This is a genomic window from Micromonospora sp. NPDC004551, from assembly GCF_040609975.1.
In the GTDB taxonomy this organism is placed as follows: domain Bacteria; phylum Actinomycetota; class Actinomycetes; order Mycobacteriales; family Micromonosporaceae; genus Micromonospora.
The window spans coordinates 1-56,722 of the sequence record NZ_JBEXLM010000038.1; the positions used below are offsets into that span (position 1 = coordinate 1).

48 protein-coding genes and 1 pseudogene (1 of these 49 cut by a window edge) are annotated in these 56,722 nt (G+C 72.0%); 14 read left to right on the forward strand and 35 right to left on the reverse strand.

Features of this window, described 5'->3' with window-relative positions; all coding sequences use genetic code 11:
- Window positions 1-276 precede the first annotated feature (276 nt).
- Entirely contained in the window at window positions 277-1,026 is a 750-nt protein-coding gene (locus ABZW14_RS30215) for an AraC family transcriptional regulator (protein WP_355353194.1), read from the reverse strand.
- Between the two features lie 439 nt (window positions 1,027-1,465).
- Between ABZW14_RS30215 and ABZW14_RS30220 the strand changes: the two genes are divergently transcribed.
- The 3 genes from ABZW14_RS30220 to ABZW14_RS30230 all read left to right on the forward strand — a co-directional run bounded on the left by ABZW14_RS30220 (window position 1,466) and on the right by ABZW14_RS30230 (window position 5,448).
- Complete coding sequence (locus ABZW14_RS30220) at window positions 1,466-2,101, forward strand: MerR family transcriptional regulator (protein ID WP_355353197.1); 636 nt, start codon at window positions 1,466-1,468, stop codon at window positions 2,099-2,101.
- Between the two features lie 375 nt (window positions 2,102-2,476).
- Entirely contained in the window at window positions 2,477-4,396 is a 1,920-nt protein-coding gene (locus ABZW14_RS30225; RefSeq protein ID WP_355353200.1) for a CRTAC1 family protein, read from the forward strand.
- 2 nt (window positions 4,397-4,398) lie between these two features.
- Window positions 4,399-5,448 carry an enediyne biosynthesis protein gene (locus ABZW14_RS30230; protein WP_355353203.1) on the forward strand — a complete coding sequence of 350 codons (1,050 nt, stop codon included), beginning with the start codon at window positions 4,399-4,401 and terminating at the stop codon, window positions 5,446-5,448.
- 73 nt (window positions 5,449-5,521) lie between these two features.
- Here the strand turns inward: ABZW14_RS30230 and ABZW14_RS30235 are convergent, their stop codons facing one another.
- The 15 genes from ABZW14_RS30235 to ABZW14_RS30305 all read right to left on the reverse strand — a co-directional run bounded on the left by ABZW14_RS30235 (window position 5,522) and on the right by ABZW14_RS30305 (window position 21,764).
- Window positions 5,522-6,574, reverse strand: coding sequence for a ketoacyl-ACP synthase III family protein (locus ABZW14_RS30235; protein WP_355353206.1), 1,053 nt, complete (start codon window positions 6,572-6,574; stop codon window positions 5,522-5,524).
- A complete protein-coding gene (locus ABZW14_RS30240) occupies window positions 6,574-7,242 on the reverse strand; it encodes a hypothetical protein (protein ID WP_355353209.1) in 669 nt (222 codons plus the stop codon). Before ABZW14_RS30240 ends, ABZW14_RS30235 begins: the two co-directional genes overlap by 1 nt.
- Window positions 7,239-8,390 (reverse strand): nucleotidyltransferase domain-containing protein, encoded by a 1,152-nt coding sequence (locus tag ABZW14_RS30245; RefSeq protein ID WP_355353212.1) that lies wholly within the window; start codon window positions 8,388-8,390, stop codon window positions 7,239-7,241. Before ABZW14_RS30245 ends, ABZW14_RS30240 begins: the two co-directional genes overlap by 4 nt.
- Window positions 8,387-9,628 (reverse strand): cytochrome P450, encoded by a 1,242-nt coding sequence (locus ABZW14_RS30250; RefSeq protein WP_355353215.1) that lies wholly within the window; start codon window positions 9,626-9,628, stop codon window positions 8,387-8,389. The genes ABZW14_RS30245 and ABZW14_RS30250 overlap by 4 nt, the downstream gene beginning before the upstream one ends.
- Window positions 9,622-12,321, reverse strand: coding sequence for a PEP/pyruvate-binding domain-containing protein (locus tag ABZW14_RS30255; protein ID WP_355353342.1), 2,700 nt, complete (start codon window positions 12,319-12,321; stop codon window positions 9,622-9,624). Before ABZW14_RS30255 ends, ABZW14_RS30250 begins: the two co-directional genes overlap by 7 nt.
- A 5-nt stretch (window positions 12,322-12,326) precedes the next feature.
- Window positions 12,327-12,971 carry an isoprenylcysteine carboxylmethyltransferase family protein gene (locus ABZW14_RS30260; RefSeq protein ID WP_355353218.1) on the reverse strand — a complete coding sequence of 215 codons (645 nt, stop codon included), beginning with the start codon at window positions 12,969-12,971 and terminating at the stop codon, window positions 12,327-12,329.
- Complete coding sequence (locus tag ABZW14_RS30265) at window positions 12,968-13,858, reverse strand: AfsA-related hotdog domain-containing protein (protein WP_355353221.1); 891 nt, start codon at window positions 13,856-13,858, stop codon at window positions 12,968-12,970. Before ABZW14_RS30265 ends, ABZW14_RS30260 begins: the two co-directional genes overlap by 4 nt.
- Window positions 13,855-14,508: a nitroreductase family protein gene (locus ABZW14_RS30270; RefSeq protein ID WP_355353224.1), complete on the reverse strand. Its 654-nt coding sequence runs from the start codon at window positions 14,506-14,508 to the stop codon at window positions 13,855-13,857. Before ABZW14_RS30270 ends, ABZW14_RS30265 begins: the two co-directional genes overlap by 4 nt.
- Window positions 14,509-14,761: 253 nt before the next feature.
- Window positions 14,762-15,856 carry a glycerate kinase gene (locus ABZW14_RS30275; RefSeq protein ID WP_355353227.1) on the reverse strand — a complete coding sequence of 365 codons (1,095 nt, stop codon included), beginning with the start codon at window positions 15,854-15,856 and terminating at the stop codon, window positions 14,762-14,764.
- Complete coding sequence (locus ABZW14_RS30280; RefSeq protein WP_355353230.1) at window positions 15,856-16,695, reverse strand: sugar phosphate isomerase/epimerase family protein; 840 nt, start codon at window positions 16,693-16,695, stop codon at window positions 15,856-15,858. The genes ABZW14_RS30275 and ABZW14_RS30280 overlap by 1 nt, the downstream gene beginning before the upstream one ends.
- Window positions 16,692-17,855 (reverse strand): dihydrodipicolinate synthase family protein, encoded by a 1,164-nt coding sequence (locus ABZW14_RS30285; protein WP_355353233.1) that lies wholly within the window; start codon window positions 17,853-17,855, stop codon window positions 16,692-16,694. The genes ABZW14_RS30280 and ABZW14_RS30285 overlap by 4 nt, the downstream gene beginning before the upstream one ends.
- Complete coding sequence (locus ABZW14_RS30290) at window positions 17,852-19,003, reverse strand: Gfo/Idh/MocA family oxidoreductase (RefSeq protein WP_355353236.1); 1,152 nt, start codon at window positions 19,001-19,003, stop codon at window positions 17,852-17,854. The genes ABZW14_RS30285 and ABZW14_RS30290 overlap by 4 nt, the downstream gene beginning before the upstream one ends.
- Before the next feature lie 19 nt (window positions 19,004-19,022).
- Window positions 19,023-19,844, reverse strand: coding sequence for an ABC transporter ATP-binding protein (locus tag ABZW14_RS30295; protein WP_355353239.1), 822 nt, complete (start codon window positions 19,842-19,844; stop codon window positions 19,023-19,025).
- A 5-nt stretch (window positions 19,845-19,849) separates the two neighbouring features.
- Window positions 19,850-20,866, reverse strand: coding sequence for an ABC transporter substrate-binding protein (locus ABZW14_RS30300; protein ID WP_355353242.1), 1,017 nt, complete (start codon window positions 20,864-20,866; stop codon window positions 19,850-19,852).
- A 16-nt stretch (window positions 20,867-20,882) separates the two neighbouring features.
- Complete coding sequence (locus ABZW14_RS30305; RefSeq protein WP_355353245.1) at window positions 20,883-21,764, reverse strand: ABC transporter permease; 882 nt, start codon at window positions 21,762-21,764, stop codon at window positions 20,883-20,885.
- A gap of 230 nt (window positions 21,765-21,994) precedes the next feature.
- Here ABZW14_RS30305 and ABZW14_RS30310 point away from each other — a divergent pair, with 230 nt between their 5' ends.
- The 3 genes from ABZW14_RS30310 to ABZW14_RS30320 all read left to right on the forward strand — a co-directional run bounded on the left by ABZW14_RS30310 (window position 21,995) and on the right by ABZW14_RS30320 (window position 25,047).
- Window positions 21,995-22,990, forward strand: a complete 996-nt coding sequence (locus ABZW14_RS30310; RefSeq protein WP_355353248.1) for a LacI family DNA-binding transcriptional regulator — start codon at window positions 21,995-21,997, stop codon at window positions 22,988-22,990.
- 13 nt (window positions 22,991-23,003) lie between these two features.
- Window positions 23,004-24,167, forward strand: coding sequence for an enolase C-terminal domain-like protein (locus ABZW14_RS30315; protein WP_355353251.1), 1,164 nt, complete (start codon window positions 23,004-23,006; stop codon window positions 24,165-24,167).
- A 64-nt stretch (window positions 24,168-24,231) separates the two neighbouring features.
- Window positions 24,232-25,047 carry an SDR family oxidoreductase gene (locus tag ABZW14_RS30320; RefSeq protein WP_355353254.1) on the forward strand — a complete coding sequence of 272 codons (816 nt, stop codon included), beginning with the start codon at window positions 24,232-24,234 and terminating at the stop codon, window positions 25,045-25,047.
- Between the two features lie 137 nt (window positions 25,048-25,184).
- On the opposite strand, the gene ABZW14_RS30325 is transcribed toward ABZW14_RS30320, so the two are convergent.
- The 3 genes from ABZW14_RS30325 to ABZW14_RS30335 are packed head-to-tail and all read right to left on the reverse strand — an operon-like array spanning window position 25,185 to window position 26,554.
- Complete coding sequence (locus tag ABZW14_RS30325) at window positions 25,185-25,757, reverse strand: TIGR03086 family metal-binding protein (RefSeq protein ID WP_355353257.1); 573 nt, start codon at window positions 25,755-25,757, stop codon at window positions 25,185-25,187.
- Entirely contained in the window at window positions 25,744-26,226 is a 483-nt protein-coding gene (locus tag ABZW14_RS30330) for an SRPBCC domain-containing protein (protein WP_355353260.1), read from the reverse strand. Before ABZW14_RS30330 ends, ABZW14_RS30325 begins: the two co-directional genes overlap by 14 nt.
- Window positions 26,159-26,554, reverse strand: a complete 396-nt coding sequence (locus tag ABZW14_RS30335; RefSeq protein ID WP_355353263.1) for a metalloregulator ArsR/SmtB family transcription factor — start codon at window positions 26,552-26,554, stop codon at window positions 26,159-26,161. The genes ABZW14_RS30330 and ABZW14_RS30335 overlap by 68 nt, the downstream gene beginning before the upstream one ends.
- Window positions 26,555-26,685: 131 nt before the next feature.
- On the opposite strand from ABZW14_RS30335, the gene ggt reads away from it, so the two are divergent.
- On the forward strand, window positions 26,686-28,488 hold the full coding sequence (ggt, locus tag ABZW14_RS30340; protein ID WP_355353266.1) for a gamma-glutamyltransferase: 1,803 nt from the start codon (window positions 26,686-26,688) through the stop codon (window positions 28,486-28,488).
- Between the two features lie 164 nt (window positions 28,489-28,652).
- Complete coding sequence (locus tag ABZW14_RS30345) at window positions 28,653-29,231, forward strand: dihydrofolate reductase family protein (protein ID WP_355353269.1); 579 nt, start codon at window positions 28,653-28,655, stop codon at window positions 29,229-29,231.
- 25 nt (window positions 29,232-29,256) lie between these two features.
- On the opposite strand, the gene ABZW14_RS30350 is transcribed toward ABZW14_RS30345, so the two are convergent.
- The 7 genes from ABZW14_RS30350 to ABZW14_RS30380 form a co-directional block, all read right to left on the reverse strand.
- The gene (locus ABZW14_RS30350) at window positions 29,257-30,129 is read right to left on the reverse strand and encodes an LLM class F420-dependent oxidoreductase (RefSeq protein WP_355353272.1); all 873 of its coding nucleotides are present in this window, start codon (window positions 30,127-30,129) and stop codon (window positions 29,257-29,259) included.
- A gap of 56 nt (window positions 30,130-30,185) precedes the next feature.
- Window positions 30,186-31,673, reverse strand: a complete 1,488-nt coding sequence (locus ABZW14_RS30355) for a cytosine permease (protein ID WP_355353275.1) — start codon at window positions 31,671-31,673, stop codon at window positions 30,186-30,188.
- Window positions 31,674-31,846: 173 nt separating this feature from the next.
- Window positions 31,847-33,031, reverse strand: coding sequence for a sugar phosphate isomerase/epimerase (locus tag ABZW14_RS30360; RefSeq protein ID WP_355353278.1), 1,185 nt, complete (start codon window positions 33,029-33,031; stop codon window positions 31,847-31,849).
- 140 nt (window positions 33,032-33,171) lie between these two features.
- Entirely contained in the window at window positions 33,172-36,624 is a 3,453-nt protein-coding gene (locus ABZW14_RS30365) for a ThuA domain-containing protein (protein WP_355353281.1), read from the reverse strand.
- A gap of 259 nt (window positions 36,625-36,883) precedes the next feature.
- On the reverse strand, window positions 36,884-37,828 hold the full coding sequence (locus tag ABZW14_RS30370; protein ID WP_355353284.1) for a sugar phosphate isomerase/epimerase: 945 nt from the start codon (window positions 37,826-37,828) through the stop codon (window positions 36,884-36,886).
- 18 nt (window positions 37,829-37,846) lie between these two features.
- On the reverse strand, window positions 37,847-39,958 hold the full coding sequence (locus ABZW14_RS30375; RefSeq protein ID WP_355353287.1) for a PQQ-dependent sugar dehydrogenase: 2,112 nt from the start codon (window positions 39,956-39,958) through the stop codon (window positions 37,847-37,849).
- 345 nt (window positions 39,959-40,303) lie between these two features.
- Complete coding sequence (locus ABZW14_RS30380) at window positions 40,304-40,699, reverse strand: hypothetical protein (protein WP_355353290.1); 396 nt, start codon at window positions 40,697-40,699, stop codon at window positions 40,304-40,306.
- A gap of 396 nt (window positions 40,700-41,095) precedes the next feature.
- On the opposite strand from ABZW14_RS30380, the gene ABZW14_RS30385 reads away from it, so the two are divergent.
- Window positions 41,096-42,277, forward strand: coding sequence for a Cmx/CmrA family chloramphenicol efflux MFS transporter (locus tag ABZW14_RS30385; protein WP_355353293.1), 1,182 nt, complete (start codon window positions 41,096-41,098; stop codon window positions 42,275-42,277).
- Window positions 42,274-42,527, forward strand: a pseudogene (locus tag ABZW14_RS30390) (leucine zipper domain-containing protein); the annotation flags it as partial. The gene ABZW14_RS30385 and the pseudogene ABZW14_RS30390, both read left to right, overlap by 4 nt.
- 91 nt (window positions 42,528-42,618) lie before the next feature.
- Here ABZW14_RS30390 and ABZW14_RS30395 read toward each other — a convergent pair.
- Window positions 42,619-43,266 carry a class I SAM-dependent methyltransferase gene (locus ABZW14_RS30395; protein ID WP_355353300.1) on the reverse strand — a complete coding sequence of 216 codons (648 nt, stop codon included), beginning with the start codon at window positions 43,264-43,266 and terminating at the stop codon, window positions 42,619-42,621.
- Between the two features lie 130 nt (window positions 43,267-43,396).
- Window positions 43,397-45,232, reverse strand: coding sequence for an AMP-dependent synthetase/ligase (locus tag ABZW14_RS30400; RefSeq protein ID WP_355353303.1), 1,836 nt, complete (start codon window positions 45,230-45,232; stop codon window positions 43,397-43,399).
- Window positions 45,233-45,476: 244 nt separating this feature from the next.
- Here ABZW14_RS30400 and ABZW14_RS30405 point away from each other — a divergent pair, with 244 nt between their 5' ends.
- Entirely contained in the window at window positions 45,477-46,010 is a 534-nt protein-coding gene (locus ABZW14_RS30405) for a GNAT family N-acetyltransferase (RefSeq protein WP_355353306.1), read from the forward strand.
- Here the strand turns inward: ABZW14_RS30405 and ABZW14_RS30410 are convergent.
- Window positions 45,971-46,699 carry a TioE family transcriptional regulator gene (locus ABZW14_RS30410; RefSeq protein WP_355353309.1) on the reverse strand — a complete coding sequence of 243 codons (729 nt, stop codon included), beginning with the start codon at window positions 46,697-46,699 and terminating at the stop codon, window positions 45,971-45,973. The two genes, ABZW14_RS30405 and ABZW14_RS30410, sit on opposite strands and share 40 nt — an antisense overlap.
- A gap of 59 nt (window positions 46,700-46,758) precedes the next feature.
- Between ABZW14_RS30410 and ABZW14_RS30415 the strand changes: the two genes are divergently transcribed.
- Together ABZW14_RS30415 and ABZW14_RS30420 are read left to right on the forward strand one after the other, a co-directional pair.
- The gene (locus ABZW14_RS30415; RefSeq protein WP_355353312.1) at window positions 46,759-47,193 is read left to right on the forward strand and encodes a hypothetical protein; all 435 of its coding nucleotides are present in this window, start codon (window positions 46,759-46,761) and stop codon (window positions 47,191-47,193) included.
- Window positions 47,194-47,328: 135 nt separating this feature from the next.
- Complete coding sequence (locus ABZW14_RS30420; RefSeq protein WP_355353315.1) at window positions 47,329-47,616, forward strand: DUF2277 domain-containing protein; 288 nt, start codon at window positions 47,329-47,331, stop codon at window positions 47,614-47,616.
- 152 nt (window positions 47,617-47,768) lie between these two features.
- Here ABZW14_RS30420 and ABZW14_RS30425 read toward each other — a convergent pair whose 3' ends face one another.
- A complete protein-coding gene (locus tag ABZW14_RS30425; RefSeq protein ID WP_355353318.1) occupies window positions 47,769-49,748 on the reverse strand; it encodes an acyl-CoA dehydrogenase in 1,980 nt (659 codons plus the stop codon).
- 333 nt (window positions 49,749-50,081) lie between these two features.
- On the opposite strand from ABZW14_RS30425, the gene ABZW14_RS30430 reads away from it, so the two are divergent.
- A complete protein-coding gene (locus tag ABZW14_RS30430; protein WP_355353321.1) occupies window positions 50,082-52,127 on the forward strand; it encodes a hypothetical protein in 2,046 nt (681 codons plus the stop codon).
- Between the two features lie 651 nt (window positions 52,128-52,778).
- Here the strand turns inward: ABZW14_RS30430 and ABZW14_RS30435 are convergent.
- From ABZW14_RS30435 to ABZW14_RS30455, 5 genes are all read right to left on the reverse strand, one after another.
- Window positions 52,779-54,209, reverse strand: coding sequence for a hypothetical protein (locus tag ABZW14_RS30435; RefSeq protein WP_355353324.1), 1,431 nt, complete (start codon window positions 54,207-54,209; stop codon window positions 52,779-52,781).
- Window positions 54,210-54,397: 188 nt separating this feature from the next.
- Entirely contained in the window at window positions 54,398-55,060 is a 663-nt protein-coding gene (locus ABZW14_RS30440; RefSeq protein WP_355353327.1) for a Type 1 glutamine amidotransferase-like domain-containing protein, read from the reverse strand.
- A gap of 144 nt (window positions 55,061-55,204) precedes the next feature.
- Complete coding sequence (locus tag ABZW14_RS30445; protein WP_355353330.1) at window positions 55,205-55,624, reverse strand: PPOX class F420-dependent oxidoreductase; 420 nt, start codon at window positions 55,622-55,624, stop codon at window positions 55,205-55,207.
- A gap of 102 nt (window positions 55,625-55,726) precedes the next feature.
- Window positions 55,727-55,867: a hypothetical protein gene (locus tag ABZW14_RS30450; protein ID WP_355353333.1), complete on the reverse strand. Its 141-nt coding sequence runs from the start codon at window positions 55,865-55,867 to the stop codon at window positions 55,727-55,729.
- Window positions 55,868-55,950: 83 nt separating this feature from the next.
- A protein-coding gene (locus tag ABZW14_RS30455; protein ID WP_355353336.1) for a LysR family transcriptional regulator crosses the window boundary here: on the reverse strand, window positions 55,951-56,722 show its 3' portion. Its footprint extends 134 nt past the window's final position; the window shows 772 of its 906 coding nt (coding positions 135-906); its start codon lies beyond the right edge, outside the window; its stop codon occupies window positions 55,951-55,953.

Below are 56,722 nucleotides of genomic sequence, written 5' to 3' on the forward strand. Positions count from 1 at the left end.
CCCGGTTTTTGTTTCGGTGCTGTGTCCGTTCTCTTCCGGTGGGGGGGGGGGGGGCGCGGCCCGGGCGGGGGCCGGGGCGCCACCCCCCGGCCGGTGTGGTGCGGGGTCCAGGGCAGCGGGGCGGTCCCGGGGGCCGGTCTGGCGTGGATCCGGGGGCAGCGGGGCGGTCCCGGCGAGCGGTGTGGCGCGGGGGCGCCAGGGGGAGTGGCGGGTGTGGCGGCACCTGGCCCGGCCGGGCGTCGGCCCGCCGGGTGGTGCCGCCCGCCACCGGGCCGGTCAGGACTGGCTGACCAGCCGCTCCAGCGCCGCCTTTCGGCTGTCCAGTAGTGCGAGCAGGACCGGGGGGTCCAGCTTGCAGGCGGCCTTCAGGTGGACGTGCGCGGAGACGCTGCTGCGGCCGCGTACGGTGATCGGGCCGACCGTGGCCACGGTGACGTTCTCCTGCTGCAGGCCGAGCGGCTCGCCGCCCACCGAGTGGCACAGCACGTACCACGTTCCGTCGGGCACGGAGTCGAAGACGTACTCGCCGGGCTCCCGCAGGATCGTGCAGCGCAGCGGGGCCCCTTCCGGGATGCGGTGCGGGAACAGGCCCATGAAGATCAGGCCGTCGGGGCCGCCCTCGGGTGGTCCGTACACGGTGCCGCCGATCCGGTTCTGGGAGGCGCCGCGGTTCTGGGTAGGGATCCGCGGGGCGTAGCCGCCCATCCGGCGGTAGTTCGTGGGGGAGAGCCCGACGCTGCGGGTGAACCGGGTGCTGAAGGTGCCGACGCTGTTGTAGCCGACCCGGAGGCTGATGTCCGCGACGTTGAGCCGGGTGGTGATCAGCAGGCGCTTGGCCTCCTGGAGTCGGATCGCCGAGAGGAATCGTCCGGGCGAGATGCCGGTGACGCGCTGAAAGACCCTGGTGAAGTGGAATTTACTGAACATGGCGGCCCTTGCCATGTCATCCACCGTTAATTGCTCGGAAAGGTTTTCGAACATCGTGTCAATTACTCGCTCCACTGCTCTCTCGGTGCTGCTGTGCATTTGCGCGCTCCCCGCATGAGATGCCTGCGTGAGTTGCGATGGCCAGCTTTTGAGGCCACCGGTGGGGATTGACCGGAGGGATCACCCCGCTACGGCGATCGATGCTAGCCAATGAAGAAAAGGCTCGCAACACGTGCCGCAATCGGAGCTTAGCGCCGCGTGACGGGGGCTCGCTTATCGAGCCTTGCGGAGTAGTGGAAAGTGCTGCTGTCTATATTTATCGGATGTGGGGGTGCGCCGGGCGCGCACGAATGTCGGTGTGGCCTCCCCGTTTGCCGGTGAGTGACCGCCGTCACTTTGATGATCACAGAGTAGCGCTGCGACCGCAGAATGTGACAGAGGTCACATCCCCGGGCCGCACGGGTGAGGGGCCGTCATACTTTCGATTGCTGGTTGATCTACGAGCGGTAGACCGAACCGCCAGCGCCCTGGGGGGGCCGTGCGTATCTCCGAGCTCAGTCGGCGCACTGGAGTGTCGATTCCCACCATCAAGTTCTACCTGCGGGAGGAGCTGCTGCCGCCCGGGTCTCCCAAGGCCCGCAACCAGGCCGAGTACGGCGAACGGCATCTCCGGCGCATCTGGCTGATCCGGACCTTCACCACGGTCGGCGGCCTCGACCTGTCGTCCGTGCGCAAGCTCATCCAGGTCATCGAGGACGAGAGCCTGCCCCTGGCGGCCCTCTATCGGATACTCGACCGCACCATGGCCCGGCCACCGCTCGAACCGCCCTGCCCGGACAGTGTGACGCAGGCGCAGGACCAGGTCGGCCGCCTCATGGAGCAGCTGGGTTGGCGCCCCCTCGACGACTCTGGCGGTGCCACCACCCTGGTGCAGGTCCTCGCGGCGTTGCGCACCCTGGGCTGCGAGTCCGACCTGGCCTTCCTGCTGCCGTACGCGCAGGCCGCCGAGGCGCTGGCCCAGGCCGAGCTCGACCTGCTGGCCGGCGACGACGGGGAGCCGGACCGCGGTGCGGCGGTCGTGCGGGGCGTGCTGCTCGACGTCGCCTCGGCGGCGCTGCGCCGGATGGCCCACGAGCAGCAGGTGCTGGTGCGGCTGCCCGACGCCGCCGGCTGAGCGGCGGCGCCCCGGGCGCGGTCGACCCTCATTTAGCAAGTTCCAAGAAGACTTCCCCGGGCCAGCTGCAGCAGGATGTGGATAACCGGCAAATAGTGCTGCGGCAGAGTATTGGCGTCGGCTGCGGCGACTGGAAAGAGCGGGCGTCGACGGTAATTGCCGACCGAGTCAAGCTCTGGACGTCAACTGCTCAACGCAGCTTCGTTTCCCGGTCGGACGACGGCACGTCTACCAATTGACGGTGAACAATATCCGTCCACAATGGTGGGCGTTTGCCGGGCGGCCGGGAGGCGGACGCGGGCGACACCACGTCTGGGAGGAAAATTGACACCGAAACGATCGGGCGCAATCCGTCGTGCGCTCCCCGCAATCTTCGTGCTCGCCCTGGTGGCCGGGCTGTTCGTCGTCGCACGGCTGCCCGCCGCATCGGCCCAGGAACGCTCGTCGCTTGCCGGCAGGTTCCGGTTCACCGAGCTGCCCATCGCCCTGCCGCCCGGCCTGCCCCAGCGCACCGTCCGGCAGGTGAACCCGGCCTACCAGCACATCCGGGCCTGGATCTCCTCGGTCGGCGCGGCCATCGCCGTCAACGACATCGACGGCGACCGGGCCCCCAACGACCTGTGCCTCGTCGACACCCGCAGCGACAGCACGGTAGTGACGCCCGCCCCGGTGCCGAACCAGCCGCCCCGGTACGCGCCGTTCGTCCTCGACCCCGCCCCGCTGCCCACCCACGCCGCGATGGCCCCGATGGGCTGCGCGCCGGGTGACTTCAACGGTGACGGGCTCACCGACCTGCTGGTCTACTACTGGGGACGGACGCCGGTGGTCTTCCTCCACCGGCCGGGTACCGCGGCCACCCTGTCCGCGCAGGCCTTCCAGCCGACCGAGCTGGTGCCCACCACACCCGGCCCGAACGGCGCCTACCAGGGCAAGTTCTGGAATACCAACGCGGTGTCCATCGCCGACTTCGACGGTGACGGCCACCCGGACATCGGGGTGTTCAACTACTTCCCGGACAGCCAGGTGCTCGACCCCGCCGGTCAGCCCAACGTCACCATGAACCACTCGCTGTCTCGCGCGACCAACGGTGGCGGGGCGCACCTGCTGCGCTGGACCGCCGCGACCAGCGGTGCCCGGCCCTCGGTCAGCTACGTCGAGCAGGACGCCGCCGTGCCCCCGGCCGCGGCGACCGGGTGGACGCTTGGTGCGGGCTCGGCCGACCTCGATGGCGACCTGCTCCCCGAGCTGTACGTCGCCAACGACTTCGGCCACGACCACCTGTTCCGCAACGACTCCACCCCGGGCCGGATCCGGTTCAGCCTGACCGAGGGGCGGCGGGGCGCGTTCACCCCGAAGTCCATGGTGGTCGGTCGTGACTCCTTCAAGGGCATGTCCATCGACTTCGCCGACCTGGAGGGCAAGGGCCGGTTCGACATGTTCGTCAGCAACATCACCACCTCCTGGGGCCTGGAGGAGAGCAACTTCGTCTGGCGCAACAACGCCACCAGCACCGAGGACGCCCGGCGCCGGCTCGAGCGGGGCGAGGCGATCTTCGACAACAAGGCGGCCGACCTCAACATGGCCTGGGTCGGCTGGGGCTGGGACAGCAAGATGGCGGACTTCGACAACAGCGGCCGGCTGTCGGTGGTGCAGACCGCCGGCTTCGTCAAGGGCAAGATCAACCGGTGGTCCTGGCTCCAGGAACTGGCCATGAGCAACGACCTCATGCTCGCCGAGCCGCACATGTGGCCGAAGGCCGAGCCCGGTGACGACATCGCCGGCTCCCAGCCGTTCGCCTTCTGGGTCCGCGAGGACAACGGGCGCTACGCCAACATCAGCGCCGAACTCGGCATGACCGACGGCACGCCCAGCCGCGGCGTCGCCGTGGCCGACACCGACGGCAACGGCGCGCAGGACTTCGCCGTGGCCCGCCAGTGGGGCGCTCCCGTCTTCTACCGCAACGAGAACGCCGGCCAGGGCAACTACCTCGGGCTCCGGCTGCACCGCCCCGCCGACGGCGGCGGCGACGGTCCCGGCACCCCCGCGTACGGCGCGCAGGTCCGCATCCGCACCGCGGACGGTCGTACCCAGCTCGCCCAGCTCGACGGTGGCTCGGGGCACTCCGGCAAGCGGAGCTTCGACGTGTTCTTCGGTCTCGGCGCCGCCGGCGACCGGCCCGTCGAGGCCGAGATCAGCTGGCGCGCTGTCGACGGCACCGTGCACCACCAGACCACGCAGCTGACCGCCGGTTGGCACGACGTCGTGCTCACGGATGTCGCTCAGGAGGTGAGGTAGGCATGACCGACGTACGTAACGCACCGTCCACCAGGGACGATGCCAGCAGCACCGCACCGGTCAGTCCGGCGCCGGTCACCGGCCCGACCACCGGCGGGAAGGTCACCGGAATGGGCGCCCCGCCCGAGGGCGTACCCCCGCGCATCGACCGCCGCGACCCCCGCTACCTGGCGCTGCGCAACTTCGCGCTCTCCATGAGCGTCTTCAACATCTTCGGCTACACGGTGCTCGGCTTCGAGCAGCCCTGGACCTGGCCGCTGTTCGCGCTGGCGATCGGCTACACCGCCGAGATCGTCATCGAGCAGGTCACCGCCTGGGCGCAGCGGCGCCGTCCGGCGTACCGCGGCAACGGGGTGTGGGGCATCTACACCTTCCTGCTGCCCACCCACATCACCGCGCTGGCCGCGAACATGCTCCTCTACGCCAACGACCGGTTCTGGCCGATCGCCTTCGCCGTGGTCGTCGCGATCGGGCAGAAGACGGTCCTCCGCGCCCCGATCAAGGGCCGGATGCGTCACTTCATGAACCCGTCGAACTTCGGCATCACCATCACGCTGCTCACGTTCTCGTGGGTGAACATCGCCCCGCCCTACCAGTTCACCGAGAATGTGCCGGACTCGATCCGGATGATGGTGCCGCTGATCATCATCACCGCCGGCACGGTGCTCAACGCCATGCTGACCCGCAAGGTCCCGCTGATCGTCGGCTGGCTCGGCGGCTTCGTGATCCAGGCGCTGGTACGGCACTTCATCTGGGACGTGGCGCTGTGGGGCGCGCTGGTGCCGATGACCGGCGTGGCGTTCGTCCTGTTCACCAACTACATGATCACCGACCCGGGCACGACGCCGGCGAAGGGCCGCGACCAGTTCATGTTCGGTGCGGGCGTCGCCACGGTGTACGGCATCCTCCTGGCGTTCAACGTGGTCTACACCCTGTTCTTCGCCGTGACGATCGTCTGCCTGCTCCGCGGCCTGTACTGGTGGGGCCGGCACCTGCGCGGGCGGCGGGCGGAGTCCTCGCCCGCGACCGCTGCGCAGCCGGCGCCGGCCTGACACGGCGGCGCGCAGACGCGACAGCAGGGCGGCGGTCCCGGATCGGGGACCGCCGCCCTCGTCGTCGCCAGGCTCAGCCGTGCGGCCGGTCCGGCAGGTGGCGCAGGCGCAGCACGACGCACGTCGCCGCGAACGCGCCGCCGTTGTTGACCAGCAGGACGTGGTCGCCGGGCGCGAGGGCCCGCGTCTCGATCAGGTGCGTCAGCGCGGCGACGTGGTCGTTGACCCCGAGGTGGCCGACCCGCCGGCCGTAATCGAGCACGCCGCGGGCCGGGTCGACGCCGATGGGTTCGAGCACGCTGCGCACGTACGGCTCGCCGCCGGAGAAGAGGTGGACGGCCCGGGTGATCTGCTCCGGCAGCACGCCGGCCTCGGCCAGGGTGCGCCGGGCCAGGGCGGTCCGTTCCTCCTGCAGTGTGCGCTTGACCCGCGCGAAGGCGTCCGGGTCCGCCGCGGCGAACCGGGCGAAGCGTGCCCCCAGCGCCATCGTGCGGCCCACCGTGCAGGCGGGCGGGAACAGCGGGTGCTCGTCGCGGTAGAGCTGTTCCCCGTCCGGCATCGACACCGAGCCGACGGCCAGCACCTCGGCGAAGCCGTCCCGTCGGGACAGCACGAGTGCCGTGCCGGCGTCGCCGAGCACCGAGCCGCGGTTGGTGCCCGCTCCGGCGCTGTAGCGCCAGCGGTCCACCAGGGGTGTGCCGAAGTTGTCGGCGCCGGTCACCAGGGCCGCCCCGGCCGACCCGGCGAGGTACGTGGCGGCCAGTTCCACGGCGGCCAGCAGGCCGTTGCAGGCCTGCCGGACCTCCATGGCCAGGGCGGAGCCGCCGACGGTGTGCCGCTGCACGTAATGCGCCGCCGGCCACCCGTCGGGGCCCTGGTGCACCGTGCCGGCGTGCAGCACCAGCCGGAACTCCTCCGGCAGCACGCCCGCGCCTTCCAGGGCCTGCCGGGCCGCTCGGACGGCCAGGTCCGGCGCTGCGACGTCCCCGGCCACGGCCGCGCCGAGCCAGCCGTCGGCCGCCCAGCTCTCCCGGTCGTACAGGCCCTGTTCCACCGCCTCGCGGGTGGAGACGGTCGGCGGCACGCACGCCCCGATCCCGGCCAGAAACAGTCCGTCGGTGCGCACTATGCCTCCATCGTGGCGCGTCGGTCGGCGAGGGCGGCGGCGACCCGGTCGGCCAGCACGGGCGTCGGCGCGGTGGCGTCGAGGACGAGCCAGCCGTGCCGCTCCGCCCACCGGTCCAGCACCGTCAGCAGGGCCCCCTGGTGGGCCAGGAAGCTCGACCGCGAACAGCTCAGGTCCATCCCGCACTCGAAGGGCAGCGGCCGGCCGTCCTTGCGCGCCCAGGTCAGCTCCGGCTCCAACCGCAGGTGGACGACGAGGTCGACCGGCGGCAGCCCGGCGGCGACCGCCTCCACCCAGGCCGGGTCGGCGCCGTAGGCGATCTCGGCGGCGGCGTGCTTCATCCAGTAGCCGTCGAGCAGCACGACCTCGCCGGGCATTCCGCCGGCCCGGTCGGTGAGCGCCAGGGCGCTGGCCCAGAGCAGGAACAGCAGGCGCGGCCCGGTGGACATCCGGGCCGCGCACGAGCGGGCCTGGCGTTCGTCGGGCCGCAGGCAGGCCGCGGTCGGATAGTCGGCGGTGGCCAGCACGTCCCAGCGGTCCACGCGGCGTGCCGGGGTGCCGGCGGCGGTCAGCCGCCGGTGCAGCAGCCCGGTCAGTGTCGACTTGCCCGCGCCGTCGCCGCCGACGACGGCGACCAGGGCGGCGGCGTCACCGGGCCGCCCGTTCACCGGCCCGCCTTGGGGCCGGCCGGCACGGGGTCGGGTAGCCGGTCGGTGCGGGGCTGCCAGGCGAAGCTCGGCTCCGGGCGTGCCCCTGGCGGTGGCGTGGTGCCCGGCGGGGCCGGTTCCGGTGCGCCGTCGCCGAGCAGCCCGAGCGCGGCCAGCGCGCGCAGGTCGTCGCCGGCGTCGCCGGGCCGGGCGTCCCGCCACCGGCGCAGCACCGCGTCGTCCACCCGGTAGCTCTCGCCCGGCCCGATCAGGGCCAGGCCGTCGCGGAACCGCAGCGGCGTCGCGTAGGGGCTGCGCCAGGCCGGCGCGGCGGCCGGCGGCGCGGGGAGCGCGGTCAGCGGCGCGGGGAGCGCGGTCAGCGGAGCCGACCAGCCCTCCAGCGCGCACCAGGCGAGCAGCAGGTTGCCGGCCCGCAACCGCCGGTCGGTGAGGCCGCGCAGCCGGGGGAGGGGGTCCCCGGCGGCGACCGGCTCGTGCAGCAGCGCCCAGAGCGGGCCGGCCCAGGGCGCGGTCACCGGGGTGCGGGTCAGCCGGCGGAACAGGAACTTGTCCCCGAGGTAGATGTCGTCGGACGCGGCCAGCGCCGCCTCGGCCGCCGCCGTCAGGGCCAGCGACGAGGAGGCCAGGGCGGTGTACGGATCGCGGGCGTCGAGCGCGCCGAGGACGTCCTCGGCGTAGCCGGCGAACTGCGCCGCGTGGTGCGCCATGAAGATCTGCCGGACCACGTCCCGGCGCAGCCGGCCGAGCTCCCGCTCCCATCCGTCGGTGCAGCGCAGCCGCCACCCGGTCAGCACCCGGACCAGGCCGTGCCGGGTGCGCGGGTCCAGGTTGAGCTGGCCGCGGTCGGCTCCGGTCACGGCGTACGCCGAGCCGACGTCGATCAGCCGCGTCACCATCGCGGCGTCCAGCGTGAGCACGTGGACCTCCACGCCGTCGCGGGTCAGCACGGCGCTGCTGCCGGGCGGCCGGTCGGCGACCACGTAGAGGTCGACGTCGGAGGTGGCGTGGCCGAGACCCACCGCGAGGCTGCCACCGAGGAACGCCAGGTGGACCTGTTCGGGGCCGCCCAGGTCCTCGACGACGGCCCGCGCGGCGGCGCACTGCCGGTCGGAGAAGACGGCGTCGGGCACTGGCCGCAGCCCGCTCACCGGGCCGCTCCGTCCCAGGTCACGGGCAGCCGCCACGGCCCTCGGATGAACATGTCGGTCCGCCATTCCAGCTCGTCGGGCGGCACGGCCAGCCGGAGCCCGGGCAGCTGCGTGAGCAGGCTGGTCACGCCGACCTGCAGTTCCACCCGGGCCAGCGGCGCGCCGAGGCAGTGGTGGCGGCCGTGGCCGTAGCCGAGGTGCGGGTTCGGGCTGCGGGTCAGGTCGAGGTCGTCCGGGTCGGCGAAGACGTCCGGGTCGCGGCCGGCGGCGTCCACGAGCGGCACCACCACCTGGCCGGCGCGGACCAGCCCCGCGGACAGCGGCACGTCGTCGAGGGCCACGTGTGGCGCCCCGCCGGTGGCGTTCAGCGGCGTCAGCCGGACCATCTCCTCGATCGCGGCGTCGACCAGGCCGGGGTCGGCGCGCAGCCGTTCCCACCGGCTGCGGTCGGCGAGCAGCAGCCAGACGCAGCTGGCGAGTTGGTTGGCGGTGGTTTCGTAGCCGGCCATCAGTAGGCCGGCGCCCATGGCCACCGCCTCGTCGCGGCTCAGCGTGGCGTCGTCCGGCCCGGGCCGGGCCAGCTCGGCGAGCAGCCCGTCGGCGGGCGCGCCGGCGCGTACGGCCGCCCACCGCTGGTCGACCAGGTCGGCCAGGTGCCCGGCCATCCGCCGGTGCGCCTGCGCGACCTCCTCGGGCGGGTACCGGTGGGTGGACATCATCGCCGACATCCAGGGCCGGCAGCGGGCGCCGTCCTCGGCGGACACCCCGAGCAGCTCGCAGATGACGGTGAGCGGGAGCGGGACGGCGTACGCCTCGACCAGGTCGACCGGCTCGCCGGCGGCCCGCATGTCGGCGATCAGCTCCGCCGCGACCGCGCGGATGCGCGGCACGCTGTCCCGGGCCCGCCGGGCGGTGAAGGCGGCAGCGACGGCGCGCCGGCGGCGGGTGTGGTCGGGCGGGTCGCTGAGCGCCAGCGCCAGCGAGTCGCGCTCGCGGGCGAACATCGGCTTCGCGGTGTACGCGGCCCGGCTGAACCGGGGGTCCCCGAGCACGGTGCGCACGTCGGCGTGCCGGGTGACGAGCAGGGCGGCACTGCCGCTGGGCAGGGTCACCGGCGTGAGCCCGTCCCCGCCGACGAGGTCGGTGTACTCCGCCGGCGGCGCGATGGCGGGCCCCGGCGCGAAGGGGAAGCGGGCGGGGCAACCTGCCGCGGGCGGCGGACCGGAGGGGGTCAGCATGCGGGAGCCTCCTCCGCCTCGGCGAGCAGCCGGACCGTGCCGGCCACGCCGTCCACCTCGATCCAGCTGCCGTCGGTGATGACGCGGGTGGCGTCGGGGACGGCGACCACCGAGGGGATGCCGAGCAGCCGGCCGGTGATCGCGGTGTGCGACATGAGACTGCCCCGTTCCACCACCATGCCCTTCGCCGCGACCATCAGGTAGAGCCAGCCCGGGTCGGTCTCCCGCGCCACCAGGATGTGGTCGCCGGTCCGGTCGAACGCCGCCGTCGGGTCCAGCACGACCCGCGCGCGGGCGCGCGCCCGGCCGGCGCTGGAGGCCAGCCCGTGCAGGACCCGGCCGTCGCCGCCCGGCCCGGCCGGCTCGGTGGCGCCCGTGGCGGGAAGCACGCCGGCGGCGAGGTCGGCCGGGGAGAGCCGTAGGAACGCCGGCGGTGTGGGGCGGCCGGCCGAGTCGGCGAGGGCGGCCCGCCGGCGGGCCACCAGGCCGCGCAGGTCGGGCTCGTGCAGCGTGCCGGTGACGGCGCCGACCACCTCCTCGGTGCTCAGGTGCACCACGTCACCGGCGTCGTCGAGGCGCCCGGCCGCGGCGAGCGCGGCGCCGAGGCGCCACATGACGTCGCGGGTCACGCCGTAGAGCTGGCTGCGGCAGTACCGGGTGTCCTCGCGTACCCGGACCCCCCACCGGGCGGCGCCGACCACCCGCCGCAGCACCGCCCGGCGCAGCGGCCCGGGGCAGACCCGGCGTAGCACCTCGTCGGCGTCACCGGCAGCCGGGGCGGCCGCGGCGCGGTCCTGCTCGACCAGCGCGGCCAGCGTCGGCAGCAGCCGCCACGGGTCCTGCCGCGGCGAGCGTTCCTCCAGTTTCAGGTCGTGTACCGCGCGGTCGCCGTAGCGGTACAGGTGCCGCCGCATCGCCTCGGCGAGGTCGGCGCCGAAGCGGCCCTCGGCGATCTGCCGCCAGGTCTCCCGGTCGTCGCCGGCGCGCAGCAGCTCGGGCAGCCCGGGTGTGTCGCGCATCCGGTCGGCCAGGTCGACCGCCGAGCGGACCCCGGCCAGCGATCGGTTCTCCGGTCCGCCTGCGAGCAGCCCGGCGAGCACCGCGCGGTCGTGGTCCGGCGCCCACCGGCGCAGCAGCCACTCCACCGTGCCGACGCTGGCCAGCAGGAGGTAGCTGCCGACGAGGGTGACGCCCCACCGTTCGCCGAACTCCGCCCACAGCGCGCGATAGCGGGCGACCAGCTCGTCGGGATCGAGGCCGTCCAGGTCCGCGTTCTGCGCGTACCGCTCGTCCCACCAGCGCAGGAAGCGCCGCACCTGCCCCGGCAGCGGCAGGAACGCCCGCGCCAGCGCGGGGGCGGTGCGCAGCAGCAGCCGGCCGGGGTGCGCCGGCGGCGGGGGGTCGGGCAGCTCCGCGGTGGACAGTCCGAGCCCGCGCTGCCAGGCGGCCCCCAGCAGGGCGAAACCGGGCAGCATCCCGTGCAGGGCCAGCCAGGAGTCGAGCCGGTAGTAGACCCGGCCGTCCAGGGTGCCGATCATGCTGGCCAGCTCGGCCGTGCGCCGCCGGCGCTTCTCGGCCGGCACGCCCATTCGTCGGTAGAAGTCGCCGAACGCCAGGCGGTAGAACTCGCGCGCCTGGGCGAACGTCAGCGCGCAGGTCACGCCCGGGAAGCTCTCGGTGAGGTTGTGGTTGGTCCAGGTGACGGTCCGCGCCGGGGCCGGGTCGTGCGAGTTTCCGCCGGCCGCCGCGGCGAGCACGACCGGGCGGGCCTGCACGAGGTGGATCTCCCCGTCCTCGGTCAGCGTCCCCTCGATGTCCTGTGGCGCGCCGAACACCCGCTCGACCCGCTCGGCCAGCCGGCACACCCGGCGGACCTCGTCGTCGTCGAGGACCGGCCGCCCGGCCCACTGCGCGGGCACCGGCACGTCCCGGACCGCGCCGGCCCGCTCCGGGTCCCGGACCGTCATGCGGCGCTTGACGACCACCGCCGCCCGCACCGAGTCGGTCGCCGGGTCGCGGAAGAAGTGGTCGATGTCCGCCCGTTCCTGTACCACTCCCTCGCCGGTGCCGTGGGCGGCGGCGACCAGCTGCCGGTCGCCGCCGTCGCGGGGGTCGCGGGTGAACACCACGAACGACCGCCGCCCGTCCACCATCCGCTGCACGCCGACAGCGATCCGGGCCCCGTCCACGGCCAGGCCGCGGTGGGCCCGGTAGCGCACCGCCCGGTCGGTGCAGGCGGACGCCCAGCACTCGGCCACCCGGCCCAGCACCTGGTCGCGCGGCACGTACAGGTAGCTGTCGGTCATCCCGGCGGCCGGGTCGACGGCGCTGTCCTCGCCGGGCTCCGCGCCCAAGCCGCCGGCCACCGCGCAGGACCGGACCGCCACCAGGCCGTCCGGGCCGACCAGCCGGTCGAACTCCGCCAGCACGGCCCGGCCCAGCTCGTCGGGCACGCCGTGCTCCCGCACGGCCGCGCGCCGCCGGGCCGCCCACCCGTCGAGTTCCGCGGGCCACCGGTCGGCCGGCGGCACGGGCTCCGCGAGCACCGAGGACACCCGGTCGAACTCCTCGGCGGGCACGCAGAAGAACGGGGGTACGGGGAAGCCCGCCTCGCGCAGCACCTGCTGACGGGCGAACTTGTGGCCCACCACGGTCGGGTCGGCGAGCGCGGGTCCGGAGCGGACGAGCGGCATCGTGCTCACCACACCTTCGGGACGAGTCGGGCGGTGTGCAGGGCGTAGCTCGGGTAGCCGGGAAGGCCGGTCAGCATCCGCTCCTCCCGGCTGATGCGCCACACGATCGCGGCGACGAGCAGGGCGTACGCCGCCAGGCTCCACGGGTTGAGGAAGTACGCCACGAACCCCGCGTGGGCGGCGAGCATGCCGGTGTAGGCGGGGTGCCGCACGAGCCGGTAGGGGCCGTCGGTGACGACGTGCTGTCCCTCGTGCGCCAGCACGCGGTGGCTGTAGAAGCGCCCCAGCGACCGGATGGCCCACAGCCGGAACGCGACGCCGCCGGCGAACAGCAGCACCGGCAGCGCCAGCCACCAGCTCCAGGTCGTCCACGGGGTGCCGATCAGCACCCCGGTCACGGCGGTCGCGGTGCGCGCGGTGGCGTACGCCGGCAGCGTCGGGTCGGGCGGCGCGTCCCGGGGCGCGTCCCGGAAGGTGATGCGCGCCTCGGCCAGCACCCACCCGAGGTAGGCCAGCGTGACGGCCAGGCCGAGCGCGTGGGGCGCCCGGTCGGCGTCGAGGATCTGCCGCACCGCGGCGACCGCCAGGGCGGCCAGCAGGACGACGAACAGCACCTGGTGGGCGTGCTGCCGTCGGGGTCGGCCGGTCACGACGCCCCGCCGTCGGCCGCGCGCTGCCGGAAGCGCCGGTACGCCGCGGCGCTGACCGCCGTCACGTCGATGGTCACCCCGCCGAGCGTCCGGCCGGTGCTCTCGTGCAGCAGGTCGAGCACCACGCTGAACCGGCTGCCCCGGATCCGGGTCCGCCACCAGCGCAGGGCGAGCGCGTCGGTCCGGCACACGTACGGCAGGTCGGCGGTGAGGCCCAGCCAGATCATCTGGGTGTCGGCGGGCCGGCCGCCGACGTGGTGGAAGAGCATGGTGGTGACCTGGCGGGCGGCCTCGACGAGGCTGCGGGTGGTGTGCCCGCCGCCGTCCGATCCGGCCAGGTAGTGCTCCCGGGGCGCCCGCAGCACCGGCCAGGTGATCGCGTCGTCCTTCTCGTCGGGCACCCCGAGCAGCACGTTGTCGGCCCGCGCGCGGTGCAGCAGGTCGGGTCGGCAGGGTGTCGGGTCGTGCCGGCGCGCGGCCGGGCCGCCGGGCGGCGTGTCGGGCGTCCAGCGCAGCACTCCGCCGCAGGTGGTCGACTCCTCCTGGCGTACGTCGATGCGCAGGCCGTCCGGGCCGGCGCCGTCGCCGGTGGCCCGGACCGACACCGGGCGGCCCAGTTCGCACAGCGCCGGGAAGTCCAGCCGGGTGTGCAGGCGCCAGCCGTCTCCGGGTGCGGCCGGGTCGGTCTCCACGAGGTCGAGCGCGGCGCAGAGCAGGACCATCCCGGAGACGTGGTCGAGCGGGTGGTCGAAGAAGAACGGGTGTCCGTGCGGGACGCGCAGCGGGGCGGACCGGCCGCCGCCGGGCAGCGTGGCCGTCTCGCCCAGCAGCCGTGGCCGGCCGGCGGCGTCCAGCCGGGTGCGGGGTGCGGCGGTGCGGGAGCTCATGCCACCTCCCGCTGCTCGTCGCGCGGTCCGTGCCAGCCGTTGAGGTGCAGCACGCTGTGCAGGGGCCGGCGGGCCGCGGGCCGGAAGGTGCCCTCGGCGTATGCGGTCGGGAGGAGCACGCCCTGGCGGACGGTGGCGGGCAGCCCGAGCAGGTCGGCCACCTCCTGCTCGTGGCGCAGGTGGACGGTTGTCCAGGCGGTGCCGAGCCCGCGGGCCCGCGCGGCGAGCTGGTAGCTCCACGCCGCGGGCAGGACGGAGCCCCACACGCTGGCCTGGTTGCCGTCGGGCAGCCGGCCGCCGGACGGGGTGACGCAGGCGAGCACGAGGACCGGCACGCGGCCCAGGTTGTCGGCGAGGTGGTCGCCGCCGTCCCACATCCGCTGGTCGGCCGTCGTGCGCACCGGTCCGGCCTCGCGGCGGTAGTCCCGCCACGCCTTCCGGTAGACGTCGCCGACGGCGGCGCGAAGTCCGGCGTCGCTGATCACCACCCAGTGCCAGGGCTGCCGGTTGCCGCCGTTGGGTGCTTGGAGGGCGATCTCCAGGCACTCGGTCACCAGGTGCAGCGGGACCGGCCGGTCGAGCACCAGCCGCCGCCGGACGGTCCGGGTGGTGGTGAGTAAGTCGTCAGGTTTCAGGGCGTCCACGGTCATCCGCCGACCCGGGCGGTACGGCGGCATCGAGGCATCGGCATCGGCATCGGGAGCACCTTCCTGCAGGGCACGCTGCCGGGCGTCGGCGATCGGGCGCTACGTCAGGGCGCGGCCGGACCACTCCGGGAGCGGCGGGAGATCAAGGTGAACATGGGCATTCTCCCGAGTGGAATTTGCACGACGCATCTCTGAGAATGCGGTCGCTCACCTATTCCACGAAGGCGCCGGGTGTCCTATGGGGACAGGTGTGGGCTCAGGCGACGGGCAGCCGGTCGGCCAGCACGGCACCGGCCTCGGCCAGCCACCGTCCGGGGTCGTGCAGCGCCGCGTCGACCGATCCGGCGAGGTCCACCAGGGACACCGCCGCCGACACCGACCCGGGCACCGGTCCGGCGACCTGCCCGGCGGCCACGGCGACGCGGACCCCGGTGGAGGCGGCCGAGTCCAGCAGCGATCCGACCACCTTGCCGGTCAGCGAGGTCTCGTCGAATCGTCCCTCGCCGGTGAGCACCACGTCCGCGCCGGCGAGCGCGCCGGGCAGCCCGACCAGGTCGGCGATGGTCGTCGCGCCCGGCACGATCGTGGCGCCCCACAGGGCGGCGAGCCCGTACGCGGTGCCGCCCGCCGCTCCGGCGCCCGGCTCGTCGGGGTCGCCGCCGGCCAGCCCGGCGAGGCGGCGCAGGGCGGTGTCCAGCAGTGTCACGTCCGCCGGCTGCGCGCCCTTCTGCGGTCCGAAGACGGCGGCGGCGCCGGCCGGGCCGGTCAGCGGGGCGGTCACGTCGACCAGCAGCCGCACGCCGCCGGGCGGTGGGGGCAGCAGCCCGGTGGTGTCGAGGTGGGCCAGGTCGGTCAGGGCCGCGCCGCCGAGCGGCAGGTCGCGGCCGTGGTCGTCGTGCAGGCGCAGCCCGAGGGCGCGCAGCGCGCCGGTGCCGCCGTCGGTGGATGCGGAGCCGCCGAGGCCGACGACGAGGCGGGTGGCTCCGGCGTCGAGGGCGGCCCGCGCCACGGCGCCGAGCCCGTAGGTGTGCGCGCCGAGCGGGTCGGGGGCGGCCATCAGCGGCAGCCCGCTGGAGCGGGCCAGTTCCAGCACGCCGGTCCGGTCCGGCAGCAGCAGCCAGTCCGCGGCGACCGGCCGGCCGTCGGGCCCGGGCACGGTGATGGTGTGGTGTTCGGCGTCGGGCCGGGCGGCGGCGAAGGCGTCGAGGGTGCCTTCGCCGCCGTCGGCCAGGGGGAGCAGCCGTACGTCGTCGCCGGGCCGCCGGGCCAGCCAGCCGCGGGCCAGGGCCCGGGCCGCGTCGCCGGCGGTGATGGTGCCCTTGAACGAGTCGGGGGCGACGACGACCCGCATCAGTCGGCGAGCACGAGTTGGAGGTAGCGGTCCTTCATGGTGGCGAGGACCTCGTCGGGGTCGGTCGCCCACACCTCGGCGTTGAAGATCTCCACCTCGGTGTCGCCGGTGTAGCCGGCCTCCTCGACGGCCCGCCGGAACGGCGGGAAGTCGATGTGCCCGTCGCCCATCATGCCCCGGCCGAGCAGCACGTCGGCGGGCAGCGGGGTGAGGAAGTCGCAGACCTGGAAGCTGGCGATGCGGTCACCGGCCCGGGCGATCTGCCGCCAGACGTCGGGGTCCCACCAGATGTGGAAGGTGTCCACGACGACCCCCACCTGGGCGACCGGGAACGGTTCGGCCAGGTCGATGGCCTGCCCCAGCGTCGACAGCACGGCACGGTCGGCGCAGTACATCGGGTGCAGCGGCTCCAGGGCCAGCCGCACGCCCCGCTCGCCCGCGTACGGGGCCAGCTCGGCGAGGGCGTCGGCCACCCGCTGCCGAGCGCCGATCAGGTCCCGGGAGCCGGGCGGCAGCCCGCCGACGACCATGACTAGGCAGTCCGTGCCCAGGCCCGCGGCCTCGTCGATGGCGCGCCGGTTGTCCTCCAGCGCGGCCCGGCCGGCCTCGCCGCCGGCGGTGAGGAAGCCGCCCCGGCACAGCGACGACACCCGCAGTCCCGCGTCGGCGACGAGCTTCGCGGCGGCGGCCACCCCGATCTCGGCCACCGGCTCGCGCCACAGGCCGATCGCGGGGATGCCGGCGCGGACGCAGCCCTCGACGGCCTCCCGCACCGACCAGGACTCGGTGGTGCGCTGGTTCAGCGACAGCTTCGCCAGCCGGGGGTCGACGGCTGTCATGCGGTCACCCCGGCCACGGACAGGTAGCGGCGCATCCGCGCCACGGCCAGGTCCGGGTCCAGCAGCAGCCCGGCGCCGTCGGCGAGCCGGAACACCTCCACGAGGTGCGGCACGCTGCGCCCGCTGTGCAGGCCGCCCACCATGGTGAAGCCGGGCTGGAAGCCGTTGAGCCAGGACAGGAAGGCGATGCCGGTCTTGTAGTACTGGGTCGGCGGGGCGAAGACGTGCCGGGACAGCGGCACCGTCGGGTCCAGGATCTCCCGGAAGCCGGCCGTGTCACCGGCGTCGAGGCGTTGCAGCGCCGCCGACGCGGCCGGTGCGATCGCCGCGAACGCGCCGAGCAGCGCGTGGCTGGACCGCCGCCCGTCGCCGGCGATCAGCTCCGGGTAGTGGTAGTCGTCGCCCGTGTACACCTTCACGGTGGGCGGGAGCAGCTCGCGCAGCCGCACCTCCCGCTCGGCGTCGAGCAGCGACACCTTGACCCCGTCGATCCGGTCGGCGTGCGCGTGCACCAGCGACACGAACGTCTTGGTCGCCTCGTCGAGGTCCGTGGCGCCCCAGTAGCCCGCGAGCGCCGGGTCGAACATGTCGCCGAGCCAGTGCAGCACCACCGGCGTGGACGTCTCCCGCAGCACCTGCTCGTAGACGCTCAGGTAGTCGTCCGGTCCGGTGGCCAGCGCGGCGAGCTGCCGGCTGGCCATCACCACCGGGGTCGCGCCGCACTCCTGCACGAACGCCACCTGCTCGGCGTACGCGCTGACCACCTCGTCGAGGGTGTCGGGCAGGCCGGTGAGCTGGTCGGTGGCCGCGCCGGCGACGATGCGCCCGCCGCAGGCGGCGGCCTCGGCGGCGCTGCGCCGGATCAGCTCCCGGGTGGCCGCCCAGTCCAGCCCCATGCCGCGCTGGGCGGTGTCCATCGCCTCGGCGACGCCGAGCCCCCAGGACCAGAGGTTGCGCCGCACGTTCAGGGTGGCGTCCCAGTCCAGCCGCGCGGGCCGGCCGGGCGCGTTGTCGGCGTGCGGGTCGGCGACCACGTGCGCGGCCGCGTACGCGATCCGGCTGGCCGGCGGGGTGGCCGGCCGCCGCCAGCCGGCCGGCTCGCGCAGGGTCAGCTCCTCGGCCCCGCCGTCCGGGCGCGGCAGGGTGATGCGGGCGGTCACAGCCGGATCTCCTCGATCTCGACCCGCCGTCCCTCCTTGGCCGACAGCAGCCCGGCCTCGGCGAGCTGGACGCCGCGGGCGCCGGCCATGAAGTCCCACGGGAACGGCTCGTTGTCGACGACGTGCCGCAGGAACGCTTCCCACTGCACCTTGAACCCGTTGTCGAAGTCCTCGTTGTCGGGGACGGTCTGCCACTGGGCGCGGAAGGGCTCGGTGACCGGGAGGTCCGGGTTCCACACCGGCATGGGGGTGGCGCCGCGGTGCTGGATGCGGCACTCGCGCAGCCCGGCCACGGCGCTGCCGTGCGTGCCGTCGACCTGGAACTCGACCAGCTCGTCCCGGTAGACGCGGACCGCCCAGGAGGAGTTGATCTGCGCGGTGATGCCGCCCGCCAGCTCGAAGATGCCGTACGCGGCGTCGTCGGCGGTGGCCCGGTAGGTCTGGCCGGTCTCGTCCACCCGCTCGGGGATGTGCGTGGCGATGTGCGCGGTCACCGCCGTGACCGGGGCGAAGATCTGCTCCAGCACGTAGTGCCAGTGCGGGAACATGTCGACGGTGATGCCGCCGCCGTCCTCGGCACGGTAGTTCCAGCTCGGCCGCTGGGCGTCCTGCCAGTCACCCTCGAACACCCAGTAGCCGAACTCGCCGCGCACGGACAGGATCCGGCCGAAGAAGCCGCTGTCGACCAGCCGCTTGAGCTTGCGCAGGCCGGGCAGGAACAGCTTGTCCTGCACGACACCGTTCTTCACGCCCTTGGCCACGGCGAGCCGGGCCAGCTCCAGCGAACCGGTCAGTCCCTCGGCGAGCGGCTTCTCGGTGTAGATGTGCTTGCCGGCCTCGATGGCCGCCCGGATGGCCTTCTCCCGCTGCGCGGTGACCTGCGCGTCGAAGTAGATCTGGTGGGAGTCGTCGGCGAGCGCGGCGTCCAGGTCGGTCGTGTACGACGTCAGCCCGTGCCGGGCGGCGATCTCGGCGAGCTTGGCCTCGTTGCGGCCGACCAGGGTCAGCTCGGGCCAGATGCGACTGCCGTCGCGGGCGGGCAGGCCGCCCTGCTCGCGGATGGCGAGCAGGGACCGGACCAGGTGCTGCCGGTACCCCATCCGGCCGGTCACCCCGTTGAGGATGATCCCGATTGACGTGCGCTCCACGTGTGTGTCCTTCCAGTGGTTATTCGGCGGTCGTCGTCGCACCCAGCAGGTCCCGGATGCGTCCCGTGGCGCGGGCGAACTCCGGCGCCGACATGGTCTGGCCGTAGTCCCGCTCGACGGGAAGGTCGACATCGATGACCTCGGCGACGGTGCCGGGTCGGGGGGTCATGACGATCACCCGGTTGGCCAGGTAGACCGCCTCCGCGATCGAGTGGGTGACCAGCAGGACGGTGGTGCCGGTCTCCCGCCAGATCCGCCGCAGCTCGACGTTCATCTGCTCGCGGGTGAGGGCGTCGAGCGCCCCGAACGGCTCGTCCATGAGCAGCACCGGCGGGCGGTGCAGCAGCGCGCGGCACAGGGCCACACGCTGCTGCATGCCACCGGACAGCTCGTTGGGGTACGCGTCTTCGAAGCCGGTCAGCCCGGTCATGGCGATCAGCTCGTCGGCGCGCTGGCGTGCCTGCGCCCTGGGCATGCCCCGCATCTCGGCCTGGAGCAGGATGTTGCGCCGGGCCGTGCGCCACTCCAGCAGCGCGGCGCGCTGGAAGACGTACCCGATGTCGCGCCGCGGCCCCCGCACGTCCTCGCCGTGCAGGCGGACCTGGCCGGACGAGGGCCGCAGCAGGCCGGACACCAGCTTGAGCAGCGTGGACTTGCCGCAGCCGGAGGCCCCGACGATGGCGACGAACTCGCCCGGCTCGATCCGCACCGAGACGTCGCGCAGCGCCGTGACGTCCTTCTTCTTGGTGCGGAACCGGACCGCGACCTCGTCGATGTCGACCGCGGCGCCGGTCGCCGTGGCGTCCGCCGAGCGCTGCGTGGTGGTGTTGCCGACCGTCATCAGAATCAACCCTTCGGAGCGAAGCTCGCGTCCCAGTAGGCCGACGGGGACTCCGCCTTGGTGATCACACCGGCGTCGGCGAAGACGGTGATGGTCTTCTGCCAGTCGGCCTCGTCGTTGACGCCTGGGGCCTGTCCCTTGGTGGCGTCGGTGTGCAGCAGCTGCAGCGTGGCGTTGAACTGGTCGGTCAGCACCTTCTCCGACGGCAGCTGCTGGGAGGCGCCCGCCATGGCCGCGACCGCGCCGGCCGCGTCCTTCTCGGAGGCGGTCCACGCCTCACTGCTGGCCGCGACCATCCGCTTGACCAGGTCCTGCTTGTTCTTGATGGTGTCGTTCGAGGCGATCAGACCGTTGCTGTAGAAGCTCAGGCCGTGCTCGGCGAACTTCAGGTAGGAGACCTGCTTGCCGGCCTTCTCCTGCATGGTCGGGCCCTGGTCGGTGGCGAAGCCGAGCAGCGCGTCGGTCTTGCCCGACATGACGGCGGCCATCTTGCCGGCCGGGTCGGTGTTCTGCAGGGTCACGTCGGTGGCGGCCAGGCCGTTGGCCTTGAGGAACGCCGGGAAGGTCTTGCTCAGCGCGTCGCCGGCCGTGGAGGCGATGGTCTTGCCCTTGAGGTCGGCGGGGGAGGCGATGTTCTTGTCGCTGAAGAACTGCACCGACGACGGGGTGGTCTGCAGGAAGACGCCGACGCTCTTGACGTCCATCCCCTGACCGACGGCCGAGAGCAGCGCCGGGGTGTCGGCCCAGCCGAAGTCGGTCTGCCCGGCGGCGGTGGCCTGCACGGTCTTCTGCGAGCCCTGGCCGGCCTGGATGGTCAGGTCGATGCCGTGCTTGGCGAAGATGCCCTGCTTCTTGCCCAGGTAGAACGGCGCGTGCTCGCCGTACGGGTACCAGTTGAGGGTCAGGGTGACCTTGTCCAGGCCCTGGGCGGTCTTCTCCTGCTCGTCGGAGGACGACCCGCAGGCGGTGGTGGCCAGAAGGAGTGCCGGCACGAGCGCGGCGGCGAGAGTACGCAACTTCATCCGAGGGTTCTCCTGTTCACAGCGTTGTGGTGGCAGCGTCGGTGCGGCGGCTGGCGTGCCAGGGCAGAACGAGGTACTCCAGCAGTTCCACGGCGACGAAGAGGAGCACGCCGAGCAGCGACATGATGATCAGCCCGGCGAAGAGGGTCGGGGTGTCGAGGTTGCCGTTGGCCTGCAGGATCACGTAGCCGAGGCCCTCGTTGGCGCCGACGAACTCACCGACGACGGCGCCGGTGACGGCCATGGTGGCGGCGACCTTCAGGCCGGCGAACAGGTGCGGCAGGGCGGCGGGGAACCGGATCTTCCGGAACGTCTGGGCCGGCCCGGCGCCCATGGTCGCCGACAGTTGCAGCATCTCCGGGTCGATGGACTTCAGGCCGGTGACCGTGGAGATGACGATGGGGAAGAAGGCCATCAGGACCGCGACGACGACCTTGGGCGAGAGCCCGAAGCCGAGCCACACGATGAACAGCGGCGCGATCGCGATCTTGGGGATGACCTGGGCGAACAGCAGCAGCGGGTAGAGGCTCTTCTCAACGGTGGGTGAGTAGACCATGACCACGGCGGAGAGCACGCCGACCACGATGGCGATGGCGAAGCCCAGCACCGTCTCGTAGGTGGTGATCCAGGTGTGGTGGGTGAAGTAGCCCGGCTGGGCGAGGACCACGTCCAGCGTCGTGCCGGGCGAGGGGACCAGGTAGGGCTTGACCAGTTCAGCGGCGGTGACCACCCACCAGACCAGCAGGATGGCCACGAGGACCGCGGCGGGACGCCAGGTGTTCCGGGCGAACCGGAGCAGGCCGGCGCCCGCCCCGCCGGGGCGGCGGGCGGCCGACGCGGTGGCGCCGGCGGGAGCGGTGGTGCGCTCCGGTTGCTCGATGGTGCTCTGCGCGGCCATGACCCTCCGTTCTCCCTGGCTGGCCGGCGGTTTCGCCGGTTGTCAACCGCTGGGTAGGCGCGTGCCGTCGGCAGGGCCGGGCGACCCCGGTGAGGGCGGGGAAGCGGCCCTGAATGCGCTTTCAGTAAGCGCTTTCAGGGTGCTACGGTAACCACGCCGAAATAATCCGGTCAAGAACTTCCGCAGGGGGAAAACCGATGCAGCCACGGGCGCACGTGACCTTGGAAGACGTGGCCAGAGCCGCCGACGTCTCGCTGGCCACGGCCTCCCGGGCGCTCAACGGCATGCGGGTCACCCCGCAACTGCGCGACCGGGTCCTCGCCGCCGCCGAGAAGCTCGCCTACACCCCGAACGCGCACGCCCGCGCCCTCGCCGGCGCCTCACACCGCACCGTCGGCGTCATCTGCCACGACGTCACCGACCCCTACTTCGCCGCCATCGCCGGCGGAGTCATGCGCGTCGCCGGAGCCAACGACCTGCTCGTCATGCTGGCCAGCACCTTCCGCGACCCCGAACGCGAGATCGCCTACGTGTCGATGCTGCGCGCCGAACGCGCACCGGCCATCCTGCTGATCGGCTCCGGCTTCGAGGACACCCGCTGGGAACGGGCCCTGGAGGCCGAGCTGAAGCCCTACCTGGACGGCGGCGGCCGGGTCGCCGTGGTCAGCCGGCACCGCAGCCTCAAGGTCGACAGCGTGCTGCCGGAGAACAAGGCCGGCGCCGCCGCCATGGCCCGCGCCCTGCTCGACCTCGGCCACCGCCGCTTCGCCGTCCTCTCCGGACCGCGCGCGCTCACCACCGTCGCCGACCGCCTCGGCGGCTTCCGCGACGAACTGGCCAAGGCTGGCGTGACCCTCGACCCGGCCGACATCGTCGAGGCGCCCTTCACCCGCGACGGCGGCTACGGCGCCATGTCCGAACTGCTCACCCGCCGTTCGACGGCCACCTGCGTGTTCGCCCTGACCGACGTGATGGCCATCGGCGCCTGCGCCGCGCTGCGCGACCAGGGCCTGTCCATCCCCGGTGACATCTCCGTCGCCGGCTTCGACGACATCCCCATCGTCCGCGACCTCACCCCGCCGCTCACCACCGTGGCGCTGCCCCTGCAACGCCTCGGTGAGACGGCCATGGAACTGGCGCTGACCGAGAACAACGGACGGCGGCGCCGGCTGCTGCGAATGGGCGGCGAGGTCGTCCTCCGCGCCAGCACCGCCAAGCTCGTCTGACGGAGGTTCTCCCGTGATCTCACCCGCCGCCCTGTCGGGGCTGACCATCGACGCCGTCGACACCTACGCCGTCGCCCTGCCCACCGTCCGCTCGTTCGGTGTCTCCGGCGGCTCGGTCGCCGTCGCCGGCACACCCAGCATCCGCGTCCTGGTCAAGGTCACCGCCGACGGCCTCACCGGCTGGGGCGAGGCCACCCCCATCCCCGCCTGGACCTACGAGACCGCCGAGTCGATCGTCACCACCATCGACCGGTACCTCGCCCCGGCCATCCTCGGCCGCCCCGCCTGGGACCTCGACGGCGTCACCACCGCCTTCGACCGCGCCATCAACCGCGGCTTCACCATCGGCTCACCCCTGGCCAAGAGCGCCGTCGACGTGGCCCTGCACGACCTGCTCGGCCGCGCCCTCGGCGTACCCGTCGGGATGCTGTGGGGGCAGCGCCGCCGGGAGACCATCGAACTCGGCTGGATCGTCTCCGGGCAGACCGCCGGCGAGGTCGCCGACGCCGTCGCGGAGGGCCGCGACCTGGGCTACCGGGCGTTCAAGGTGAAGGTCGGCCTGCACAGCGAGGCCGAGGACACCGCCGTGGTGCGGGCCGTCCGCGAGGCCGCGCCCGACGCCGCGCTCTGGGTGGACGCCAACCAGGGCTACACCGTCGACGGCGCGCTGCGCATGGCCCACCGGCTGGCCGAGTACGACGTCACCACCTTCGAGCAGCCGCTGCCCGCCAACGACGTGGCCGGGCAGCGCCGGCTGCGGGAAACCTCACCGATTCCCGTCGCGCTGGACGAGAGCCTGCGGCACCCGAGCGACCTGGCGACGTTCGTGAAGCTCAACGCCGTGGACGTGGCGATCGCCAAGGTGCAGCGCAGCGGAGGGCTGACACTGTCCCGGCGGCTGTGCGCCCTCGCCGAGGACTCCGGCGTGCGGCTCATGGGCTCCGGGCTCACCGACTCCGACCTCGGCCTGGCCGCGTCGCTGCACCTGTTCGCCGCGTACGGCATCGACACGCCCGTCGACCTCAACGGGCGGCAGTTCCTCACCTCCTCCTACGCCATTGGGGCGACGGTCGAGATCAAGGAAGGTGTCGCCCAAGTGCCGACCGGGCCGGGGCTCGGCGTCGAGGTGGACGAGTCGATGGTCCGCGAACTCGCCGTGGACGTGCTCGCCCGATAGCCACGGCCTGGCGGCACCACACCGCCTTGACTTCGAGCCCGCTCCAACCCATAGCGTCCCCGCCATGAGTGCTTCCCACCCTGCGCAGACCAAGGCCGGCGACCGTCCGCTCACCGGACCGGGCGGGCCGGTGCGGGTGCTGGTGACCGGCGGGACGAGCGGACTGGGACGTGCCATGGCCACCGCCCTGGCCGAGGCGGGAGCCGCGGTGGCGCTGACCGGCCGGTCCGGGCCCCGCGCACAGGCCGTCGCGGCCGACCTGCCGGGGGCGATCGGCGTCGAGCTGGACGTACGAGATGAGTCGTCGGTGACCAGGGCGGTCGACGAGGCGTGGTCACGGCTGGGCGGCATCGACATGCTGGTGAACAACGCCGGGATCGGCATGCGCACCGTCAACCCGCGCTTCATGACCGAACCGCGGGGCTTCTGGGAGGTGCCGGTCGACGGTTTCCGCGCGGTGGTGGAGACCAACCTGACCGGCTACTTCCTCGTAGCCAGGGAGGTCACGCCGCGGATGCTGGCCGCCGGCGGCGGACGCATCGTCAACATCGCCGTGAGCTCGTCGACCATGCACCGGGCCGGGTTCGTGCCCTACGGGCCGTCGCGCGCCGCGAGTGAGGCGCTGTCGCGGATCATGGCCGCCGACCTGCGGGACACGGGCGTCACCGTCAACCTCCTGCTGCCCGGGCGCGCGACTGTCACCGGGATGCTGCCTGCCGAGGCCGTGCCCGAGGGCCATGCGTTCCTGGACGCCGCGGTGATGGGCCCGCCCGTGGTCTGGCTGGCGTCCGACGACGCGTCCGGCGTGCATGACGAGCGCATCGTCGCCGCCGACTTCGCGAACTGGTTGCGGGACCGGAGGACGGTGGGGCGGTCCTGACGACCGAAGGCCCCCGGGTGTCGCGGGACGGCGGGGTCCGTCGGTAGCGCAGGGCGGACAGGTTGGCGCAGCTGAGACAGCCCCGACGAGACGAGGTCACGATGCGAGCGTGGGCGTGAAGGCGAGCCAGGCGGGGCTCAGGGCGTCGACCAGAACGGATCCCGGCCGATGAAGCCCAGCAGCTTGGTCTGGGCGTCCGCGTCCTCGGGCACCGCCACCCGCGGGCCGTACTGGCCGGAGGAGCGGATGACCTCCTCCATCTGCTCCATCCCACCGAGGAGCTGAGCGCAGAGCTCCGGGTCCAGCGCGTCGTCCTGGCCGGTGGCCCGGGCCAGATCCCAGGTGTGCATGAACACGTCGGTGGTGTAGAACCGGTCGATCGCGTCCGCCAGCGGCAGGCTGCCGATGTGCGGGTTGGTGAACTGCCGATCTGCGGTCTCCGGATCGTCCAGCACCGCCTGCACGGCATCGCAGTGAACCTGCCAGGCGGCGGCCGGGTCCTCGTCCACGGACGGCCCCTTGGGCAGGTCGATGCCGGCGCCGGAGGCGAGGAACCCGGGGAGCCATTCGGTCAGGTGGCGCACCACGTCGCGGGCGGTCCAGCCGGCGACCGGGGCTGGCGTGTCCCACGACCGGGTGCCCCGGGCCCGTTCGGTGAATGTCCCGGCGATCTGCCGGTGTCGTTCGGCCGGTCGGTCAGACAGTGCCATCGATGATCATCCTCTCCAGCTTCGCGTATCCCTCGTTGACGCCGACCTCCATGCCGCTGCGCAGCCATGCGTCGCGGCCTTCGAAGCTGTCGACCAGGGACTGTGTCCGCAGCCGCGTGCGGCCGTCGCCCAGGTCCTCGAACCACAACGTCTCCAGCGCGACTCCGTCGGGCTCGCCCTCGAACGTGAAGGTCTGCACGATGCGGTCCGGCCGTACGTCGTGGAAGCAGCCGCGGAACCAGTACTCCGTGCCGTCGCGTGCCGAGACGTACCGCCAGCTGCCGCCGGTGGACGCATCCCAGTGCTCGATCCGGGTGGCCATCGCGTCGGGACCCACCCATCGGGCGAACAACACGGGATCGGTGTGGGCGCGGAACAGCTGCTCGGGCCGTGCCGCGAAGTCACGACTCATCCGGATGACCGGCAGCCTCGGATCGGCTTCGATCGCTGTCTCCGTGATCCTCTCCATGTCCGTCTCCGTTCATCTCCGCCAGAACGGCGTCAAGGCGGCGGTAGCGCTGCTCGACGCGGCTGCGGTGGCGCTCGATCCAGGCGTCCATCAGGTCGAAGGCCCCGGCCTCCAGGCGCACCGGCCGGGGCTGCGGCCCGCTCGGCCGGCTGACCAGCCCGGCGTCCTCGAGCACCCGCAGGTGTTTGTAGACCGCCTGCAGCGTCATCCGGTACGGCTCGGCCAGCTGGCCCACGGTCGCGTCGCCCTCCGAGAGCCGGGCCACCATGTCGCGCCGGGTCGGGTCGGCGAGGGCGGCGAAGGTCCGGGACAGCGCATCCGTGGTCATCCACCCACCCCTTTCAACCCGATGGTTTAAAGACCGTAGGCAGCGGGCCGGCCATCCGTCAACCCTCGGGTTGCCCGTCCTCGATCGGTGGAGTAGGCAGGAGGCTCACTCATGTCGATCTGGGAGGCCGAATGAGATCTCGGGCCCTCGTCACCGCGACCATCGCCCTGGCCACACTCGTGGCCGGGACCACCGTCCCCGCCCAGGCGAAGCCGGCCGCGCCGCCGAAGGAACCGGTGGCCGTCGGCTACGGGGGAGCGGTGTCCACCGTGGATGCCACCGCCACGGCCGTCGGCCTGGACGTGCTGCGGCGCGGCGGCAACGCGGTCGACGCGGCCGTCGCCGCCGCCGCCACGCTCGGCGTCACCGAACCCTTCTCGGCCGGCATCGGCGGTGGCGGCTTCTTCGTCTACTACGACGCGAAGAGCCGGCGGGTGCACACCATCGACGGCCGCGAGGCCGGACCGGCCTCGATGAACGAGACCACCTTCATCGACCCGGCCACCGGAGCGCCGTACCGGTTCGACGAGGCCCGGATCAGCGGCCTCTCGGTCGGCGTCCCGGGCACCCTGCTCACCTGGCAGGACGCGCTCAACCGCTGGGGCACCCGATCGCTCGCACGGCTGCTCAGGCCAGCCGCCCAGGTCGCCGACGACGGCTTCCCCGTCGACGAGACCTTCGCCAGTCAGATCGCCGGGAACCAGGCGGCGTTCGGCCAGTTCAGCTCGACCAGCGCGCTGTACCTGCCCGGCGGGCAGCCGCCGGCGGTCGGCAGCACCTTCCGCAACCCGGACCTTGCCGACACCTACCGGCTGATCGCCAAGCGGGGCACCGACGTCCTCTACCGCGGCGAGGTCGGTCGCGATCTGGTCGCGACCGTGCAGCACCCGCCGGTGGCGGCGCAGCCGGTGGGCTCGTGGCCGTACCCGATCCGCCCGGCCGCCATGACCGCCGCCGACCTGGCCGCCTACCGCACCCGCTTCCCCGAGCCGACCCGGTCGGACTACCGGGGCCTCGAGGTGTACGGCATGGCCACCCCGTCCAGCGGCGGCACCGCCGTGGGCGAGGCACTCAACATCCTGGAGCAGTTCGACCTGCGGTCCCTGACCCCGGCGCAGGCCATGCACCGCTACCTGGAGGCCAGCGCGCTGTCGTTCGCCGACCGCAACCGGTACGTCGGCGACCACACCCCGCGCAGCGTGCTCCGCGAGCTGCTCAGCGACGCGTACGCCAAGGAGCGGGCCTGCCTGATCAGCCCGTCGGCTGCGCTGCCCAAGCCGGTCGCCCCGGGCGTACCCGACGGCGCCTACGGCGGCTGCTCGGCGGCGCCGTCCGCCGACGTCCGCGACGACCGCACCGGCACCACCAACCTGACCGTGGCCGACCGGTGGGGCAACGTCGTGGAGTACACGCTGACCATCGAGGCGACCGGCGGCAACGGCATGGTCGTGCCCGGCCGGGGCTTCCTGCTCAACAACGAGCTGACCGACTTCAACTTCGCGCCGACCCAGGGCACCGCGACCGACCCGAACCTCCCGGGACCGGGCAAGCGCCCGCGCAGCTCCATGGCGCCCACGATCGTGCTGGCCGACGGCCGGCCGTTCCTGGCCGTCGGCTCGCCCGGCGGCGCGACGATCATCACCACCGTCCTGCAGATGCTGGTCAACCGGATCGACCGGGGGATGACGCTGCCGGAGGCCCTGGCCGCGCCGCGGGCGTCGCAGCGCAACGGCGCCAGTACGCAGGCGGAGCCGGCCTTCATCACCGCGTACGCCACCGGCCTCCCGCCGGGCCACTCTTTCTCGTCGACCGCGGAGATCGGCGCGGCGACCGGTATCGAGTTCCTGGGCGACGGCCGGCTGGTCGCCGCGGCTGAGCCGGTACGCCGGGGCGGCGGCGCGGCGGCGGTCGTCGGCCGCTGGGCGCGCGACTGACGACGGGGAGCGCGGCGACGGCTGCGGCCCGAGCCGTCGCCGCGCTCCTCACTGGGTCGCCGGCTGCGCAACGAACAGTGCACCCCGTGTCGGAACTGCCGGGTCGGCTCCGACCACCTCCTGAGGGCGCCGGACGGCGGTGCCGGGAGTGTGGGAGGTCAGCGATGGGCAAGGTCGTGCTGGACGTGTCGATGTCCCTGGACGGGTTCACGGCCGGGCCGAACGTCCGCGAGGCGGAACCGATGGGCGACGGCGGCGAACGCCTGCACGCCTGGATGGCGGGGAACGGGCCGGAGGGCGAGATCGACGCCGCGGTGCGCCGCGAGGTGGACGCGGCCGTCGGCGCGACGGTCATCGGGCGGCGCACCTTCGATCTCGGCCTCGGCCCGTGGGGCGGCACCCCGTGGCCCGGCGTCCCCAGCTTCGTGGTGACCCACCGGACGAGGCAGGACCTGCGCGGCGACAACGGCGGAACGTTCGCCTTCGACGGGATCCAGGCCGCGGTGCGGCGCGCCAAGCAGGCCGCCGGACACAAGGACGTCCTGGTGCTCGGGGCCGACGTCGCCCGCCAGCTGCTGCGGGCGGACCTGCTCGACGAGGTCCGCATCCACCTGATCCCGCTCCTGCTGGGTGCGGGAACACCACTGTTCGCCGGTGAGCAGGCCGAGCTGATCCCGGAAGGTAAGCCGGTCACCGGAACCGTGACCCACCTGCGCTTCCGGGTCGCACGAGGCGTGTCCTAGGTTCCGCAGGCGGCGGAGTGGCGGCTCAGGCGAGTTCGGCGAGTCGCGCCGCGACCCGCTGCTCGGCCAGTTCCTGCGCGAACTCCACCGGGTGGCGGTCGGGCATCGTCTGCACCTCGGTGACGCCGAGCGCCGCGTACTCGGCCACCTCGGCCACGAATGCGTCGACGTCGGCCAGGGGCGGCCGCGTGACCAGCACCGTCTTGGCGATGCTGTCGTAGTCCCGGCCCTCGGCGGCGCAGTGTTCCCGCAGCACGTCGAGCTTGCGCGCGACCTCCGCCGGGCTGTTGCCGAACACGTTGCAGGCGTCGGCGTAGCGGGCCACGAGCCGCAGCGTCTTCTTCTCGCCGCCGCCGCCGATCATGATCGGGGGGTGCGGCCGGCTGATCGGCGCCGGCACGTTCAGCGTCTCGGCCAGCTGGTAGTGCCTGCCGTCGAACGGGCCGTTGTTGTCGCTCCACATCTGCAGGCAGATCTGCAACGTCTCCTCGAGCCGCTCGAAGCGCTCGCCGACCGGGACGACCGGTACGCCGAGGCCGCGCTGCTCACGGTCGTACCAGGAGGCGCCGATGCCGAGCCGGGCCCGCCCGCCGGAGAGCACGTCGAGCGTGGTGACGATCTTGGCGAGCAGGCCCGGATAGCGGTACATCACCCCGGTGACGAGGACACCGAGCGTCATCCGCTCGGTGTTCGCCGCCACGTAGCCCAGGGTGGTGTAGGCCTCGAGCATCGGCTCCTCGGCCGACGTCGTGAACTCCATCTGGAAGTAGTGGTCCATCACCGTGAAGGCCGAGACCCCGGCCTGCTCCGCGATGCGGGCGGTCTCCGCCAGCGCCCCGGCCGTCTCGGACGGGTCGGCGGGCGTGGAGAAATTCCAGTAGTGCAGCCCGAGCTTCATGGCCCATCCTTTCGGGGTTCCTGGGACAACTGGCAATTATGCCGGGACTGCCCGGATCAGCCGGTGCGTTCCTGGTCGCGGACGCGGCGCCGCCCGAGCAGCAGGTAGCCGAGGAAGCCGATGGCGAAGGACATCGCCACGCCGAGGTTCGCGTACGCCCAGTCGCCGGTCCTGCCGCCGAGGCCGGCCGCCGACAGCAGGTAGCCCTGCCAGGACAACCAGGAGGCCAGGCTGTTCGTCACCAGGCCCCAGCCGACGGCGGTGCCGGCGACGACGAGTCCGACCGCCGCCGCGCCGATCGAGCCGTATCGGCCTTCGGGCCGGTAGAGGTCCGCCTCCGCGTACGCCTGCCGGCGCAGTGCGAGGTCCGCGAGGAACACGCCGCACCAGCCGGCGATCGGCACGCCGAGGGTGATGAGGAAGCCCTGGAAGGGGCCGATGAAGCTGTTGGCGATCCAGACGACGTAGATGGTGCCGAGGATCATCAGGACACCGTCGATGCTCGCCGCCACCCACCTGGGCACCCGCAGTCCGAGGGTGAGCAGCGCCAGGCCTGAGGAGTAGATGTCCAGGACCGCGCCGCCGATGAGGCCGAGGATGGCGACGAGTGCGAACGGTACGAGGTACCAGGTGGGTACGAGCGCCGTCAGGGCGCCGATGGGGTCGGCGGCGATCGCGCTGCGGAGCTGCTCGTCGGAGGCGGCGAGCAGCAGGCCGTAGACCACCAGGACCACGGGCGCCACGCTCGCCCCGAACGTGGTCCAGCCGACGACGCCCCGGCTCGATGCGCCGCGCGGCAGGTAGCGGGCGTAGTCGGCGCCGGAGTTGACCCAGCCGAGGCCGAAGCCGGTCATCGCGAAGATGAGGGTGCCGATGAGCGCCTCGACGGACCCGTTCGGTACCGACGACACCGCGGCCCAGGAGACGTGGTCGGCGGTCAGCGCGAGGTAGCCGACGGTCAGGACGGCGGTGGCGATGGTGATGATGCCTTGCAGGCGCATGATGGCGTCGAAGCCGAGGACCCCGGCGAGCACGACGATCAGGGCCACGACGAGGAACGCGACGACCTTGGTGAGGTTGCCGCTGCCCCAGCCCAGCCGGTCGAAGACGGTCGCCGTGGCCAGTGTGGCGAGGGCGCAGAGCACGGTCTCCCAGCCGACGAGCAGGACGTAGCTGATGGCCGCGGGCAACGCGTTGCCGCGTACGCCGAACGGGGCCCGGCTGAGGATCATCGTGGGCGCCGAGCCGCGCTTGCCGGCCAGCGACACGAAGCCGACGAGCAGGAACGACACGACGGTGCCGAGCACCCCGGCGAACGTCGCCTGCCAGAAGGAGACACCGAAGCCGAGGAAGAACGAGCCGTAGCTGATGCCCAGGACGGCGATGTTGGCGGCGCACCACGGCCAGAACAGGTCGCGGGGCCGGCCTTTGCGTTCCTCCTCCGCGATCACGTTGATGCCGTTGAGCTCGACGGGCAGGCCGGCCGGCCCGCCGGCGCCGGGCTTCGGGCCTTGACTCTGGGTGGGGCGTACCTCTGCGGTCATGGCCATCCTTGCGCAGTACTCGGAGGCGTCGAGGAGTTGTGGACGGTGCGGGCGATCACCAGTGTCCGGCCGGCGGGCCCGGATGGACAAGGGCCGGGGCGGGGTGGACGCGGGTTCGCCCGCTCCGTGCCGACGCATGCGCCGACCGGGAGCGGGCGAAACCGTGGAAGCTGTCAGTAGCGCAGGGCGCGCAGGCCGGTGTAGCTGTCGCAGGCCGATGAGACGCCGTTCGGGCGGGGGTTGTCGTTCTCGGTGAGGTAGTAGTCGACGCCGGCCATGTCGCTGTGGGTGAAGATGCGGGCGAAGTCGATGGTGCCCTCACCCACGTCGGCGAACGACCCGTCGGCGGCCATGTCCTTGACGTGGAACAGCGAGAACCGGCCCGGGTACTGCTTGATCAGCTCCACCGGGTCGGCGCCGACGCTGGACGCCCAGTACAGGTCGAGTTCCATCGCGACCAGGTTCGGGTCGGTCTCACGGACCAGCACGTCGTAGCCACGCACTCCGCCCTCCTGGGTGGTGAACTCGAACCCGTGGTTGTGGTAGGCGACCGTGATGCCCGCCTGCTTGAGCTTGGCGCCGACCGCGTTGAGGGTCGCCGCGACCGCGGAGTAGTCGTCGAGCCCCCACGAGCCGGAACCCGAGATCCGGACGTACTTCGCGCCGAACGCTCGGGCGTTGGCGATGACGCCGTCGAGGTTGTTCTGGAGGTCGCCGAGGCCGATCCCGATCGACGGGACGGACAGCCCGGCGTCGGCGACCAGGGGTGCCAGCGTGTCGGCGCGCTTGCCGTAGAAGTTGTTCACCGCGCCCGAGGGTTCCGCATTGCGGTAGCCGCAGGCGGCGAGCGCGGCCAGGGTGGCTTCCGGTGTGGCCGGCATGGTGGCCCGCACGGTGTAGAGGACGAGGCCGATCCGGTCGTCGGGGACCTCTCGTGTGCCCGGGGCCGGCTGCGGCCGGCCGATGTCGGAGTCGGCCGCCGCCCGCAGGATGCTCGCGCTCTCCTGCGCGGTGATGACGTCGTCCTGCCGGAGCGCGTTGGTCAGCCCGCTGACGGCGCTCACGAAGCTGCCGTGGTCGGCGAACGGCGCGCCGGCCCAGATGGTGTCCAGGATCGTGCACCCGTCGCCGAGGTCGCGGTTGGGTACGCCCGAGTCGGCCCGGTCCCGGCCGAAGAACACGGTGGAGGAGGTGGTGTAGCCCCAGGGGCAGTTGTCGGCGGCGACCTGTTCCGCGGCGGGCGTCTCGGGTTCGGCGGCCGACGCCGCAGCCGCGGTGAGCGGCAGGAGTGTCGCGGCGAGCGACACGGCGAGCAGGTGACGGGCTCGCGGTCGATGGTGGGACGAGCTGGAATTCATCGTTGTCTCCCGGAAGTCGGAGGGGCAGGTGGTCAGGCCACAAGAGGGCAGCGCCACGGACGGCGGCTGCTGGAGGTTGTCGGGGGGCCGCGTCGGGCCGGTGGTGGCGGGGCGGCCTTGCGCCCCGCCACCCGTGCCGCTCAGCTCACGGTCACGACCACGGTCGAGGACCAGGTCGCCCCGACGCTGTCGGTGGCGGTCAGCCGTGCCGTGTAGGTGCCCTTGCGGGCGTACGTGTGACTGGCCGACGCCCCGTGCACGGTGGCCGAGTTGTCGCCGAAGTCCCACACGTGATCCGTGAAGGTACGCCCGGGTGCCGGTGAGCCGGTCCCGGTGAACGCGACCGTCAGCGGCGCGGTGCCCGTGGTGGGTGTGGCCGTGGCCGACACCGTGGCTCCGGTCTGTTCGCGCACCCCGGCGCCGTTGAAGCGCAGCCAGTCCAGCGCCATCAGGTCGGGGGTGCCGCCGGTCTGGTTCGGGTTGACGAAGACCAGGTAGAGCGTCACGGTGCGGCCCGGATCGGTCAGCTCGACGGTGGGTGAGACGACGTTGTCCCAGCCGCCGGTGCCGCCGATGGTGGCCCGGCCGAGAAGCTGGCCGGTGGGGGAGTCGGCTCTGACCTCGATGTCGCCGCCGCTGCTGCCGGAGGCGACGCCGAAGGTGACCGAGTCGATGTTGCGGAGGTTGACCGGGCCGAAGTTGATCCACTCGCCGTGGTCGATGTCGCCGATGCGTTTGCCGGCGCTGGCGGTCGCGCGGTCGAGGACCTGGATGCCGCTCTGGCCGTCGAAGTGCTCGGCCTCCTTGCTCTTGGTCTGCAGCTCCGCCCGGGTCGAGCCGACCAGCTCCGGTGCCCCGTTCGCGCCGCCGTCGGTGTACTGGGCGGACAGCAGCGTGTAGAGGTTCTGGCCCGGGCCGTGCCCGTCGCCGCCGTTGCTCTCGGTCACCGCCACCCCGGTGCATCCGACGTAGTTGTCCAGCGGGTGGGCGTGTGAGTCGTGGCCGAGTTGGGTCTGCACGACGACCTTGGTGCAGTCGATGCTGCTCTCCTCCGGGTCGGTGACCGTCACCGTGTACGGGATGCGGTCACCGAAGTCGAAGAAGGCCCCGTCGGGGACGCTGAGGGTCACCGTCGGGCGGGTGTTGCCGGCCGTGATCTCCTGTACGGCGACGGCGGTCTGCCCGTTGGTGGCGGTGACGGTGAGCCGGGCGGTGTAGCGCCCCGGTGTGCCGTAGGTGTGGCTGGGGTTGGCGGCGGTGGAGTCGACGCTGCCGTTGCCGTCGAAGTCCCAGGCGTACTCGATGGCGGTGCCGTCCGGCCCGGCGGAGCCGGCGCTGGAGAAGGCGACGGTCAGCGGTGCCGGTCCGCTGTCCTTGTCGACGGCCAGCTTGGCCACGGGCGGCCGGCTGTTGGCGACGTAGTCGATGCGGTAGATGCCGGCGCCCTCGTTGCTGCCGCCGCGGCCGCTGCCGCTGCCCTCGCCGAAGTCGATGACGTAGAGGGAGCCGTCGGGCCCGAATTCCGCCTCGAACGGCTGGATCCAGGACATGTCGCCGAGGATGCCGTTGATGGACTGCAGGTCACCGACGTTGGTGGGGCCGAAGCGGGGGTCGCGGAAGGTCTGGGCGGTGTCGTGGATCGACAGCGTCTTGAACCACCTGCGGGTCAGCTCGTAGACGATCCACTTGCCCTCGTAGTACTGGGGGAACTTGGTCAGCCGCTTGTTGGACGGGTCGTAGTCGTAGACCGGTCCGCTCATGGGGCCGCCACCGCCGGTGCCCAGCTCGGGGAACTGCGGGGAGGCCGAGTAGGCGTACCAGACCAGGGCCGGCTTGGCCGCCGGGAGGTTGGTCAGGCCGGTGTTGTTGGGGGAGTCGTTGACCGGCGCGGCGCAGTCGAACTTCGGCCCGGAGGTGCTGGTGGCGAAGTCGTAGTCGTTGAACGGGATGTTGTTGCCGATGCAGTAGGGCCAGCCGTAGTTGCCGGCGCTGGTGATCCGGTTGAACTCGACGGTGCCTTCCGGCCCCCGGTTGGGGTTGGCGGAGCGGGCGTCGGGGCCGTAGTCGGCGACGAGCAGCGCGTGGGTCTTGGAGTCGACGGTGATGCGGAACGGGTTCCGCATGCCCATCGCGTAGATCTCCGGTCTGGTCCGTTCCGTGCCCGGGGCGAACAGGTTGCCGTCGGGAATGGCGTACTTGCCGTTGGGTAGCGGCTTGATCCGCAGGATCTTGCCCCGCAGGTCGTTGGTGTTGCCGGCGGTGCCCTGCGCGTCGTACGCGCGACGGCCGGCCCGCTCGTCGATCGGGGTGAAGCCGCTGGACTCGAACGGGTCGGTGTTGTCGCCGATGGCGGCGTACAGGTTGCCCTGCTGGTCCATGGTCACCGAGCCGCCCATGTGCGAGTTGGCGCGCGCCTCACCGCGCCAGGTGGGGATGGTGAGCAGGCGTTTTTCCGAGGCGAGGCTGACGCTGTCGCCGTCGACGGTGAAGCGGGACAGGTTCAGCTGCTTGGCCACCCGGTCGGACCAGAGCAGGTAGAGCCAGTTGTTGTCGGCGAAGTGCCGGTCCAGGGTCATGCCGAGCAGGCCGTCGGACTGGCTGGTCTGCTCCGGGGTGTAGGCGAAGTCCAGCAGCGTGGTGACCGCGAGGGTGTCCTGGTTGACGACCTTCAGCGCGCCGGTGCGCTCGATGTAGAAGACCCGCCGGTCCGGCGCGACCGCCAGTTCGAACGGGTCGGAGAGGTCCTGGTTGACCAGGGGGATCCGCTCGAAGTTGCTGGTCCGGGTGGCGCCGCAGTCACCGGGGGCGGCGCCGGCGGCCCACTTGATGCCGCCGGCCAGGTGCGCGAGGAAGGCCGGCTCCTGGAACGAGGAGGAGCTGTGCCCGCCGGCGGTGAACCAGGAGCGGCCGCCGTCGTAGTTCTGGCACCACGAGTACGCGTGGTCGGTGCCTTCGTCGAGCCCGGGAATGCCGTCGCGCACCTTGATCTGGGCGAGCGTGTGGACCTTGCCCGTGGGGTTGGTGCGCCAGTTGTACCACTCCTCGCTGCGCTCCCAGAGTTCCGGCAGGTCCTTCGTGGACGGGTGGGCGTGGTCGAGGACCTTGATCCGGCCCGGGAAGGTGCCGCCCGTGGCGGAGAAGTCCGGGTGCTGGTCGAAGACGGTCCCGACCAGCCCCTCGTACCAGGACCAGTCCCGCTCGCTCGCCGACGCGGCGTGCAGGCCGACCCAGCCGCCGCCGTCGCGGATGAACTTCTGGAGCGCGGCCCGCTGGTCGGCGTCGAGGAGGTCGCCGGAGGCCGGGGTGGAATTGGTGTTGTTGAACACGAGGGCGTCGAAGCGGGCGAGGTTCGCGTCGGTGAACGCGCCCGCGTCGGTGGTCGCCTCGACGGCGAATCCCTGTTCCTCGCCGAGCTTTTCGATGGCGGCGACTCCGGCCGGAATGGAGTCGTGGTAGAAGTTGGTGACCTTGGAGAAGACCAGCACCCGGAAATTGGTGGCGGTCGCGGATTCGGCTGCGGTCGCCGGCAGGCTCGGCAACAGGAGTGTGGCGGCTGCGAGCAGGGCGAACAGTAGCGTGCGTTGGCGTCTCATACACGCGCTCCTTGGTGGGGACGGTCGCGAGAAAGCGCTTTCCACGTTCCCTGCACCCTATGAGATCAATTCCGATGGGTCAATGTCCGGGCACCGCGTGCATTTCGTCCGATGGAACGGTCTACAGGCATGCCGATAACCACTCTCTCGACATGAGGGAGTGGTTATCGGCGGTCAATTGAATGAGATTGCGGTCGGGCGCCGGGGCCGTCGATTCCGGCCGGCCCCGGCGTCCGTCAGCGCTCCTCCCGGCGGTCCCTCAGAACCGCAGCTTGCGCAGGTAGCGGTAGCCGACCTCGGCCGTCTGCTGCGGCGTCACGTCGGGGGTGTCGTTCTCGACGATGTACTCGAGCACCGAGTGTTCCTGGAAGATCCGGGCGAAGTCGATGGTCCCGGTGCCCAGGTCGGCCATGTCGCCGGTGGCGGGGTCCCGGTCCTTGACGTGGTACTGCAGGACGCGCTGCGGCGCGGAGCGGATGACGTCGAGGGTGAAGCCCTCCGGGTCCGCGGCGCCGTCGCCGGAGTTGATGCCGCCGGTGACCGCCCAGTAGAGGTCGACCTCCAGGTGCACGAGCTTCGGATCGAGTTCCGCGGTCAGCACGTCCCAGGGCCGCTTGCCGCCGCCGAGGTCGATGGTGAACTCGTGGGCGTGGTTGTGGTAGCCGTAGCGCAGGCCGCCAGCCCGGGCCGCGGCGGCCTCGACGTTCATCTGCTCCGCCCAGCGCTTCCACTCGTCCGCGCTCTCGGAGTACAGGTACGGCACCACCATGAACTGCTGGCCCAGGGTGACCGCGTTCTGGATCTTCTGCTCCAGCTCGGCGGGGCTGCCGCTGATCCCGTCGTGGCTGGAACTGGCCCGGATGCCGATGCCGTCGAGGAACTGGCGCAGCTGGGCGGCCGTGCGGCCGAAGTAGCCGAGCGCCAGCTCCACGCGCGGATACCCGATGCGGGCCAGGTGGGTGAGGGTGGCGTCGTAGCCGGGCGAACCCCACAGGGCGTCGCGCACCGTCCACAGCTGGATGCTGATCAGGCCCGGGGGTACGTGGTTGCGTCCGGTGCTGTGTGCGGTGGCCGACGCGGCCGTCGCGCCGAGACCGGACGCCGCGAGCCCGACACCGGCGATGGTGGCCAGTGAGCCGCGCAGCAGGCTGCGCCGGTCAACGGAGCGCCGCAGCGCGGCCATCCCGTCGTGTCCGTAACACATGGTTGCTCCTTTCGTGAGTTATGCGGTGGGGACCAGGACGACCTGGTCGCTGCCGGTCAGGGACGGCAGGCCGTCACCGCCGGCGTCGGTGTACGAGGCGACGAACACCGCGGTCAGGTTGTCGTGCTCCGGGTCGTGGCCCGACGGCACCGTCGTCTGGATCGAGCCGGTGCAGCCGGTGGCGGTGGTCTGCGGGTGCCCGTGCTGGTCGTGGCCGAGGACGTAGGTGACGGTGACCCGGGCGCAGTCCACCGGCTGGTCGTCGGTCACCCGTACCTCGAACTGGACGGTGTCGCCGAAGGCGAACGGCTGCCCGTCGGCCGGCTTGACCAACTCCACCACGGGCGCGGCGTTGCCGACCACGACCCGCACCGAGGCGGAGGCCGACAGGCCGGCCGGGTCGCTCATGTTGAGCGTCGCGTTGTACAGGCCGTTCTCCCGGTAGGTGAACGTCGGGTTCGCCGCCCGCGAGTCGACCTTGCCGTCGTTGTCGAAGTCCCACGCGTACTTCAGCCGGTCACCGTCGTAGTCGGTGGTGCCCGCGCTGGAGAACGTGACGGTCAGCGGCGCGACCCCGTCCGTGGGCGTGGCCGAGACCTGGGGGACCGGGGTGTGGTTGCCCGTCCAGCCGGTGTAGTCGATCCGGGCCAGCTGCGCGTCCGGGTTCTCGCTGAAGTAGCCGTCACCGTACTCGAGCACGTAGAGCGCGCCGTCTGGGCCGAATTCCAGGTCCATCGGGTTGTCGAAGGTGATCGAGGACAGCACCGGCTCGATCCCGGTCAGGTCGCCGTCGGCGTCCAGCCGGAAGCCCTTGACGTAGTCCCGCGTCCACTCGTGGAACAGCGGCATGCCGTCGTAGTAGGCCGGCCACGCCACCGGTGCGCGTCCCCGGATCGTCGGCGGCGAGAACTGGTACGCCGGCCCGGCCATCGGGCCGATGCCGCCGGTGCCCAGCTCCGGGAACTGCGCCGAGGGGCCGTAGTTGTACCAGACCTGCGGCTGCTGCACGGGCGGAAGCTGGCGCAGCCCGGTGTTGTGCGGCGATTCGTTGACCGGCGCGGCGCAGTTGAACGGCGCCCCCGACTGGCCGGTGGCGAAGTCGTAGTCCACGTACGGCAGCTGCGCGGTCGCGCAGTACGGCCAGCCGTAGTTGCCGGCCTTCCGCGCGGCCAGCCACTTGCCGTGCCCGGCCGGCCCGCGCAGCGGATCCGGGTCGCCCGCGTCCGGCGAGTAGTCACCGACGTACAGGTCGCCGGTCTCGCGGTTCAGCTCGATCCGGAACGGGTTGCGCAGGCCCATCAGGTAGATCTCCGGCCGGGTGCCGGCCGTGCCCTGCGGGAACAGGTTGCCGTCCGGGATGCTGTACCCGCCGTTCGCGCCGACCTTGACCCGCAGGATCTTGCCCCGCAGGTCGTTGGTGTTGGCCGCGGTGCGCTGCGCGTCATACGCCGGGTTCCGGCCTGGACGCTCGTCCAGCGGCGCGTAGCCGCCGGACTCGAACGGGTTCGTGTCGTCACCCGTGGACAGGTACAGGTTGCCCGCGGCGTCGAAGGCGATGTCGCCGCCGACGTGGCAGCAGATGCCCCGGTCCACCGGCACGTCGAGGATCTGCTGCTCGGTGGAGAGGTCCAGCTTGTCCTTGACCAGCCGGAACCGGGACAGCCGCAGCGCGCCCTTGAACTTCGCGAAGTCCGCGGCCGTGCCCCAGGCCGGTGCGTCGCCCTCGTTGACGTCCGGGGTCGACGGGTCGTCGACCGGGGTGTTCCCCGGCGGGGAGTAGTACAGGTAGACCCAGTTGTTGCCGCCCTTGCCGAAGTTCGGGTCGATCGCGACGTTCTGCAGGCCCTCCTCGTCGTGCCGGTAGACGTCCAGGGTGGCGGCGACCGTGTTGCGGCCGGTGGTGGGGTCGTGCAGCCAGACCTCACCGGCGCGGGTCACGTGCAGCACCCGGTTGTCGGGCAGCACCGCGAGGTCCATCGGTTCACCCGGGTGGTCGTTGAGGGTGACCTTCTGGAAGTCGCTGTCCGGGGGCGGCGCGGCCGCGTCGGGGGCGGCCGTCGCGGCGGTGGGGGTGGCGACGAGTGTCATGGTCGTCAGACCCGCTACGGCGAGCGCGAGTCGTCTCTTCATCTGCCTCTCCTTGTGCTGGGGGACCGGTCGGGGCAGGTCGAGGGGGTCGGCTACTCCTTGATGGACCTGGTTGCGGGCATGGCTGAGTCGCCCGCCTCGACGCGCGCCACCAGCGGTGGGATCGGTCGGGGACGGGCGGGGGACTCGGGTTGGGGGACAGGTGGCGGTCAGTTGTCGGCTAGTGGGTCAACCGCGACGAAACACCATCGACCTGGCCGACGCTACAAAAGACATGTCCACGTGTCTATAGCTTTCCTTCGACGCAACCAAACTTTCGATCGGAGACGACGAAAGTCGGTCCGTCGTGTTGCGGTCGCGGGAGGAGTGAGTAGGCTTCCGCGCCGGTCAACGGCACGACGGGGCACGACGCGTGCTCCGGTGCGGCCACCACGGATGCGCCCAGCCCGCCGCGATCACCAGCGCGCCCACGGCGAGGAGCGACGGGCTGCGCCGGCGGGCGCCGACCGCCATCAACGCGTCACCGGCGAGCCGCACCGCCTGCGCGGACGCGGGCATGTGCGACCGCACCCACCGCCCCCGCCGGGTGCGGGCGAGCGCGTCGAGGTCCGCCAGCCGCAGCACCGCCACCGACCCCGCCACCGGTAGTGCGACCCGGACGGCGGCCGCCGCCCTCGGATGCGCGCGCCAGAGCAGGATGTTGGACGCCAGGCTCGCCGTGACGTCTGCCGAGATCTTGACCGGGTGAACCTGATGAACCAGCACCCGGTCGGACAGCCGCATGTCGCCATCCTCCACCCGCCGGGCAGCGGGAAGGCAGCGATTGGCAGGTCCGGAACCGGCCCGGGCTGCTCGCGCCGGGCAGTGCCGTGACCGGAAGCTGGTGCCGCCTCGGCGCACGATGGTCAGAGCACTAGTTGTTGCGGGGCACGAGGTTGACGACGATCGCCCCCGGAACTCGGTTGCATGATGACCGGTGGGTGTGAGTAGTGTTTGCGCCATGTCGAGCCCTGAGGCATCCAAGGTGGGGGCTTTCGGTCACGCCGTCAGCCCCCTGAACCACTGAGTTCATAGTTCGCTTCCCAGCAGCCTTCGCTGCATGGGCATTGGCGCGCACCCTTGGGCCGCTGGCCGCGGTGACGAGACGTCTCCTCGTTCTCTCTCACCCCGGAGCTCTTGATGCCTCTCCCGCTCTACCTGCTTGCCGTGGCGGTCTTCGCCATGGGCACCTCGGAGTTCATGCTTGCCGGCTTGGTGCCGGACATCGCCGCAAGCCTCGACGTGTCGGTCGGGGCCGCCGGGCTTCTGACCTCGGCGTTTGCTCTCGGGATGATCTTCGGCGCGCCGCTGATGGCGGCGCTTGCCCGCTGGTGGCCAGTCCGGGCCAGCCTGCTGTGCTTCGTGCTGGTTTTTGCCGTGGCCCACGCCGTAGGCGCTCTCACGACGAGTTTCGCGGTTCTGCTCGTTACCCGGGTGATCGCCGCCCTGGCCAACGCGGGCTTCCTTGCTGTGGCACTGAGCACGGCGGCCACGCTCGTCGCATCTGACCAGAAAGGGCGCGCGCTGGCGGTGCTGCTCTCGGGTACGACGGTGGCCACCATCGCTGGAGTTCCCGGCGGCGCAATCCTCGGCACGCTGCTTAGCTGGCGGGCAACCTTCTGGGCGATCGCACTGCTCTGCCTTCCCGCCGCCTTCGGCGTCGTGAAAGGCATCCCGGCCCGTGCCGGAAAGACACCTCAGGGCACTCGAGCTGGCTCGTCTCTTCGGGACGAGATCGCCCAGCTCGCGATGCCCAGGCTGCTCCTGGTCATGCTGCTCGGTGCCCTCGTCAACGCTGCCACCTTCGCCACGTTCACCTTCCTGGCACCGATCGTGACTGACACCGCCGGCCTGGGCGAGCTGTGGGTCTCGGTCGTACTGGTGCTGTTCGGGGTCGGGTCCTTCGTCGGCGTCACCCTCGCGGGACGGCTCTCCGACCAGCATCCCGGCATCGTGATCGCAGTCGGTGGCCCGTTGCTGATGCTCGGCTGGGTCGCGTTGGTGGCCCTAGCTGCCCAGCCCGCAGCGCTTCTGCTCCTCGTGTTCGCGCAGGGCACGCTCTCCTTCGCGTTGGGCAGCACTCTGATCGCCCGGGTTCTCTACGAGGCAGCAAGCGCCCCCACGATGGGAGGGTCGTACGCAACCGCGGCGCTCAACATCGGTGCTGCTGGCGGGCCCGTCGTTGCCGCAGCGACCCTCAGGGCCAATGCCGGCGACCTCGGCCCGGTGTGGGTCAGCGGCCTGTTGGTCGCGGTCGCACTGCTCATCGCCCTGCCGCTGCGGCGATTCATCGCACCCCGCCTCGGCCAGGCGATCCGATGACCCAGCCGAACGCTCCGCTGAGCATCGAGCGACGTCGGCGACCCATCAAGCGCTGCCGAACCCACCCAATCACTCATGTCGCTGCCGAGATGGGGATCTGGCGGGCCAGCGCCAGCAAGTGGGTCAATCGCTGGCGTCGCCACGGGGAGGTCGGACTCCAGGATCGACCCTCGACCCCTTCGCTCGGATCGTCGGCAGCCAGACCCGGCACCAGAAACCAAGCCCTACACCCCTCGACACAACGGCAAAGTCGAGCGCTACCAGCTCATCCTGGCAGGAGAACTGCTCCACCCGCTTCACGACTACAGCGATGTGTCACCAACGTCCAGCCGCTCCTGCAACTAGTTCTTGGCGGCCAGCAACTGCAACTCGCGGAACTGCCGCTTGTCGGTGGGCTTCGGTTCGCACAGCACCCGGGCGACCTCGCCCAGGCCGACGTCGCGCAGCAGCCCCGCCAGGTGGTCCGGCGACCAGCGGTAGGCCGTCACCACCGAATGGCCGAAGGCCTGTGCCGGGATCGCGGGGTCGTCGGTGGCGTAGCAGCTGATCAGCAGTTGGCCGCCGGGGGCCAGGACGCGGGCGAACTCCGCGACCACGGCCGGGAGGTCCTTCGGCGAGGTGTGGATGATCGAGGACCGGGAGAGCACCCCGCCCAGCGCGCCGTCCGCGATGTCGAGCGCTGCCATCGAGCCCACCTCGAACCGCAGATCCGGGTTGGCCTTCCGGGCCAGCTCGATCATCGCCGGTGAGGCATCGACGCCGAAGGCTCGTAGCCCCAACCCCCGCAGATGAGCGGTGACATGCCCTGGCCCGCACCCCAGGTCGGCGACCTCCCCGTCACCACCAGCGCGCACCGACTCGGCGAAGGCGGCCAGCAGTGCCCGCTCCAGTGCCCGGTCCCGCAGGGTGTCCGCGAACTGCTCCGCGTAACGCGCGGCGACGGCGTCGTAGGCGTCGCGGGTGGCGGGAAGTGAGTCCAGCTCGGTCATCCGCGGACCGTAACGGACGCCACTGACACGGGGCGGCGCCCGGCTCGGTGCGAGCCGCATCGTGGTCAGGAAGGTCCGATCCAGTGCCGGGCCGGGGCCGCAACCCGGTGGACCTGTCCGGCCATGGCAACTAGTGACCGGCGTAGAGGGCGTCGATCTCGGCGGCGCGTTGCCGCTGCACGGCCTCCCGCTTAATTTTCAACGTGGGGGTGAGCTCACCGTTGGCCTCGGTGAAGTCGTCGGGCAGGATGCGGAAGGTCTTGATCGCCTCCGCATGGGAGACCATGCTGTTCGCCCGGTCGACCGCGGCCTGGATCTCACCGCGCAGGGCGGGGTCGTCGCGCAGTTCCGCCACCGAGGCGCGCGGATGGCCGTGAGCGGTTCTCCACCGCTGCCATCCCTGCGGGTCGATGGTGATCAGCGCGGCGGCGTACGGCTTGGCGTCGCCGACGATCATGCAGTTGCTGACCAGGGGGTCCGCGCGTACCCGATCCTCCATCGGTGCGGGCACGATGTGCTTGCCGGCCGCGGTCACGAGGATCTCCTTGGTGCGTCCCGTGATGCGCAGGTAGCCGTCGTCGTCGAGGTTGCCGAGGTCGCCGGTGCGGAACCAGCCGTCGGCGGTGAACGCCGCGCGGGTGGCGGACGGGTTGTTCCAGTAGCCGTGGAACACGACCTCGCCGCGGGCGAGGATCTCCCCGTCGTCGGCGATCGCCAGCTCCACGCCGGGTAGTGGCCGGCCGACCGTGCCGATCCGCATGGCCGACGGGCGGTTCGCCGCCAGCGCGGGGGAGGTCTCGGTGAGACCGTACCCCTCCAGAGCCGTCAGGCCGGCCCCGCGGAAGAAGTGTCCGAGCCGCTCACCGAGCGGAGCGCCACCGACAATCGCGATGCGGCACCGTCCGCCGAGCGCCGCCCTCAGTTTCCGGTAGATCAGCAGGTCGAAGACCTGCCGTGCCAGCCGCAGCAGCGGGCCGGGTCCGGACAGGCGGTCGAGGGCCCGGCTGTACCGCACCGCGACGCGCTCCGCGACCGCGAAGAGCGGGCCCTGGTGGCTCTCGATGGCCTTCTGCTGCGCCCGGTGATACATCCTCTCGAACACGCGCGGCACCGCGAGGACGAACGTCGGCCGGTATCGACGGAGCTGATCCATCACGCCGCTCATGCTGGCGCTGTGCACCATCGTCGCCTGGGTCTGCACCATCCCGACCTGGATCAGCCGGGCGAACGCGTGCGCCAACGGCAGGAAGAGCACGGTCGACGCCTGCTCGTGGAACAGTTCCGGCAGAGCCGCCACCGCGTTGCCGACGTCGAGACGGATGTTGCGGTGCGTCAGCACGCAGCCCTTCGGCCGGCCGGTCGTCCCGCTGGTGTAGACGATCGTCGCCACGTCCCCGCCCGACACCGCGCCACGGCGGGCCTCCACGTGCCCGTCATCGACCGCCTGGCCCCGGTCTGCCAGCTGTACCAGGTCGCCGGCGTCGATCTGCCACACGTGTTCAAGCCCGGGCAGCCTGTCCCGCACGCCGCTCAGCATCGCGGCGTGGGCCGGTGTCTCCACCACGCACGCCACCGCGCCGGAATCGGCCAGGATCCAGGCCAGCTGTTCGGCGCTCGAGGTGTCATACACCGGCACGGTCACCGCGCCGATCGTCCACAGCGCATAGTCGACCAGGGTCCACTCGTAGCGGGTGCGGCTCATCAACGCCACCCGGCTTCCGGGCGCGACCCCCGCGGCGATAAGCCCCCGGGCCAACGCCAGCACGTCGTCGCGGAACTGCCGGCAGGTCACCGCACCCGCGTCGGCGGCCCCCGACTGCTGCACGGGCCACGTCCGGATGTCCGGGTCCGGGCGCACAAACTGCACGGTGTCCGGTTTACGGCGCGCGTTCTCCCACACCACGTCGGCCAGTCCCGCCGACTCACCGACGGTCACCTCCGGCTTCACCGCGACGCTAGCCCGCATGCCCCGTACGCCCCCTGGCTGTGGATCGATCCGTCCCCGCGCGCCCCGACGCGCGATTGCCCGAGGCGTAGGAGGGCAAACGCTGCGATGCGTCCGCACCCGCGCCGGACCGGCCACCACGAGTTGGAAACGGAGGTCTTCTCTTGCACCGAGGGATTCCAGGCGGCGCGGACGGTACGTCTGGGCCCTGTCCTGCCGATCATGGCTAGGCCCCCGAGGCTGCCGCACCGGCCCTAGGATCGGGATGATGCAGGAGGGTGGGCTGACGGTTCGGCCAGCGAGCTTGGCGGATGTTCCTTCACTCGTGGAGTTGCGCCTGGCTAACGCCGAGGCGCACCTCGCTCTTGACCCCGGCATCTACCGCATCCCGCAGCGTGAGGCGGTGGTGCGCCACTTCACGGCCATGCTGGCCGACGAGGCGGGGCGGGACGGTGTTCTCGTCGCCGAGGCTCATGATGGCCGCGTGGTCGGGATGATCGAGGTGCTGCGGCAATCCGATCCGCCGGAGCATCAGATCCTGCGTCCTGAGCCTTCGGCGCAGGTCCACACGATCGTGCTGCCCGATGCCAGGGGACTCGGGGTGGGATCAGCCCTGCTGAACGCCGCTCGTCGGTGGGCAACCGACCGGGGCATCAGCTACCTGTCGGCTGGCATTCACCACCGCAACGTCGATGCAGTGCGCTTCTATAGCAGGCACGGCTATACCGACGCCGGTTTCTCCCTGGGCAGGCGCCTGGATCAGGTGTCCCCGCGCGGAGCGGGCCGGCAGGTGAGGTAGGCGTCGAGTGCGGCGGCGCCCGTGAGCATGGCGCGGCTGCGGGCCGAGAGGCGGGCGCGCCAGTCCTGCAGCATCGACTCCAGGGGTGCGACGCCCCCGGCGGAGCGGACCTGGGCGATCAGCGGGGCGATCTGCTCCAGCAGGTAGCCGCCCCGTCTGAGCTGGTGGGCCAGCCTGGCGTCGCGCACGTCGGCCGCGCTGTAGACCCGGTAACCCGTCTGCGGGTCCCGGCGCGGTTGCACCACGCCGGCGCGTTCCCATTTCCGCAGGGTGGCCGGGCGGAGGCCGAGCCTTCGTGCCAGGGGACCGACGAACGTGTCGCCGCGTTCCTGCGGCACGGGACCGAGGTCGCGCAGCGCGGCCTCGACGGCCTGGAGGGTGCGGCGGTCATCGAGGAGCTGGGCGTGGCTCTCGTCGATGAGCCGCAGCGCGTCCTCGGTCGCGCCCCGGTTGACCGCCCGCAGCACCGCCGTGGCCGTCTGGTGGCCGTGCCCGGCCACGAGGGCGAGGAACGCGTCGAGGGCTTTCACGTGCAGCGGGGTGTAGGTGCGGTAGCCGCTGTCGGTGCGCCCGGCGTCGGGAAGGACGCCGGCCGCCTCGTAGTTGCGGATCGCCTGCGTCGACAGGCCGTGCCTGCGCGCCAGGTCGACCGGCCTCAGGCGTACACCGTCTTGAAGGTTCTTCTCCAATGTCCCGTCTGTATCCGTGGCAAGGTCTCAACAGTCGATCCAACGATACCGTTTAGGGGATGACCGACCTCGAAGACATCGTCCACGCCGTTGACGCCGCCACCGTCCGCACGCTGCTCCCGGCCCGGCCGCGGGTGCTCGCCCTCGGCGAGCCCACCCACGGCGAGGACGTCCTGCTCGACCTGCGCAACGACCTCTTCCGGCAACTCGTCGACCAGGACGGCTACCGGACCATCGCCATCGAAAGCGACTGCCTGCTGGGACTGGCCGTGGACGATCACGTCACCGCGGGCACCGGCACTCTCGACGAGGTGATGGCGCGCGGCTTCAGTCACGGGTTCGGCGCGTCCGGGAGCTGGTGCGCTGGGTGCGCGCGTACCACCACGGCCGCCCTGCGGCGTGGAGGTGTTACGGAAGCTGACGCTGCGATACCAGCGCGCCATAACCGACAGCCAGGAGGAAACCGAGTGAAAGGCCGCGGACGGGTGGGGTAGGCGCATGGCGCGCAGCATCGGGCGCGAGTTCCGGGCAATGATCCGATGGACGGGGCCCATCGAGGACGGCGTGTTCATACATGGTCAGTGCGTGCACATCTGCAGGGTGTCCGCCCGGCCTGGCATGGTAGAGGGATGTGCAGGAACATACGCGTGCTCCACAACTTCGAGCCGCCCGCGACAAACGATGAGATCGAAGCCGCCGCGATCCAGTACGTGCGCAAGGTCAGCGGCACGACACGGCCGTCCGCAGCCAACGAGGAGGCCTTCGCCGAGGCGGTCGGCGCTGTCACGGCGGCCACCCGAACACTGCTGGACAGCCTCGTGACGAAGGCGGCTCCCCGTGACCGTGAGGTGGAGGCCGCGAAGGCCAAGGCGCGTGCGGCCGAACGATATGGTCCTCGAGAGGTAGCCGCGGGCTGACCGCTCCGCTCTGGCTACACCCCCGATGGGCTGCCTGATCCTGACGGCCTGTCCGCTCGGGTCGCTTGGCTCACCTGTTCAACCGGCGGGCGGAGCAGGCGCGGTCGCGTCGTGACGGCGAGATCCATTTCCCTTCGCGGCCGTGGCGCGCGCTACGCCCGGATGGTCTGCGGATCACCGGCGGCGTCGTGGGCGGCCATGGTGTCCTGCCGGAGAGGTTCCTCGCGCAGGATGGCGCAGTGCAGCCACGCGTCCGGGATGCCGAAGCCGTCCACCAGCGTCCGCATGTGTGGGCGCAGCTCCTTGAGCAGGCCGTTCACCACCCCGGTGACCGCCTTCGAGCGGGCCGGCGTGAGTCTGCCGTGCTCCAGCAGCCAGCCCTTGTTGGCCTCGATGACGGTGAGCGCGTACAGGTCACAGACCCGGGAGAGCAGCGCCCGGACCGCCGGGTCGTCGGTGTCGTCGATGCCGGCGACGAACGCCTCCAGGGTGATCCGGTCGATGTGCGCGGCCGCGACGGCGAGGACGTGGTCCTGGACGTCGTTGAAGATGTCGAAGGGGTGGTCCTTCTTCGTGGCCGCGCCGTTGCGCAGGCGGCGGACCGCGCCGTCGAGCAGGTGCCTCTCGCGGTCCTCGAAGGTCTTGAGCTGCCAGCCGCGGTCGGTGATGGCGACCTCCTCGTCGCGACCGGGCACGGCGCTGATCAGCCGCTCGATGAGCGACCGGGCGGCGGTGCGTTCGAGCACCATCTCCCGGACCTGTTCGGCGACGAAGGAGGCGCGCCCCCAGCCGTCCAGCGAACCGAACGCGTCGCGGTAGCCGGTGAGCAGGCCCTTGGCCACGAGTTGCAGCAGCACCGTGTTGTCGCCCTCGAATGTGGTGAACACGTCGGTGTCGGCCTTGAGGCTGGGTAGCCGGTTCTCGGCCAGGTAGCCGGCGCCGCCGCACGCCTCGCGGCACATCTGGATGGTGCGGGTGGCGTGCCAGGTCTGCGCGGCCTTCAGGCCGGCGGCCCGGGACTCCAGCTCCCGCTGCCGGTGCTCGTCGACCGGGCCGTCGCCGCCCTGCACCTCGTGCAGCGCCGCGACCAGCTCGGTCTGAGCGAAGTGCAACGCGTACGTGGTGGCCAGCGCGGGCAGCAGCTTGCGCTGGTGGGCCAGGTAGTCGTTGAGCAGCACCTCCTGCTCCGCGTCGGGCGTGCCGAACTGCCGGCGGATGTCGCCGTAGCGCACGGCGATGGTCAGCGCCGATTTGGTGGCCGCCGACGCGGCGCCGCCCACGCTGACCCGGCCGCGTACCAGGGTGCCGAGCATGGTGAAGAAGCGGCGGGAGTCGTTCTCGATCGGGCTGGAGTACGTGCCGTCCTGCGCGACCTGACCGTACCGGTCCAGCAGCATGTCTCGCGGCACCGTCACGTGCTCGAAGCTGAGCCGCCCGTTGTCCACGCCGAGCAGGCCGGCCTTGGCTCCCGCGTCGCCGATGGTCACACCGGGCAGGGGGTTGCCCTGAGCGTCGCGGATCGGGACCAGCCACGCGTGGACGCCGTGCCGCCGCCCGTTGGTGACCAGCTGTGCGAAGACCACCGCCATCCGCCCGTCGCGTGCCGCGTTGCCGATGTAGTCCTTGCGGGCGGCCTCGTGCGGGGTGTGCAGGTCGAAGGTCTGGGTGTGCGGGTCGTACGTGCAGGTGGTGCGCAGTTGCTGGACGTCGGAGCCGTGACCGGTCTCGGTCATCGCGAAGCAGCCGAAGATCTTGCCGGAGATGATGTCGCGCAGGAATGCGTCGTGGTGCCGTTTCGTGCCGAGGGCGGCGACGGCGCCGCCGAACAGGCCCCACTGCACGCCTGCCTTGACCATGAGTGACAGGTCGACCTGCGCCAGCATCTCGGTGGCGACGATCGAGCCTCCCACGTCGGAGCTGCCGCCGTATTCGGTCGGGAAGGCCGACGCGATCCCCAGCTCGGTGGGCAGTTCGGTGAGCAACCGGGTGATCCGCGCGCGGGCCTGGTCGCCGGTCTCGCCGTAGACCGGGAGGAAGCGCGCGTCGAGGTGGTTCCGGAGCGCGTTGCGGACGTCGGCCCATGGCCCGTCGAGCACCTCTCGCAGGCGAGCGAGGTCGATGTGATCGGACATGGGCACCCCTCCGTTGGCGGACATATGGGTACGGTCTGTACTTGATCAAGGTTACCGGCCGGTTGGCGTGACCCGCCGGGCAAAGCCGCGGTGAGACGGGACACCCTCGCGGCTCGCGCCGGGCCTGCGATCCCTCAGACGGTCGGACGGTTGCCGGCGATGATCACGGCGGTCGTCTCGGTGAACAGGTCGAACGCCGGCGGGAGGCCCGGTGGGTGACCCCGACAGCGGCCGGCGCCCGGTCACCGGACCTTGCCGAGATCGATTCACGAGCGTAGGAAGAACACCACCCGTCGATCGTCGACGCACCGTCCAGTGTCGAAGGAGGAGCGCGTGACCACACCCAGACGGCTCCGTCTCGCTGTGCCCGTGCTGGTGACCGTGGGCACCATGCTGCTCGGCACGGCCGCCGCCGCGGCGCCGGCCGCGACTGCGGCGCCGGCCGGTGATCGGACGTGTGACCCCATCGACCCGACGGCCTGCCTGCTGCCGTTCCCGAACGACTACTTCACCGTGCCGGACCGGACCAGCCCCACCGGCAAGCGGGTGCGGTTCGCGACCTCGGCGATGCCCGCCACTGTTCAGGGGGCGCCGATCGACCCGGCGGAGTGGAACCGGCAGGACGGGTTCAGCCCCGGCTCGCCGATCCTGGTGCGCGTGCCCGGCCTCGACGCCGCGGTGACCGGCATCGCGCCGGTCACCGACATCGGCCGCTCGCTGGCACCGGACGCACCGATCGTGCTGCTCAACGCCCGCACCGGCCAGCGCACCCCGTACTGGGCCGAGCTGGACGCGCACGCCACCGGCCAGCCCGACCGGCAACTGCTGATCATCCGGCCGGCGGTCGCGCTGAGCGAGGGCACCCGGTACGTGGTGGGCCTGCGCGGCATGCGCGACGGCACGGGGGCGACGATCCCGGCGCCGAAGGCGTTCCGGGCGTACGTCACCGGCGTCGGCCTCGGCCACCGCGACGGTCGCGCCGCGCAGATGAAACGGATCCTCGCCGACCTGAGCCGGACCGGTGTCAAGCGGCACAGCCTCTACCTGGCCTGGGACTTCACGGTGGCGAGCCGGCACGGGCTGACCGGGCGGATGCTGGCGATCCGCGACGGCGCGTTCGCCGCGCTCGGCCGGGCCGCACCGACGTTCACCGTTACCCAGGTGACCGACTACTCGCCGGAGCAGGATCCGCTGATCGCCCGGCAGGTGACCGGCACCATCGGGGTACCGTCCTATCTGACCGGCGATGGCGGGCCCGGCTCGCGGCTGCACTACGGGCCGGCCGGCGGCGACGGTACGCCACCCGCACCGAACGCCCTGCCCACGCCATCGGGCAGGACGGTGGCGGCGGACTTCGTCTGCAACATCCCGCGCAGCGCCTCCGCCGCGAAACCGGCGAACCTGTCGCTCTACGGCCACGGCCTGCTTGGCCGGCCCACCGAGATCAACGCCGGCAACGTCAAGACCATGTCGAACACGTACGACTTCACCTTCTGCGCGACCAGCTGGATCGGCATGGCCGCCGCCGACGTCCCCTACGTGGCCGGCGCCTTCACCAACCTCAGTGCCTTCCCCGCCGTGGTGGACCGGTTGCAGCAGAGCTTCCTGAACTTCCTCTTCCTGGGCCGCGCGATGATCCACCCGGGCGGGTTCGCCGCCCACCCGGCGTTCCAGGATCCCGCCGCGCGGCCGCTGATCAACACGGCCGGCGGGCTGCACTACGACGGCAACAGCCAGGGCGGCATCAACGGCGGCGCGCTCACCGCCATCGCCCAGGACTGGACCCGGTCGGTGCTCGGCGTGCCGGCGATGAACTACTCGACGCTGCTGCAACGCAGCGTCGACTTCGCCCCGTTCCAGCAGATCATGGACGGCTCCTACCCGGACAAGGTCGACCAGCAGCTGATCCTCGCGCTGCTGCAGATGCTGTGGGACCGCTCCGAGGCCAACGGGTACGCCCAGCACATGACCGACCGCCCGCTGCCGGGCACCCCGGCGCACCAGGTGCTGATGCACGTGGCCTTCGGCGACCACCAGGTCTCGCCCGCCGCGGCCGAGGTGCAGGCGCGCACGATCGGCGCCCGCATCCACACTCCCGCGCTCGCCGACGGCTGGTCGGCGGACGTGCGGCCGTACTGGGGCATCACGCCGATCCGCAGGTACCCGTACACGGGGTCGGCGTTCGTGATCTGGAACAGCGGCATGGCGTACGCGCCACCGCCGACGGACCTGGCCCCGGCCGGGCCGGAGTACGGGGAGGACCCGCACGAGTTCCCGCGCGCTCAGCCCGGAGCCCAGCGACAGAAGGCGGTGTTCCTGCTCACCGGCAAGGTCGAAGACGTCTGCGCGGGCACACCCTGCCCGTACAAGGGGCCGTGACCGGCGGGGGAGTGTGGCATGGTGCCCGGTCCGCCCTCGGACACCGATCCTGGCGGTGTCGGCTCGCCGTGAGCGGCTGCATGCCCTTGACGGCCGTCAGGTCGGTGCGGACTGGAGGGTTGTCCGAGACTGGCCGGCGTGCGGCGGTCAGCGCGGGGACGGCAGTGAGCGCGGCGATGGCGAGCAGGACTCCGAGTGCGGTGGCGAGTAGCCAGGAACCGGGTTGGTATTTGCCTTCGGCCGGCTCACCTCGGCCAGCCACGCGGCGACCCGCTGCTGCCCCGTCGGAGTCAACGCGTACACCCGCCGGTCCGGCCGGTCCGGCAGTCCCTCGGCCCGCTCCGAGGCCACCAGCCCGCCTGGGCCGACCGGCCCAGCGTCACGTAGATCTGCCCGGCGTTCATCGCCTCGCCGAGCGGGCCGAGCGCGGCGCGCAACCGGCTACGCAGCTCATACCCGTGCGCCGGCTCCTTCGCCAGCATGGGTGCCTAAGGCCGCGAGGATCAAGCCCTCGCTGATCAGCGACGCCACGTGCACGCACATCGGCAGAAGCGCGCGAGCGCGGCTCTGCCGTTCGGATGGTCCGGGGCGTTCGCCGACATCGGCTCCGCTGTCGGGTGCGGCCTTGACTTCGCGTGCCGGTTCGAAGTCTCAGCGAACGACGGTGTGGGCTTCGGCGAGGAAGCGGTCTCGGTCGTCGCCGTGAGCGATCGCGGCGTTGTAGACGGCGTCGATCGCGGCGAGCAGCGGATCGTCATTCGCCAGCGCGATCAGGGCGGGGAACGCGGCGGCCTGCTGGAGCGCGTCGGTGACGCGACGTGTGCCGGACGCCCTCGCGGGCAGGTGAAGCGTGATGGTGGTGTGCGGCACCTCGGGATCGGACAGGAGCCGCTGGAACGCGGCCGCACCGTTCTGCTCGGTGACGGATTGGGGCAGTGGGCGGTCTGCCTCGGCGGCGGCGAGCACCTCGGCGACCCAGTCGATCCGTTCCAGCCCGGCGACCCGCATCGCGCGGCGAGCGGCCCAGCAGGCTGCCTCACGCTGGCGAGCGGCGGGCAGCCCGTCGATGCGGTCGAGCAACGGGCGGTCGACCCGGGCCAGGGACCGCGCCTGACCGACCAGCCCGCGGACCCGGTCCGACGGCGGAGCACCTCCCCACTGCTCGGCGTCGCGCTCGGCCTTCCAGCGGCGGGACTGCTCGGCCCGCGCGGTCGCCTCGGCGGCCTGCTCCCGCAACGTCTCCATCCACGGGTACGACCCGACGGCGTCGAGCAGGTACTCCCAGATCACGCCGAGGGCGAAGGCGTGCCGGCCCAGGACCCCCTCGTGCCGCAGCGTGAAGCCGTCGGGGCCGGACGTCAGCCGCACGATACTCGGCTCATCGTCGGGCAGCGTCTCCAGCGGATCAGGGAAAATCGGCGCGTCGGCGGTGGCCCACGACCACGTGAGCGTCTCGTCGTCGACCCGCTCCAACCGGACCTCCAGGTCGCCGGCGGGCAGCACTCCCTCGGAGATCCCGACCGGCGCGGGCCGGTGGCGGACCACCGTCACCCGGGGCAGGTCGGTGTCGTCCTCGTACGGGTCAGGTGGCGGCGGGGGAAGGATGGCCGGGCGGGCGGACGGCCGCGGTACCAGGGACAGCATGGCCCACTCGGCGGCCTTCGCCGGTTTCTGCTCCCAGCCCCGGCCCCCCGGTCCGGCCAGCACCGTACGCCATGGCGTGTCCTCGGACACCGCCCAGATGTGCAGCTCGTGCCGCTCGGGCGGGTTGTCATCGGTGCGTACGGTCTCGTGCAAGCGGTCGCGCGCGTGCACACGTACCCGGATCAGCCCGCGCGGAACGGCCACGTCGGTGAGGGCCTCCGCGGTGCCGCCCATCAGGCCGACGACCGACAGCCGGCCGCTGGGACTCCACAGGGTGGCCTCACTGATCGCGTCCCAGCCGGCGTCCACCGCCGCTGGAGGCCCGGGCAACACCCGTACCCGTGCCTCGATCCAGCCGGTGTGTATGCCGCAGAAGCCGGTGAACTGATTCGGCCCGCCGAGGTGCAGCAGGTCGTCACCCCGGACGTAGATCCCCATGCCGGATGCACCCGGCACAGTGAACACGTCGTACTGGCAGTGACTGACCGACAGCCGCGCCCAGGCGGCCCCCGATCCCAGCGATCGATGATCTGCACCAGCCCCGTCGTCCACTTCGCGATCCTACGGCCGTCAAGATCGGGCCGGCGCCCCACGGATTCGACGCGACGTCACGGATGCCGGGCGGACTATGACTCGAACTTCTTCCATTGCCCTTCGGAGACCACCTCGACCGAGCCGTCGACGACCTTGATCGCCGTCTGTTCGTCGATGGCGTAGGCCGGGACTGCGATTTCGGCGGCCCACCGCTCTGCGTCGGCCAGGGTGTTGGTGGGGAAAGCGTCCAGGTGCGGAAAGATCGAGAAGTCGACGACCCCCAGGGTGCGGTCGTCCGGCGCGGACGCCCACTCGACGAAGTACGTTCCGATCCGGGGCGTCATCACCATGCTTCCGGCACTCACTCCCACCCACACCGTGTCGGGCAGCGATGGCAGTAGATCGGCCAGCCCGGACTCCCGCATCCAGTGGCACAGGTACGTCGCGTCGCCGCCGTCGACCAGGAGAACGTCGGCCTCCCGGACCCAGGGGACCCATCGCTCGGCGCCGATGGTGGGCAGGGCGGTGAGCTCGAGGACACCGAGTGACGCCCAACCCAGGCCGGACAGGTACTGGAACATGGGCGCGGCGGCCACGAAGCCCCGCACCGATTTCGGACCGCACATGGGATGGCCCCATTGTGCTGTCGGGACGCAGAGGGCGTGGCACTCGGCGATCGGCTTGCCGAGCAGCTGCACGAGCGCCGAGTGGATGCTTGGGTTCGTGACGCCGCCTGACGTGAGCAAGAGCTTCAAGGTGCCTCCAGATTCGCGCGCGGAGGGGCGATTGCCTCTCATCATCCGCCGGGCCCTAGCTGTACCGCAGCTCTCGACCGACGCACGCGGGATCGCAGGTCCCGGCGACCGTTCATCGGCAGTCCGCCGTCGCTGGTCGCCGGCTCAGCCGATCTGGTTGTTGTCCTTCAGCGCACCCCAGCCGTGCCAGCGGTCGATTTCGATCAGCGCGCTGACCCTTCGGCGATCGCGCCGTGGATACGCTCTTCCGGTGTAGTGCTGGGAGAGCCTGTCGATGTCCGTCAGGTCCTCGTCGTCGCTGAGTTCGACGACGCGCCCGAGGATCGTGACGTGGGTGTACCAGGCTTGCTCGTCCAGCACCGTCAGGGTGACCCGAGGGTCGTTGCGGAGGTGGCTCAGCCGGCGGCGGCCCTCGTCCATGTTCACCATGATCCGGCCGTCGTCCCACAGATACCAGGTGGCCGCGGAGACCGGTTGACCATCGGCTCGGACCGTGGCGATGACGGCGGGGTTCGGCTTCCGGAGCATGGTGATCGCAGGTTCCGGCAGCGGCGGTTTCGACATGGAACTCCTCCTCGCGACAGCGTGACCTCCCGCAATGTACGCAACTGCCGGGCCGATCGGGCCGGTTATGGTCTGGTCGTCGCGCCCGCCCGGCAAGTCGCCCTACGTCGGCGTCTTGGTCTGTTCGTTCACGTCGGGTGGTGTCAGCTGGGCGAACCGCAGGCCCTCGTGCACCTTGTGTTCGTGGTCGGCGTTGACGCCCACCTTCTCGTAGAACGCCTTGGCCCGGTCAACATCGGTCACGGAACGGGGGATGAGTTCAGTCTTCCAGTCGATGGCCCGCCGTGGGACGTGGTCATGACATCCGGGCGTACCACACATCCGGCTCATGTCCGGGCTTCGGCTGGGGCACTCAGCTCGGCCAGGAAGGCGTCCACGGCGGGCCGTTGCGTCGTGCCGCCGAGGGCGCGGGTGACCGCGAAGATGCGCCGCTCGGTGACCGGCTCGACCAGTGGCTCCACGTGCACCCCGGGTGGCACGTGGCGCAGCGCCAGCTCCGGCACCAGCGCGGCGCCCAGACCGGCCGCGACGAGGTCCAGCGTGAGCGCGAAGTCGACCGAACGGTGCCGGATGTCCGGCTCGAAGCCGGCGAGCCGGCAGGCGTGCAGTGTGGACCGTAGACACGGTGTGTGCTCGGCGCTGGCGATCCACGGCACATCGCGCAGCTCGCTCAGCCGCCCGGTGTGACGCCGCCACCCGACCGGGGTTATCAGGTGCATCGGGTCGGCGGTGACCGGGTGCCGGTCGAGGTCGTCGACCAGCGGCGCGGGCACGTGGTCGTACTCCTGCAGCACCACCACGTCGAGGGTGCCGGAGCGTAGGTCGAGGCGGCTCTGCTGGTCTTCGGCCTCGATCACCCGCACGTCCAGCTCCGGGTGCTTCGCCCGCGCGCGGGCGGCGGCGGGGGCCACCAGCGCGCCGGCCGCGGACGCGAACGCGCCGACCCGCACGGTGCCGCTGACCCCGTGGCGGATCGCCGCGAGCCCGGCCACCGCCTGTTCCACCGCCCCCAGCACGGTCCTCGCGTGGCCGGCCAGGACCTCGCCGGCCGGTGTGAGCACGATTCCACGCCCAGCCCGCTCGACCAGCTCGTGCCCG

Bases quoted from the DNA above. Each gene is read 5' to 3' on its own strand.
- ABZW14_RS30215 (WP_355353194.1), bottom strand. From the start codon at position 1,026: ATGCACAGCAGCACCGAGAGAGCAGTGGAGCGAGTAATTGACACGATG.
- ABZW14_RS30230 (WP_355353203.1), top strand. From the start codon at position 4,399: ATGACCGACGTACGTAACGCACCGTCCACCAGGGACGATGCCAGCAGC.
- ABZW14_RS30250 (WP_355353215.1), bottom strand. From the start codon at position 9,628: ATGCTGACCCCCTCCGGTCCGCCGCCCGCGGCAGGTTGCCCCGCCCGC.
- ABZW14_RS30255 (WP_355353342.1), bottom strand. From the start codon at position 12,321: ATGCCGCTCGTCCGCTCCGGACCCGCGCTCGCCGACCCGACCGTGGTG.
- ABZW14_RS30265 (WP_355353221.1), bottom strand. From the start codon at position 13,858: ATGAGCTCCCGCACCGCCGCACCCCGCACCCGGCTGGACGCCGCCGGC.
- ABZW14_RS30270 (WP_355353224.1), bottom strand. From the start codon at position 14,508: ATGACCGTGGACGCCCTGAAACCTGACGACTTACTCACCACCACCCGG.
- ABZW14_RS30275 (WP_355353227.1), bottom strand. From the start codon at position 15,856: ATGCGGGTCGTCGTCGCCCCCGACTCGTTCAAGGGCACCATCACCGCC.
- ABZW14_RS30280 (WP_355353230.1), bottom strand. From the start codon at position 16,695: ATGACAGCCGTCGACCCCCGGCTGGCGAAGCTGTCGCTGAACCAGCGC.
- ABZW14_RS30295 (WP_355353239.1), bottom strand. From the start codon at position 19,844: ATGACGGTCGGCAACACCACCACGCAGCGCTCGGCGGACGCCACGGCG.
- ABZW14_RS30300 (WP_355353242.1), bottom strand. From the start codon at position 20,866: ATGAAGTTGCGTACTCTCGCCGCCGCGCTCGTGCCGGCACTCCTTCTG.
- ABZW14_RS30305 (WP_355353245.1), bottom strand. From the start codon at position 21,764: ATGGCCGCGCAGAGCACCATCGAGCAACCGGAGCGCACCACCGCTCCC.
- ABZW14_RS30320 (WP_355353254.1), top strand. From the start codon at position 24,232: ATGAGTGCTTCCCACCCTGCGCAGACCAAGGCCGGCGACCGTCCGCTC.
- ABZW14_RS30325 (WP_355353257.1), bottom strand. From the start codon at position 25,757: ATGGCACTGTCTGACCGACCGGCCGAACGACACCGGCAGATCGCCGGG.
- ABZW14_RS30330 (WP_355353260.1), bottom strand. From the start codon at position 26,226: ATGGAGAGGATCACGGAGACAGCGATCGAAGCCGATCCGAGGCTGCCG.
- ABZW14_RS30335 (WP_355353263.1), bottom strand. From the start codon at position 26,554: ATGACCACGGATGCGCTGTCCCGGACCTTCGCCGCCCTCGCCGACCCG.
- ggt (WP_355353266.1), top strand. From the start codon at position 26,686: ATGAGATCTCGGGCCCTCGTCACCGCGACCATCGCCCTGGCCACACTC.
- ABZW14_RS30345 (WP_355353269.1), top strand. From the start codon at position 28,653: ATGGGCAAGGTCGTGCTGGACGTGTCGATGTCCCTGGACGGGTTCACG.
- ABZW14_RS30350 (WP_355353272.1), bottom strand. From the start codon at position 30,129: ATGAAGCTCGGGCTGCACTACTGGAATTTCTCCACGCCCGCCGACCCG.
- ABZW14_RS30355 (WP_355353275.1), bottom strand. From the start codon at position 31,673: ATGACCGCAGAGGTACGCCCCACCCAGAGTCAAGGCCCGAAGCCCGGC.
- ABZW14_RS30360 (WP_355353278.1), bottom strand. From the start codon at position 33,031: ATGAATTCCAGCTCGTCCCACCATCGACCGCGAGCCCGTCACCTGCTC.
- ABZW14_RS30365 (WP_355353281.1), bottom strand. From the start codon at position 36,624: ATGAGACGCCAACGCACGCTACTGTTCGCCCTGCTCGCAGCCGCCACA.
- ABZW14_RS30370 (WP_355353284.1), bottom strand. From the start codon at position 37,828: ATGTGTTACGGACACGACGGGATGGCCGCGCTGCGGCGCTCCGTTGAC.
- ABZW14_RS30375 (WP_355353287.1), bottom strand. From the start codon at position 39,958: ATGAAGAGACGACTCGCGCTCGCCGTAGCGGGTCTGACGACCATGACA.
- ABZW14_RS30380 (WP_355353290.1), bottom strand. From the start codon at position 40,699: ATGCGGCTGTCCGACCGGGTGCTGGTTCATCAGGTTCACCCGGTCAAG.
- ABZW14_RS30385 (WP_355353293.1), top strand. From the start codon at position 41,096: ATGCCTCTCCCGCTCTACCTGCTTGCCGTGGCGGTCTTCGCCATGGGC.
- ABZW14_RS30395 (WP_355353300.1), bottom strand. From the start codon at position 43,266: ATGACCGAGCTGGACTCACTTCCCGCCACCCGCGACGCCTACGACGCC.
- ABZW14_RS30400 (WP_355353303.1), bottom strand. From the start codon at position 45,232: ATGCGGGCTAGCGTCGCGGTGAAGCCGGAGGTGACCGTCGGTGAGTCG.
- ABZW14_RS30405 (WP_355353306.1), top strand. From the start codon at position 45,477: ATGATGCAGGAGGGTGGGCTGACGGTTCGGCCAGCGAGCTTGGCGGAT.
- ABZW14_RS30415 (WP_355353312.1), top strand. From the start codon at position 46,759: ATGACCGACCTCGAAGACATCGTCCACGCCGTTGACGCCGCCACCGTC.
- ABZW14_RS30420 (WP_355353315.1), top strand. From the start codon at position 47,329: ATGTGCAGGAACATACGCGTGCTCCACAACTTCGAGCCGCCCGCGACA.
- ABZW14_RS30425 (WP_355353318.1), bottom strand. From the start codon at position 49,748: ATGTCCGATCACATCGACCTCGCTCGCCTGCGAGAGGTGCTCGACGGG.
- ABZW14_RS30435 (WP_355353324.1), bottom strand. From the start codon at position 54,209: ATGGGGATCTACGTCCGGGGTGACGACCTGCTGCACCTCGGCGGGCCG.
- ABZW14_RS30445 (WP_355353330.1), bottom strand. From the start codon at position 55,624: ATGTCGAAACCGCCGCTGCCGGAACCTGCGATCACCATGCTCCGGAAG.